This is a genomic window from Pseudomonas sp. N2-3-1-14, assembly GCF_041228395.1.
GTDB lineage: Bacteria > Pseudomonadota > Gammaproteobacteria > Pseudomonadales > Pseudomonadaceae > Aquipseudomonas.
Map to the genome: position 1 here is coordinate 5792348 of NZ_CP166199.1, position 57671 is coordinate 5850018.

Sequence of the window (57671 nt, forward strand, 5' to 3'; positions counted from 1 at the left end):
CTCAGCGCGATGATCGAACCCTACAAAAACGCGCCGCCACTGACCCAACGCGCGCCGGCCACCGAGCTGCTGAGCATTGCCGCCAAGGCCGCGCCCGGCATGGAGCCGGACTTTATCGCCTTCCCCGGCACGCGTTTTTCCAGTGAGCACCATTACGCGGTGTTCATGAAGGGCAGCACGCACCTGACCTCGCACTTGCTCACGCCGGTGCTGATCGACGCCAGCACCCTGGCCGTCACCGCTATCGCTGAGCGGCCGTGGTACATGGACGCCATGGGCATGTCGCAGCCATTGCACTTTGGTGACTACGGCGGCATGCCGATGAAGATTCTCTGGGCGGTGCTCGATGTGCTGACCATCATCGTGCTGGGCAGCGGCGTTTACCTGTGGATCGTGCGGCGCAAGGCGGCCAGGGTATGAAGCCGCGGCAGTCGAACTTCTGGAAGGTGTTTGGCATTCCGCTGGGAATTGGCGTGCTCAGCGCGGCCGGGTTGTTTGCCGCGTTGCTCGGCGATGGGCTGTGGGACTCATTGAGCTGGGTCGGTTTGGGGATTCCTGCGGTCATTGGTGTTTGGGCGTTATTCAAGCGGCGCGGCTGAGGGCGCTATCGCCGGCAAGCCAGCTCCCACCTTGAAATGCATTCCCCCTGTGGGAGCTGGCGTGCCTGCGATGAGGCCCTCAAAAACACCCAAAGCCCCCCTCGCCAGCCACCGCGCAACCCTCTAGGCTAGCCACTGCCCATTTCGAGGAATGCCCATGTCCACGCCCAGCATGACCTTGTTTCACAACCCTGCCTCACCCTTTGTTCGTAAAGTCCGCGTGCTGCTGATCGAAACCGGCCAGCAGGACCGCGTGGCCCTGCAAGGCTGCATGCCGACACCGGTCAACCCGGACGCGCAGCTGGTGCACGAAAACCCCGTGGGTAAGATCCCGGCCCTGCGCCTGGCCGACGGCAGCGCCCTGCACGACAGCCGGGTGATCCTCGATTACCTCGACCACCAGCATGTCGGCAACCCGCTGATCCCTCGCGACGGCTCGGCACGCTGGCGCCGCCTGACCCTGGCCTCAATGGCCGACGGCATCATGGACGCCGCCGTGCTGGTGCGTTACGAAACCGCCATGCGCCCGGCAGAAAAGCACTGGGACCAATGGCTGGATGAGCAGCGCAACAAGATCCGTCGCACCCTCGCGGAGTTGGAAGCCAATGCGATTGCCGAGCTGGCCAGCCACTTCGACATTGCGTCGATCAGCGTGGCCTGCGCCTTGGGCTACCTCGACTTCCGCCACCCAGACCTGCAATGGCGCGCCGCGAATCCCCAGCTTGCCGATTGGTACGCCAAGGTCAGCCAGCGGCCTTCGATGCTGCAGACCCAGCCGCCGATCTGACCTTGTGCAGTGAGCCCGCTTCCTGTGGCGAGCGGGCTTGCCCCGCGTTGGGTGTCTAAGCCGCCCCAATCAATCAGACTGCGGTCCATCAGGCACTCCTCTGTGATGGGCTCTGGGGCTGCTGCGCAGCCCAACGCGGGGCAAGCCCGCTCGCCACAACGACAACAGGGAACAGCAGGTTAATCCTCGCCACCAATTGCGTCTTTACCTGCTGATCTTCCCGTAACCCGATCATTGCACGGCCTCCAGGTCAAACTGCAGCGGCTCGGCCACCTTGCGCTTGCCCACGCCATACCAATCGAGTTTGCGCGTCAGCACCATCACTGTGCCCAACAGCCCGAACAGCAACAGCGAGCCCATCAGCAGCGCGTAATCCTCGGCACTGAGCAGCCCGTACAACAGGCCATACAGAGCCGCCAGCCCCGCCGAAAAGCCCAGCCCATGGGCAATGCTGCGCAGCACATGGCACACGTAGAAGCCGATCAACAACACACAGGCGCTCGCCGACAACAGGTACGCCGGGCCAAAGCCGATGTGCTCGGACAACGACAACAACAGCAGGTAAAAGAACGCCAGGGCAACGCCCACCAACGCGTATTGAATCGGGTGCACCGCCAGGCTCTTGAGCACTTCGAACAGGAAGAAGCCGGCAAACGTCAGGGCGATAAACAGCAGCGCGTATTTGATCGCGCGGTCGCTCTTGAGGTACTGGTCCACCGGGTCAATGAAGTTCACGCCAAAGCTGCGGTTGCTGAAGCCATCACAGCTTCGCCCGTCCAGGCAGGTTTGCAGGGCTTGCTCCAGGTTGGTGGAGAAAAATGTGGTCTGCCAGTTGGCCGTGAAGCCTTTGTCGGTGACGGCCCGTTGAGCCGGCAGGAAGTTGCCGATGAAGCTTGGGTGGGGCCAGTTCGATGCGAGCGAGACCTCACTGACCTTGCCCACCGGCACCACTTGCAGTTGTTCGGTGCCTTGCAGGCGCAGGTCAAAAGCGAAGTCCAGCACGGCCGGTTTCTTGCTGTCCTGTTCCGGCAATGCCACGTGCACGCCCTCCCCCAGCCAGTCCACTTGAGTGCCCGGCGAGAAGTCCAGGCGTTGGTCGCCCAGCTCCAGTTTCAGTGCGTTTTCAATGCCGCGAATATCGCTGATGCCCACCGCCAGAAACGCTGGATCAAAGCGGTAATCGGCAAAGTCTTGCGTGATGCCCAGCTGCGCAGGCAGCTCGAAACGCCCACTGATGCGGGTGTCGGCATGGAACAGTCGCGCCTGGTAAATACCCCGCGACCGCAGCTCGGTTTGCACCTTGCCATCGAGCTCAAAGCGGTCCGGCAGGAAATACAGACGACCGCGCTCTTCACGGGTTTCCTCGTAGCGTTTATTGAGCTTTTCATTGAGTTTCCACTCGCGCACGGTCTTGCGATAAGGCACCACCATCACCGGGCCGTTGAGGTGCTGGCTGTAACTGGAGCTACGGGCGATATCCATCAGCACGCTGTCGCGGGCGTATTGGCGGTCAGCAATGATGCCGTTGATCATCAGCAACGGAATCAGCAACAGCAGAATCAGTAGCGCAATCGCGCCAAGTTTGAAAAGCAGGCTGCGGTTCATGGGGCTCTCCCTGTTTTGATGGGCAGAGCGTGAACCGCGCAGATGGGAGATTTATGTGGGCAATGTGGAGACTGTGTGGAGATGCAGCACCACTTGCACGCCGCCTTGCACATTGCCGATCTGCAACGCGCCGCCGTGCAGCTTCATCACTTCTTCAACAAAGTTAAGGCCCAGCCCGGTGCTTTTGCGCCCGCTCGCCGGGCGTGGCAGCGAGTAGAAACGCTCACTCAGGCGCGGCAAGGCGTAGTCGGGAATGGCCGCAGCCTGGTTGAACAGGCTGACCTGCACGTCGTTGTGCTGCGTGCGTGCGCTGAACCTCAACGTGCCACCGGGCGGCGTGAAGTCCAGGGCGTTATCGAGCAGATTACCCAAGGCTTGGCGCAGCAGGAACGGCTCGCCAAATACCTTCACATCCGCGCCAATCGCCTGTTCGACCTGCAAGCCGGCGCCTTCAATGCGCGCGCATTGAGCCTTGAGCACCTCGTCGATCAGGGTCGCCAACGGCATGCTGACTTGCTCTTCCAAACCTTGGCGCTGCTCCACTTGGGCCAGGTTCAGCAGGCGCTCGATCAACTGTTGCAAGCGCGCGCTTTCACTGTCGATATTGCCGACGAAGCGCTGCTGTTGCTCACGGGTCATGTCGCCCTGCAACAGCTCCGCCGCGCCACGAATTGCCGCCAGCGGGCTTTTCAGTTCGTGGGTCAGGGTGTGCACGTAACGCTCGACGTAGGCCTTGCCCTCCAGCTGCGTGCGCATGTGCTCGACGGCAGTGGACAGCTGCTTGAGCTCACCGCCGCGGTAATGCGGCAACTCGGCGCGCCGACCTTCGCTCACGGCCTGGGCATACGCCGTCAGCCGATGCAGCGCTACGCTCAGCCACCACGACAACAGTGCGCCGAGCAGCAGGCCGAGGATCACCAAGCCGGCGCCGTACCACAGCAGGCGGTGCTCGGTACGGTCGACATAGGGCTGCAACGAGCTGTTGGGCTTGGCCACGGTGACCACGCCGATGATCTGGCCGTTGTCGCGGATCGGCGCGCCCACGTGCATCACCGACGAGTTAGGGTCATTTAGCTCATTACGGGTCGACCGCGCGCCATATTCGCCGCGCAGGGTCAGGTACACGTCGTTCCATTTGGAATAGTCCTGGCCGACCGCCTCGCCCGTGGAGTCGAGCAACACAATGCCCTTGGCGTCCGTCACGTAGATACGGTGGTTGACCTGGTTTTTCGGCAGGCCCCAGATCGTCGCGCCCGGCTGGCGGCTACCGTAGGCCTTGAGCAGCTCCGGCCAGTGGCTTTGGCCGAGGGTGCCGTTCTTCACGTCCAGCCGCAGGATTTCGGCCAGCAGGTTGGCCGTGTCCACCAGGGTTTCTTCGGTGGACTGGCGCACGCCAGGGCGGATCTCTTTCATCACGGTGTTGAGCACAAAATAGCCGGTGAGGCCGATAAACAGCGCGTACACCAGAAAAATCCGCAGCCCCAGGCGCATCAGCTATGGCTCGGGCTGTAGCTGTAACCCAGGCCTCGGTGGGTCTGGATCGGCTCGGCGTCGGCGGCCACGCTTCGCAGTTTGCTGCGCAGGCTTTTGATATGGCTGTCGATATTGCGTTCGTAGCCAGCGTCGGCAGGCACGCCCACCGCGTCGAGCAGTTGCTCGCGGCTGAACACGCGTTCGGGTTGCTCGAGCAGGCTTTGCAGCAAGCGAAACTCATGACGCGTCAGGCTCAGGGGCTGACCGCGGTAATGGATTTGCATGCGTTCCAGGTCAACCTGGAACACGGCAGGCGCGGCGCCTGGACTGACGCGCTTGAGGATGGCCCGCACCCGCGCCGCCACTTCCCGTGGGCTGAACGGCTTGACCACATAATCGTCAGCACCGATCTCCAGGCCCACCACCCGATCAATCTCGCCGTCACGGGCGCTGAGAAACATCACCGGCACTTCACTGAAACGGCGCAATTGCTTGCAGGTTTCAAAGCCGCTGATGTCTGGCAGGCCGATGTCGAGGATGATCAAGTCAGCGGGCGACTGGCGCTGATGGGCCAGCGCCTCCTGGCCAAGGCTCAGCCAGGTGGTGGTGAAGCCCTCGCCTTGCAGGGCGAAAATCAGCGTGTCGGCTATCGCCGCTTCGTCTTCGACAATCAGGATATGCGGCATGTGGGTCCGTCAGCAGTCCGGTTTGTCGGCAGTGTAACGACGCGCCGGGTTCACCGCTGCGCCGAATTCACGCAGGGCCTTGGCGCCGATCAGCAGCGGGTAGTTGAAGCTGCTGCGGTCAGTGAGGTTGACCTCAACGGTGCGCTTGACGTTGCCCAGGCACATTTCGAGGTCGATCACCGGGCGCTTGGCCACGGTGGCCTCGTCCTTGTCATCGTCTTCGTCGGCGCGGCTCTTGATTTTGCTGATGCGCGAGACTTTGTGTTCGTAGACTTTGTTGGAAGCGTCCTTGCCGCCGAGGCGGAAGCGCACCCAATCGTCGCCATCGCGGGTGAAGGTCTCGATGTCTCGGGCCGACAGCGAGGCGGTCAGCGCGCCGGTGTCCATCTTGGCCTTGAAGGTTTCGCCGATCTCCGGCAACTGGATGTATTCGTAGCGACCGTAAAGGGTCGGTTCGGCGGCCAGGACAGGCTGGGCAGCCACAACAGGAAGAACGAGGGCGAACGCGGCAAGGAGCAATTTCACGAAGTGATTTCCTCGAAAGAAGTAGGCGGATTCTAGACCGCAAAGGCAGCACTTAGTTAGTTCTCAACCATACCGGGAACATTGTGAAACATTCGTCCAGCGATTTGCGATTTGGCCTCTAGACTCAGCTTGCTTATCATGGCCCGCCCACAGGATTCCAAGAGTTACTTATGCGCCGCCTGCTCACCGGCTGTTTCGTCACACTGCTGCTATTGCTCAACACCCTGGTGCTGTTCGGGCCGTTGATGCTGTTTGCCCTGCTCAAGCTGGTGGCGCCCGGGCGCTATCGCGACTATGCCTCGTGGGCCGTGATGTGGATCGCCGAGACCTGGGCTGAAATCGACAAGCTGATCTTCTCGCTATGCATCCCGACCCACTGGGAGATTCGCGGCGGCGGCGACCTGCGCGGCGACACTTCTTACCTGGTGATCAGCAACCATCAGTCCTGGGTGGACATTCCGGCGCTGATCCAGGCGCTCAACCGGCGCACGCCGTTCTTCAAATTCTTCCTGAAAAAAGAGCTGATCTGGGTGCCCTTCCTCGGCCTGGCGTGGTGGGCGCTGGATTACCCCTTCATGAAGCGCTACACCAAGGCGTTCCTGGCCAAGCACCCGGAGCTGGCAGGCCAGGACCTGAAAATCACCAAAGAGGCCTGCGAGCTGTTCAAGCGCCAGCCGGTGACCGTGGTGAATTACCTGGAAGGCACGCGGTTTAACGCGGCCAAACACAAGCAGCAGGATTCACCGTATGCCCGGTTGCTCAAACCCAAGGCGGGCGGCGTGGCGTTTGTACTGGCAGCGCTGGGTGAACAACTGGATGCCGTGCTCGACGTGACCGTGGTCTATCCGCAGCAAAAGATTCCAGGGTTTTGGGATTTGATCAGCGGCGCGGTGCCCAAAGTGATCATCGACATTCGCACTCGGGAACTCGACCCGGCGCTATGGCAGGGCGATTACGAGAATGATCCGGCCTTTCGCCAGACCGTCCAGAACTGGGTGAACCAGCTCTGGAGGGAGAAGGACGCGCGCATCGCCCAACTGCGCGCGGAGCCTATTTAGCTGCCAGTGCCCCAGGCCGAGGCGAGTTTGCCCAGCACCGATTCGTTGGCGCCTTGGCCACCCAGGTATTGCAGGATTACCGGCGCAAACTTGCCGATCATGCTGTTATCCATGCCCAGCGCGCTGAAGGCGGTGTTCAGGTCGTTGGTGTTCTTCACGTTGCCCAGCACGCTGTCCAGGCCGCTGGTTTTGCTGCCGCCGCTCTGGCCGAGCATCCCGCTCAAGGCGCCGAGGCTGCCCAGGGAGTTGTTCCCCGCGAGCTTATCCAGGCCGGGCACGCTTTTGCCCAATTGCGAATAGTCGGTGCTGCTCAATTGGTTCTTGGCCAGGCCCAGCATGGCGCCGGTACCGCCGACGGCTTGTTCAGGGGTGACGTTCAGTTGCGAAGTCAGGGCGCTCAGCAGGCCTGCGGTCTGAGAACTTGGCGCTGCTGCAGCCGCCTTGTTGTTGCTGCCCTGGGCGCTGGAAACGGCGTTGGCCACGTCACCGAGGCTAAAACCTGCGGCAAACACCGGGCTGGCGGCCACGGTCATCAGGCAGGACAGGGCAAAACCGCGTGAAATCTTCATCAAGACAACCTCTGAATGTAGGAGCTAAAAGCAGGCGTTGGACTGACAGTCCCGAAGGATTGTTCCCACCTGAAGATTAGTTCAGAAAAAGTTGCATCCAAATCACCCTCCCGCGCGTATACCCAGCATGCACCGCTCGGAGTCGGATGGAATGAATGCTCAAGCTGGACTACCCTCTGCCTACCGTGCGCAGTCCCGTCGCCCTCGTTCGAGAGCCTGGAGAAGCCCTATTTCCACCAACGATGCTGACCCGTTGCAGCCCCTGCTGGCGCAGTGCGCCCTGGGCAACCGCCAGGCGTTCGAGACTCTCTACCGCAGTGTTTCGCCACGCCTGCACGGTGTTGCATTCCGGTTCATGGGGCGCAAGGACCTGGCTGAAGAAGTGCTCCAGGAAGCCTTTGTGCGCATCTGGTACAACGCTTCGCGCTACGAGGCACACCTGGCGGCGCCGATGACCTGGATGGTGAACATCACCCGTAACCTGGCCATCGACCAGTTGCGCAAACACCGCGAACAGCCCTTGGCCGACGGCCAGCAGGACGCCCTGCTCGACGACAGCCCCAGCGCCCACGAACAGCTCGACAGCGAGCGCGAAGCCCGCGCCCTGAACCGCTGCCTCGACAGCCTCGATGGCATGCAGCGCCAATCGATCACCGTGGCTTACTTCCAGGGCCTGTCGTGCTCGGAACTGGCCGACCACTTGGCGGCGCCCCTGGGCTCGGTCAAATCCTGGATTCGCCGTGGCATGGAGCGCCTGCGCAGGTGCCTTGAATCATGAACTATCAAACCACCGCCCTGCGCCGCGCCCTCGCCGCCGACTACGCGATCGGCCTGATGCCGGCTACCGCCCGTCGGCGCTTCGACGCCCTGTTACTGGAAGACGCCGCGCTGCGCGTCGAACTCGGCCACTGGCAGGATGCCCTCGCCAGCCTGACCGGCGCACTGCCCGAACGCCCGGTGCCGAATCATGTGTGGGCCGGCATCAAAGCGCGGATCGAGCCGCAAGTGCTGCATGTGCCGGCGAAGAAACCGTTCTGGATGAGTTTTCGCCTGCTGGCGGCTGCATGTGCGGTCGTCGTCGCCGTGTTGGTCGGCGTGCTTTATCAGCGTGATATCGGCGCCGAGTACAACGCCACGCTGGTTGCGGCTAACCAGCAACCGGCAATGCAGATCCAGGCGTTTGGCGATCACCTGCAAGTGGAGCCGTTGACGTTGGCGGCTGTAGAGCCGACGCGCGCCCTGGAACTGTGGGTCATCCCGGCTGGCGGAAAGCCGATTTCCCTGGGCTTGGTGCCTAGTACCGGCAAGGGCCGAATCCAGTTGAGCAAGGAACAACAGGCACTGCTGACGGCCCCCGTGACCCTCGCCGTCAGCCTGGAACCACAAGGCGGTTCGCCAACGGGCCAACCAACCGGACCGGTGCTGTACCAAGGCGCACTGGCTTCCCGCTGACACCACTCAACCCCTGTGGGAGCGGGCTTGCCCGCGATAGCGGTGGGTCAGCCAAGGATAGGTCAACTGGCCCGCCGCCATCGCAGGCAAGCCAGCTCCCACATTTTGATCTTCGTCGGCCAGGCGACTTGCTCACGACGCTTGCAGGCTTAAGCACTCGACGCAAAAAGGGCGACCCATGGGTCGCCCATTTGTTTGGCCTAAGCCTTACGCCGCACTGAACAACTTATGCGGATCAATCACAAACTTCTTCGGCACACCCGCATCGAACTCGCCGTACCCACGCGGCGCGTCATCCAGGCTGATGACCTGCACGCCAACGATTTCGGCAATGTTGATGCGGTCCCACATGATCGCCTGCATCAACTGGCGGTTGTACTTCATCACCGGGGTTTGGCCGGTGTGGAAGCTGTGGGATTTAGCCCAGCCCAACCCGAAGCGAATGCTCAGGCTGCCCATCTTCGCGGCGGCGTCGACAGCACCTGGGTCTTCGGTGACGTACAGGCCAGGAATGCCGATTTTGCCCGCCACGCGGACCACGCCCATCAGCGAGTTGAGCACGGTGGCCGGCGCTTCTGCCTTGGCGCCTTCATGGCCGTGGCCACGGGCTTCGAAGCCTACGGCATCGACGGCGCAGTCAACTTCCGGCTCGCCCAGCAGTGCGGCGATCTGTTCGTGCAGAGGCGTGTCTTTGGACAGGTCGGCAATTTCAAAGCCCTGCGCTTTGGCGTGTGCCAGGCGGATCGGGTTGACGTCGCCGATGATCACCACAGCGGCGCCCAGCAACCGTGCCGAAGCGGCTGCGGCCAGGCCAACCGGGCCGGCGCCGGCGATATACACCGTGCTGCCCGGGCCGACGCCGGCGGTGACGGCGCCGTGGTAGCCGGTGGGCAGGATGTCGGAGAGGCAGGTCAGGTCGCGGATTTTCTCCATGGCCTTGTCGCGGTCCGGCAGTTTCAGCAGGTTGAAGTCGGCGTACGGCACCAGCACGTATTCGGCCTGGCCGCCGGTCCAGTCGCCCATGTCGACATAACCGTACGCGCCACCGGCACGGGCCGGGTTAACGGTCAGGCACACGCCGGTGTGTTGTTCCTTGCAGGAGCGGCAGCGGCCGCACGCGACGTTGAACGGCACCGAGACCAGGTCGCCGATTTTCAGGTTTTCGACGTCACTGCCCTTTTCGATCACTTCGCCGGTGATTTCATGCCCCAGGACCAGGCCGGTCTGGGCGGTGGTACGGCCACGCACCATGTGTTGGTCGGAGCCGCAGATGTTGGTGGAGACCACGCGCAGGATGACGCCGTGCTCAATCTTCCTGCCACGGGGGTCCTGCATTTTGGGATAGTCGATTTTCTGTACTTCGACCTTGCCGTTGCCGAGATACACGACACCACGATTACCAGACATGCTTTCACCTCGCTGTTGTTTTTATGGAACCGCGTTGCCCAGGCAGGCAGCGCGTTTAAGTGCTCGGGTTACAGATGCTGTTTCTTATGTTGTTTGTGAGGGCCTCATCGGGGCAAGCCCCCTCCCACAGGGGAATGCATTTCACCATGTGGGAGGGGGCTTGCCCCCGATGGCTTCAGTCAGAGCACCACCGTTCTATTGGCGTTCAAGAACACCCGGCGCTCAATGTGATACCCCACCGCCCGGGCCAATGTCAGCCCTTCGATATCCCGCCCCTTGGCAATCAAATCCTCGGGATAGTGGCTGTGGTCCACCACCTCCACGCCCTGGGCAATGATCGGGCCCTCGTCCAGGTCATTGTTGATGTAATGCGCGGTGGCGCCGACCAGCTTCACGCCCTTGTTGTAGGCCTGGTGATACGGCTTGGCGCCCTTGAACCCCGGCAGCAACGAGTGATGAATGTTGATGGCCTTGCCATCCAGCTTGCGGCACAGCTCCGGCGACAGCACTTGCATGTAGCGCGCAAGAATCACCAGTTCGGCGCCGGTCTCTTCAATCACTTGCCACACCTGACGCTCCTGGGACGGTTTGTCGTTGGAATCGAGGGGAAATGGTAGTAGGGAATCTGGTGCCAGTCGGCCAACGGCTTGAGATCGGGGTGGTTGGACACCACCGCGACCACGTCCATCGACAGTTGGCCGATGCGCTGGCGGTACAGCAGGTCGTTCAGGCAGTGATCGGCCTTGGAAACCATGATCACCACTTTTGGCCGGTAGTTCGGCGCCGTCAGCTCGAAGATCATGCCAAAGGCTTCACCGCGCGTGGCCAGGCCGTCGCGGAAGGCTTGCTCGTCAAAACCGTCGGGCTGGCGGAATTCCACACGAATAAAAAACCGGCCCGAGAGGCGGTCATCGAACGAATGGTGCTCGGTGACGTAGCAGCCCTGTTCGAACAGGTAGCGGGTGACCGCGTCCACCGTGCCGAGCACGCTGGGGCAGTCGGCGGTCAAAATCCATGTATCAGGTGCGCGGCTCATGCTGGAATCCTCAGGCCCTTGTGGCGAGGGGGCTTGTCCCCCGTTGAGCTGCGAAGCAGCTCCAAAACCCGCCACTCGGTTATTGCAGAAAAAATGCGCTGACCTTATTGGGACCGCTGCGCGCTCCAACGGGGGCAAGCCCCCTCGCCACAACAGCCCTCTTGTGTTCATTCGATCAGGCTTGAACACTCAGGCCGAATTCGGCGGACGCATCCTGCAGCCACAACCACCAGTAGTCCGAGAAGCTGCGACGAATCACCAGCTCCCAGGTGTCTTCGGCCGTGTGGCGGATCACCAGTTGCGACTTGGCGAACACCGTGCCCACCGCCTTGCCCACCGGAAAGTTGTTGGGGTGCACGTCGTAACTGGTGGACTTCATCAGCACGTCGCGCACATTCGGGCCGCTGAGTTCGAGGATCTGCTGCCCGCCGCTGACGTTGACGACCTGAATATGCAGGTCGCCCAGGGCAGCCCGCAGGTTTTGCTCGGCGGCGAATTCTTCACCGCTTGGCACCACCAACAGCCACTCATCCGGGCCGAGCCATTGCAGGCTGGTTTCGCCGTTGATGATGACTTGCAGGGCGCCAGGCAGTTCGATGCCGAGGGCTTTGTGCACGCCGGCAGCGAAGGCCGCATCGTGACCATCGCCACGAAGGGTCAGGTGGCCGAGCAGTTTCTTTTCACGCACGGTCACGCCGGCATTCTTGCGACCCTTGCCGACCAGGCTGGCGAGGTCGGCATGGTGCAGCGACGACTCGGCCTTGGCACCGGTGGTGGGGCGTTGTTGGTAAACATTGGCTGCTGTCATAAAGCACCTATCTGAATTCTGTTGTGCGGCTAATGGCCTCATCGGGGGCAAGCCCCCTCCCACAGGGGAATGCATTTCAACATGTGGGAGGGGGCTTGCCCCCGATACAGGCGCCTCGGTCTATCAGATGTTCTGCCGCTCACCTTTCGGGTCAAAGAACACCGAGGACACAATCTCCGCCTCGATCACGCTGCCATCGGCCTGCGGTGAGAACACCCGCTCGCCGATGCGCTTCAAACCGCCCTTCACCACCGCCATCGCAAACGAGTAACCCAGCGAGTTATGCGCATAGCTTGAGGTGACGTGACCGACCATCTTCATCGGGATCGTCTGCTTCGGATCGAACACCAGCTGCGCGCCTTCCGGCAGCCACACGGTCGGATCAATCGGCTTCAAGCCCACCAGTTGCTTGCGCTCTTCACGCACGCAGTCTTCACGGTTCATCCCGCGCCAGCCGATCCACGAGAACGGTTTGGTACGGCCTACGCACCAGCCCATGTTCAGGTCGTCCGGGGTCATCGAGCCGTCGGTGTCCTGGCCGACGATGATGAAGCCCTTCTCGGCCCGCAGCACGTGCATGGTCTCGGTGCCGTACGGCGTCAGGTTGTACTTCTTGCCGGCCTCGACAATCTGTTCGAGCACGCCCATGGCGTAGTCGGCCTGCACGTTGACCTCAAACGACAGCTCACCGGTAAACGAGATACGGAACACCCGCGCCGGCACGCCGCCGACCAGGCCTTCTTTCCAGGTCATGAACGGGAAGCCGTCCTTGTCCAGGTCGATATCCGTCACTTCGGCCAGCAGCTTGCGGCTGTTGGGGCCGGACAAGGTCATGGTTGCCCAATGGTCGGTGACCGAGGTGAAGTACACCTTGAGGTCCGGCCACTCGGTCTGTTGGTAGATTTCCAGCCACTGCAATACGCGAGCGGCGCCGCCGGTGGTGGTGGTCATCAGGAAGTGGTTGTCGGCGAGGCAGGCGGTCACGCCGTCGTCGAAGACCATGCCGTCTTCCTTGCACATCAGGCCGTAGCGCGCCTTGCCCACGTCGAGCTTGGTCCAGGCGTTGCTGTAGATGCGGTTGAGAAACTCGCGGGCGTCCGGGCCTTGAATGTCGATCTTGCCCAGGGTGGACGCATCCAGCAGGCCGACGCTGTCGCGCACGGCCAGGCATTCGCGTTTGACGGCGGCGTGCAGGTCTTCGCCATTGCGCGGGAAGTACCACGGGCGTTTCCACTGGCCGACGTCTTCAAACTCGGCGCCGTTTTTCACGTGCCAAGCCTGCAGCGCGGTGTAACGCACCGGCTCGAAGATGTGCCCACAGTGGCGGCCCGCAACGGCGCCGAAGGTGACCGGCGTGTAGTTGGGGCGGAACATGGTGGTGCCCATCTGCGGGATGGTCACGTTCAGCGAACGGGCCGCGATGGCCAGGCCGTTGACGTTACCCAGCTTGCCCTGGTCGGTGCCGAAGCCCAGCGCGGTGTAGCGTTTGACGTGCTCGACCGACTCGAACCCTTCGCGGGTCGCCAGTTCGATGGCGGCGGCGGTCACGTCGTTTTGCAGGTCGACAAATTGCTTCGGCGCCCGTGCAGTGGCTTTCTCGTGAGGCACCTGGAACAGCGCCAGTGTCGGCTCTTCCAGACGGCTCAAGGCCTTGGGCAGCGTGCCTTCCACCGGCGCAAAACCGGCTTCGCTGGCCGCGCGCACGCCGCCTTCAAAACCGTCGGCCAGGGAATCACCAAGCCCGTAGACGCCATTGATGCCACCCACGCACACGCGTTTTTGCGGCGCTTCACCCGGTACGAAACCGAGGATGTCTTCACGCCAGGTCGGCTTGCCGCCCAAGTGCGAAGCCAGGTGAACCACCGGGCTGTAACCGCCGGAGCTGGCGACTAGGTCGCACTCCAGCCACTCGCCGGGGCTGGTGACTTTATGCGCTTTGACGTCGATGGCCGCCACGCGGGCGCCGGTCACGTGCTTGCTGCCACGCGCTTCGATCACAGCGCTGCCCGTGAGGATGCGAATACCTTTGGCGCGGGCTTCTTCCACCAGCGCACCGCGAGGGTTGTGGCGCGCATCGGCCACAGCCACGACGGTGAGGCCGGCGTCGAACCAGTCCAGCGCTACGCGGTAGGCGTGGTCGTTGTTGGTCGACAGCACCAGTTTTTTACCGGGTGCCACGCCGTAACGGCGCACGTAAGTCGAGACCGCGCCAGCGAGCATGTTGCCCGGCACGTCGTTGTTGCCGTACACCAACGGGCGCTCGCAGGCACCGGTTGCCAGCACCACACGCTTGGCACGCACACGGTGGATGCGCTGACGCACCACGCCAATCGGCGCACGGTCACCGAGGTGATCGGTGAGGCGTTCGTGAATGGTCAGGAAGTTGTGGTCGTGGTAACCGTTGACGGTGGCGCGAGGCAGCAGCACCACGTCCGGCAGGGCTTTGAGTTCAGCGATCACGCTGGCAACCCATTCGGTGGCGGGTTTGCCGTCGAGGCTTTCACGGGAATCCAGCAGCGAGCCGCCGAATTCTTCCTGCTCATCGGCGAGGATCACACGGGCACCGCTGCGCGCAGCCGCCAGGGCAGCGGCCAGGCCGGCGGGGCCTGCGCCCACCACCAGCACGTCGCAGTGACGGTTGAAGTTGTCGTAGGTGTCCGGATCGTTCTCGGTCGGCGAGCGGCCAAGGCCAGCCGCCTTGCGGATGTACTTCTCGTAGGTCATCCAGAACGATTGCGGGTACATGAAGGTTTTGTAGTAGAAACCCGGCGGCATCAGCTTGCCGCCGACCTTGCCGAGAATGCCCATCATGTCGTTGTTCACGCTCGGCCAGCCGTTGGTGCTGGTGGCGACCAAACCCTGGTAAAGCGCCTGTTGCGTGGCACGCACGTTAGGGATTTGCGTGGCTTCGGTGGCGCCGATCTGCAGCACCGCGTTCGGCTCTTCGGCACCGGCGGCAAAGATGCCGCGCGGGCGCGAGTACTTGAAGCTGCGGCCGATGATGTCGACGCCATTGGCCAGCAAGGCGGCGGCCAAGGTGTCGCCCTCAAAACCTTTGTAGCTCTGGCCGTTGAAGGTAAACGTCAGGACTTTGTTACGGTCGATGCGACCACCGTTGGACAGGCGATTGATCTGGCTCATACCTTCTCTCCAGAAGCCTTGGCGGTGAATTGCGGCCGGGTGCCTATCTTGTAGGTTTCAAGAATTTCGTAGGTCACGGTGTCGCGCGTGGCGTTGAAATACTGGCGGCAACCGGCGGCGTGAATCCACAGCTCGTGGTGCAGGCCACGCGGGTTATCGCGGAAGAACATGTAGTCGCCCCACTGCTCATCGGTGCAGGCGTTCGGGTCCAGCGGGCGCGGGATGTGCGCTTGGCCGGACGCGTGGAATTCCTCTTCGGAGCGCAGTTCGCCACAGTGAGGACAGAAGATATGCAACATAGGGAATTTCTCCTGTTAGTGGGCGACGGCCGCAGCGCCGTGTTCGTCGATCAACGCACCGTTGTGGAAACGGTCGATGGAGAATGGCGCGGCCAACGGGTGCATTTCGCCCTTGGCCAGGCTGGCGGCAAACACGTTGCCTGAGCCCGGCGTGGCCTTGAAGCCACCGGTGCCCCAACCGCAGTTGAAGAACATGTTCGGCACCGGGGTCTTGGAGATGATCGGGCAGGCGTCCGGCGTGGTGTCGACGATGCCGCCCCACTGACGGTTCATGCGCACGCGCGACAGCACCGGGAACATCTCGACGATGGCCTGGATGGTGTGTTCGATCACCGGGTACGAGCCGCGCTGGCCGTAGCCGTTGTAGCCGTCGATGCCGGCGCCGATCACCAGGTCGCCCTTGTCGGACTGGCTGATGTAACCGTGCACGGCGTTGGACATGATCACGCTGTCGATAATCGGCTTGATCGGCTCGGAAACGAGCGCTTGCAGCGGGTGGGATTCGATCGGCAGGCGAAAACCCGCCAACGAAGCCATGTGCCCGGAGTTACCGGCCGTCACCACACCGACGCGCTTGGCGCCGATAAAACCCTTGTTGGTTTCCACGCCGATGCACACGCCGTTTTCTTTGCGAAAGCCGATCACTTCGGTCTGCTGGATCAGGTCCACACCGAGTGCGTCCGCCGCGCGGGCAAAGCCCCAGGCCACGGCGTCGTGACGGGCCACGCCGCCGCGCCGTTGCACGGTGGCGCCGAGTACCGGGTAGCGGGTGTTTTTCGAGCAGTCGAGGTACGGGATCTCGTCGGCCACCTGTTTGGCGTTGAGCAGTTCGCCGTCCACGCCGTTGAGGCGGTTGGCGCTGACGCGGCGCTCGGAATCACGAATGTCTTGCAGGGTGTGGCACAGGTTGTAGACGCCACGTTGGGAGAACATCACGTTGTAGTTCAGGTCCTGGGACAGGCCTTCCCACAGTTTCATCGCGTGTTCGTACAGGTGCGCCGACTCGTCCCACAGGTAGTTGGAACGTACGATAGTGGTGTTGCGCGCGGTGTTACCGCCGCCCAGCCAGCCTTTCTCGACCACAGCCACATTGGTGATGCCGTGTTCTTTGGCCAGGTAGTAGGCGGTCGCCAGACCATGCCCGCCGCCGCCGACGATGACCACGTCGTAGACCTTTTTCGGCGTGGGCGTGCGCCACATCTTCTGCCAGTTTTCGTGGTGGCTGAGTGAGTGCTTGAAGAGGCCGAAGCCCGAGTAGCGTTGCATAGTCATTACTCCAAAACCGCGCTCAGCGATAAACCGGGAAATCAGCGCACAGGGCAGACACGTGCTTGGCCACGTTGGCCTCGACGTCGGCATCGCCGAGGTTGTCGAGGATGTCGCAGATCCAGCCGGCAAGCTCAATGCATTGCGGCACTTTGAAGCCACGCGTGGTCACCGCCGGGGTGCCGATGCGCAGGCCCGAGGTCACGAACGGCGACTGCGGGTCATTCGGCACGGCGTTCTTGTTGACGGTGATGTGGGCGCGGCCAAGGGCGGCGTCCGCCTCTTTGCCGGTGAGGCCCTGACGGATCAGGCTGACCAGGAACAGGTGGTTGTCGGTGCCGCCGGACACCACGTCGTAGCCGCGCTTGATAAACACACTGGCCATGGCCTGGGCGTTTTCGATCACTTGTTGCTGGTAGACCTTGAAGCCAGGCTCCGCCGCTTCCTTGAAGCACACCGCCTTGCCGGCGATCACATGCATCAGCGGGCCACCCTGGGCACCGGGGAAGACGGCGGCGTTGAGTTTTTTCTCAATCTCTTCATTGGCCTTAGCCAGGATCAAACCGCCACGCGGACCGCGCAGGGTCTTGTGGGTAGTGGTGGTAACCACGTCGGCATACGGCAGCGGGTTCGGGTACAAACCAGCAGCCACCAGGCCGGCGACGTGGGCCATGTCGACAAACAGCAGCGCGCCAACCTTGTCGGCAATCGCGCGGAAACGTGGGAAATCCAAAGTCTTGGAATAGGCAGAGAAACCCGCCACGACCATTTTCGGCTTGTGCTCCACCGCCAGGCGCTCGACTTCGTCGTAGTCGATCAGGCCGGTGTCGGTGTTGATGCCATATTGCACCGCGTTGTACAGCTTGCCCGAGGACGACACTTTGGCGCCGTGGGTCAAGTGACCGCCATGGGCCAGGCTCATGCCGAGGATGGTGTCGCCAGCGTTCAGCAGCGCCAGGTACACCGCGCTGTTGGCGGACGAGCCGGAGTGCGGCTGCACGTTGGCGTAATCGGCGCCGAACAGCTGCTTGGCGCGCTCGATGGCCAGGGCTTCAACCTTGTCCACGTGCTCGCAGCCGCCGTAGTAGCGCTTGCCGGGGTAGCCTTCGGCGTATTTGTTGGTGAGGCCGCTGCCCTGAGCTTCCATCACGCGTTTGCTGGTGTAGTTCTCTGACGCGATCAGCTCGATATGATCTTCCTGACGCTGCTCCTCGGCATTCATCGCCGCCAGCAAGGCGTCGTCATATCCCTGGATCTGGTCTTTTTTGCTGAACATCGCGTCTCTCCCAGCCTTTCGTATTGTTGAGGCCCGTGCAGGGCCCTTTGATGCGATGGTAGGGCTGGCGCAGACAGGTCAAATGCCTACGGACGCCACGCAAAGGTGCGTTTACGACATAGCGGCAACAACGCAGAACAAATGTGGGAGGGGGCTTGCCCCCGATAGCGGTGGATCAGCTTGCACATGTGTCGGCAGACACACTGCCATCGGGGGCAAGCCCCCTACCACAGGGGTCAGGCGATGATCTTGCGCACGAGTAGCAACATCAGGAAATGCAGGGGATACAGGGCATACGCCCAGCGGCGCATGGCCGGAGGCGAGACGTTTTTGGCCTGTCGCAACAAGACTAAACCCGCCAATGGCGCGATCAGGCAAGCGGCCAATCCCAAAAGCGCCACGGGCGTGCCGCTATTGAGCAAAATCTGCCATTGATTGGCGGCCACACAGACCAACCCTGGCAACACGCTGAAATACCAAGGTTGACGAAACACCATCAGCATCGCCAGCGGCAGCAAGACACCGAAAAAACCGAACATCAACTGCGTGGTAAACACCGCGCCCAAAGCGAGGGCGATCAGCGCCAATCCTCGATCAAAAAGCGCCTTCTGCTGCCATCCTCGGGCAACCAGCAGGCCCAGCGCCAGGGTCGGCAGCACGTTCAAGGTATCGGCATCGTCGATAAACAGTCGGTACGGCACTTCGCTGATCACACTGAACAGCAGCAGCCAGCCCAGGTAACGCCATTGGCCCGTTACCGGCGCATCCTTGACCCGGTGCAGGTTCGCCGCAATCGCCAGGCAAAACCACGGGAATGCCAGGCGCCCCGGCACGTACAGGCCATCCAGGCTCCAACCGACATAGCGCAGGTGATCCAGGACCATGCTCAGCAGCGCCAGCCACTTGAGCAGGTCCAAGGCGCCATCGCGCGCCTGCTTGGCAGGAATCGTTTCAGTACCGTGCATAATTCCCCAGTGACTTTGCATTTACAGTGCGTGCGCCCGCCCAACATTCTTGGTTACAGTGCGCACCAACATCGACCACAGGAATGGGCCATGACCGACAAGAGCCAACAATTCGCCAGCGACAACTATTCCGGCATCTGCCCGGAAGCCTGGGCCGCCATGGAACTCGCCAACCAGGGCCATCAACGCGCCTACGGCGATGATGAATGGACCCACCGTGCCGCCGACGGTTTCCGCAATCTGTTCGAAACCGACTGCGAAGTATTCTTCGCCTTCAACGGCACCGCCGCCAACTCCCTGGCGCTGTCCTCGCTGTGCCAGAGCTACCATAGCGTGATTTGCTCGGAAACCGCCCACGTCGAAACCGACGAATGCGGCGCGCCGGAGTTTTTCTCCAACGGCTCCAAACTGCTCACCGCCCGCACTGAAAACGGCAAGCTGACCCCGGAATCGATCCGCGAGATCGCGCTCAAGCGCCAGGACATTCATTACCCCAAACCACGCGTGGTCACCCTGACCCAAGCCACCGAAGTCGGCAGCGTGTACACCCCGCAAGAAATCCGCGCGATCAGTGCCACCTGCAAAGAACTGGGCCTGAACCTGCACATGGACGGCGCACGCTTCTCCAACGCCTGCGCGTTCCTCGGCTGTTCCCCGGCCGACTTGACCTGGAAAGCCGGCGTGGACGTATTGTGCTTCGGCGGCACGAAAAACGGCATGGCGGTGGGTGAAGCCATCCTGTTCTTCAACCACAAGCTGGCTGAAGACTTCGACTACCGCTGCAAACAGGCCGGTCAGTTGGCGTCGAAAATGCGCTTCCTCTCGGCGCCGTGGGTGGGCTTGCTGGAAAACGACGCCTGGCTCAAACACGCACGCCACGCCAACCACTGCGCGCAATTGCTGAGCAGCCTGGTGGCCGACATTCCTGGTGTGGAATTGATGTTCCCGGTGCAAGCCAACGGCGTGTTCCTGCAACTCTCGGAAGCGGCCATCGAGGCCTTGACGGCCAAGGGCTGGCGCTTTTACACCTTCATCGGCAAAGGCGGCGCGCGGTTCATGTGTGCGTGGGATACCGAGGAAGAGCGCGTGCGCGAATTGGCGGCAGATATCCGCGAAGTGATGGGCGCCTGAATTCACCACTGAACAAAATGTGAGAGGGGGCTTGCCCCCGATAGCAGTCTTTCAGTCAATGCATCAGTGACTGTTCCACTGCCATCGGGGGCAAGCCCCCTCCCACATTTGACCCTGCCCGCTTGAGGGTTTGGTCTATCAGAACTCGATACGCACATCACCCTTCGGTACGCTGCAGCACGACAGGATGTAGCCTTCGGCCTCGTCTTCTTCGGTAATCCCGCCGTTGTGGTCCATCTCGACCTCCCCGCCCAGCTTCATCACCTTGCAGGTGCCGCAGATGCCCATGCCGCAGGCTTTGGGAATCAGCAGGCCAAGCTTGGCCGCAGCGGCGTGGACGGTTTCGCCCGGCGCCACGCGAATGCTCTTGCCCGACGCAATGAATTCCACCTGATGCAGGTCGGCCAAGTCGATTTCCGGTGCGTCGGCCGCCTGTTCGGCCTGCTCCACCGCGTCGGCACGTGCTTCCGGCGGTGTCGCGCCAAAGGACTCTTCGTGGTAGCGCGTCATGTCAAAGCCCGCCACTTCCAGCAGGCGCTTCACCGCGTTCATGTACGGCGTAGGGCCACAGCAGAACACTTCGCGCTCGAGGAAGTCCGGCACCATCAGTTCGAGCATCTTGTGGTTCAGGTAGCCGCGATAACCGGCCCAGGGCTCGCCCAGGCCGTGTTTCTCACAGATCAGGTGCAGGCTGAAGTTGTCGATCCGCGACGCCATGTGTTCCAGCTCGCGGTGGTAAATGATGTCTTTGGGTGAGCGCGCGCTGTGGATAAAGGTCATGTCGACATTGGCGTTGGTGTCGTAATACCAACGCGCCATGGACATCACCGGCGTGATGCCGACGCCGCCGCTCAGATACAGCACTTTCGGGTTGCTGAAATCGATGGCATTGAACAGCCCCACCGGCCCGTGCACCGCCAGCTCCTGGCCTTCGTGCAGCGTGTCGTGCAGCCAGTTGGAAACCTTGCCGCCCGGCACGCGTTTGATCGTCACCGAAAAGCTGTACGGCACCGACGGTGAACTGGAGATGGTGTAGGAGCGCATGATCGGCTGGCCGTCGATTTCCAGCTCCAGGGTGACGAACTGCCCCGGCTTGAAAAAGAACAGGATCGGCTGGTCGGCCATGAAGCAGAAGGTGCGCACGTCCCAGGTTTCCTGGATGACTTTGACGCAACGGACAATGTGCCGACCATTGGCCCAGGTCTGGGTGGTGACCGGATTCAGGAAGCTGTTGGACATGCTGTTCTCCGCAGCCGTATATCGGCCTGATGGTGGCGATTCTGCGTAACGCGAGAAACGTCCATTTACCTATCTGCGACATTCACATACTTATCGCGACCAGCCCCCATACCACGGGGGTTGCGCGTCGGGATCAGAGTGGGCCATGTCGCTAATGGACAAGGTTCTGGCCTTTGCCGGGCCCACACTCGCTCCCAACAACGACGCTTTCTTTACGCCTTGCTGCAAAACCTGATCAGCCACTATTCGCCGGCCACACAGAATGGCCCTGAGGACACACACGATGGACGTCACCGCAACCTTAAGCTTGGGCGATCCGCTGGAACCCGCACGCAAGGCCACCGCGCAAATGCTGCAAGAGCGCGAGCGCACTTTTTCGCTGCCGCAGCCGTTTTACTCTGACGAGCGGCTGTTTGATATCGACATGCAGGAGATCTTCCAGAAAGAGTGGTTGATCGCCGGCATGACCTGCGAGATTCCCACCAAGGGCAACTACCTGACCCTGCAAGTGGGCAAGAACCCGATCATCGTGATCCGTGGCGCCGAGGGCGTGGTGCATGCCTTTCACAACGTGTGCCGTCACCGTGGCTCGCGCCTGTGCACCAGCGACAAGGGCAAGGTCGCCAAACTCGTCTGTCACTACCACCAGTGGACCTACGAGCTCGACGGCCGCCTGCTGTTCGCCGGCACCGAGATGGGCGCCGACTTCGACATGAAGCAGTACGGCTTGAAACCCGTGAACGTGAAGACCGCCGGCGGCTACATCTTCATCAGCCTGGCCGAGAACCCGCCGGCCATCGACGACTTCCTGTCGACGCTGAACCACTACATGGAACCCTACGACATGGAAAACACCAAGGTGGCGATCCAGACCACCTTGTTCGAAAAAGCCAACTGGAAGCTGGTGCTGGAAAACAACCGCGAGTGCTACCACTGCAACGCCTCGCACCCGGAACTGTTGAAAACCCTGCTGGAGTGGGACGACGTCACCGACCCGCGCGCCGACCAGGCCTTCAAGGACCACGTCGCCGCTTCCGCCGCCGCCTGGGATGCCGAGAAGATCCCTTACGCCCACGCCAGCTTCGGCCTGCGTAACCGCATCGTGCGCATGCCGCTGCTCAAGGGCACCGTGTCGATGACTCTGGACGGCAAGCAAGGCTGCAACAAGCTGATGGGCCGCATCAAGAACCCGGACCTGGGCTCGATGCGCATCCTGCACCTGCCGCACTCGTGGAACCACTGCATGGGCGATCACATCATCGTGTTCACCGTGTGGCCGATCAGCGCCCAGGAAACCATGGTCACCACCAAGTGGATCGTGCACAAGGACGCCGTCGAAGGCGTGGACTACGACGTCGAGCGCATGCGCAAAGTGTGGGACGCCACCAACGACCAGGACCGTCGCCTGGCCGAAGAAAACCAGCGCGGGATCAACTCCACCGCCTATCAGCCAGGGCCTTACTCCAAGACGTATGAGTTTGGTGTGGTGAATTTTGTGGATTGGTACAGCGAGCGCTTGCTGAGCAACCTGGGCGCTGCGCCGGCGCCATACCTCAAGGGCGTGGCCGCACACGAGTAACTGACACGCGACCGATCAAAATGTGGGAGCGGGCTTGCCCGCGAATGCAGTGGATCAGCCAGCCCATCGGGTGACTGACACACCGCCTTCATGAGCAAGCCCGCTCGCACATCAGGTTTCCACACTGCTCAAGAATTGATCAACTCCCTTGCAACCCTTTCCCGCCTTGCCCTCCAGCCTTCGCCCAACAACTTATCCACAAAGCAGCCCACAGCAATTGTGGGCAAGTGCGCGGTCTTCTGAAAATAAATGAAGAAAATCCGTGACTTATTCCAGCCGTGCGCTTTCGTAATCGTTTGATCATTTATTGATCAACTCTCTGATAGCCTCTAAATACGTGGCCTGTGGCAGTACGCGAACACCTTATCCACAGAAGCACCAACAGACTTTGGGGGCAACTTTACCGATGCTGTGGAAAACCGCGTCAACCCTTCATAAATCGCGGGTTTCAAGGTTTTAATTGAGCAAACAGCGCGAATTGATCAAATTTTGATCGATTCAATGAAAGCCTTTATCTACGTGGCCTGCAGCCGGTAGCGAACATCTTATCCACAGAAGCGCCAACAGACTTTGGGGGCAAGTCGGTACGGGCGAAAGAAGTTATTCATAGAAAAACCCCAGGAAAAACCGCTGGTTAGCCTGGTTGTTTTTCGTACAGGGGGCTGCAGGGCTTGATTTACCGGGGCTGTGGACAACCGCGAACAGGTTATCCACAGACGGGTCAACAGGGATTGTGGGTAAGCCCACAGATCAATGTGGGAGCGGGCTTTTCTGTGGGAGCCGGGCTTGCCCGCGATGCAGGCAACTCGGTTTATCAGTCAGACCGAAGTGAGGCTATCGCAGGCAAGCCAGCTCCCACACAAACCAGCTCTCACAGGGGATCAGCGCACCACGCCTTCCTCAATCAGCAGCTTGAGAATCGCCTCGGCACCCGCCTCGGGACTAAGCCCCTTGAGCACCTGCCCCCCGCCGCCGCTGGCCTTGGCCGTAGCAGCCTTCATGCGATCGGCGCCGCTCTTGGCCTTGATCACCTTGAGGCGCTTGGGCCGAGGCTTGGCCGGCTGCAGCACCGCACCTGTGAATAACTCATCCTGCTCAATCTCGACTTCATGGGCGGCCAATTCTCCGCGCTGCCCAGGGCCGTAAGCGCTTTGCCGTGGCTTGGGCGCGGCGTTATCCACCGTGGCCAGAAACGGCAGGCGCACCTTCAAGCGCCGCCGCTGCCCGCGCGGCAAGGCTTGCAGCACGTGGGCGATGCCGCCGTCGATGGACTCCACCTGCGCCAGGCCGACAACCAGCGGCCAGCCCAGTTGCTCGGCCAGCAGAAACGGCAACATGCCCGAGCCCTCGCCGGTTTCCGCCTGGCTGCCGGTGAGCACCACCTGGGCACCGGCACCGCGCAGGTAATCGCTGAGGGCCGGCAAGGCGTCAGCGCCGTCCGGCTGCTCAAGCACGTGCAATTGCGGCAAACCCATGCCCAGGTAACTGCGCAACGTCGGCTCGTGAATGTTGCCGGCGTGCAGCACCTGCAACTTATCCCCAGCCATTTGCAGGCCCAACTCGACGGCGCGGGCATCCTGCTCCGCGCGGCGAGGCCGACCGGAAGTGGGGTGGGCGCCGATGGATACCAAGCTGATTACAGGTGTTGTCATGGTCATGTCCTTAAGCCGCATCGCGCTTGGCGCCGTTGCGGTAGGCCTCGACCGCAGCGATCAAGGCTTGCAGAATCGCGGCGCTCTCGCCGATCACCGACAGGTCGGCACGCTTGATCATGTCGCAGCCCGGATCGAGGTTGATCGCCACCACCTTGTCGCAGGCGCCAATGCCTTGCAGGTGCTGGATCGCCCCGGAAATGCCCACGGCCACGTAAACCCGCGCCGTGACCCAGGTGCCACTGGCGCCGACCTGGCGATCACGCGCCATAAAGCCATCGTCCACCGCCACCCGCGAGGCGCCTTCGGTGGCGCCCAGGGCTGCGGCGGTTCGGTGGAACAGTGCCCAGTCCTTCACGCCATTGCCGCCGGAGAAAATAAACTCCGCTTCGGCCATGGGAATCGCGCCGGGGTCCACCGCTACCGCACCGAGGTCTTCGATACGCGGCAAGCTGCGCGCCAAGGGTGTGGATAACTCCACGGGCAATGCCTCGTGACGTGTTTCGCTGACCGGTTCGGCGCACTCCACGGCCGCCAGGATCAGGCGCGGCAATGGCCGGGCCAAGTCTTCCTGGCCCGCACCCGCGCGGCCGATGCATTCTTCGCCCTTGATCTGCCAGACCCGCGTGGCCGGGCGCTCCTTGAGGCTGGCGGCAAAACGCCGGCCCAACTCTCCACCGCCGCTGCGGCTGTCCGGCAGCAGCCAGTGGCGCGGGTTGAACTGGTTATCCACAGCCCGCAGGCCCTGGACGCGTTGCTCCGGTGAATAACCGTCGAATTCGTGGCCTTCCAACACCAGCAGGCGATCAACGCCGGCCGTGGCAAAGGCACTTTCCTTGTGTTCGCCAAACACCACCGCCAGCACAGCGCCGTCGCTGCCGGCGAGTTGCCGCGCCAGGCCGAGCACGTCGCGGTCGTGGCTGCTCAGGCGGCCGCCGACCATGTCCGGCACCACGCTGATATAAAACGCCGGCGCCGGTACCTGATGCAGCGGCAACTGCACTTGCACCGCCGCCGTGCGCTTGGCCGCGCCGCCCTGCTGGGCACCGCTGCGGTCAATGCGTTTGATGCCGTTGGGGCCGATAAAACCGACCCCATGTACGTTCTTGCGGATGACGCCGTTGGGTCCCATCCAGCTGTGTTGCAGCGGCTGCATCGCCGCATGCAGCGGGTGCAGGCGGTTGCGGGCAATCCATTCGGCCCGTGGGTCGCGGCGGATAATGTCGCTCATCAGTGCACCTCCGCAGGTTCACGCTTAATCGGGGCTTTTGCCGGGGCGGCGTCTTCGAGCAAAGCGTCAGCCACCAGTTCGGCGATGTCTTTGATCAACGGACGCGGTTCAACCACACCTTCGAGCATCGCCGTGCACTGCGGGCAACCCACAGCCACCAGCTCGGCGCCGGTTTCGCGGATGTCTTCCATGCGCATATCGGGAATGCGTTGCTTGCCGGGAATGTCAGTGATCGGCGCACCGCCACCGCCCCCGCAGCAGCGTGAACGGAAGCCCGAGCGTTGCATCTCCTTGACCTCGATGCCCAGCGCGCGCAGCACTTGGCGCGGCGCCTCGTATTCGCCGTTGTAGCGGCCCAGGTAACAAGGGTCGTGATAGGTCACGCTGTCGCCTTTGTGCTGGCCCAGGTTCAACGCGCCGTCGCCGATCAGTTCGGCCATGAAGGTGCTGTGGTGCTGCACCCGGTAGTTACCGTTGAAGGCGCCGTACTCGTTTTTGAGTACGTGGAAGCTGTGCGGGTCGCAGGTGACGATGCGTTTGAAGCAGTATTTTTCCAGGGTCTGGATATTGCGCGTGGCCAGCAGCTGGAAGGTGGCTTCATCGCCCAGACGCCTCGCGACGTCGCCGCTGTCGCGCTCTTCCAGGCCGAGCACCGCGAAGTCGACCTTGGCCGCTTTCAGCACTTTGACGAAGGCGCGCAGGGTGCGTTGGTTGCGCATGTCGAAGGCGCCGTCACCGACCCAGAACAACACGTCGGCGCTGCCTTTTTCACTGAACAGCGGCAGGTTCAGATCCGCCGCCCAGTTCAGGCGGCCGCCCGGTGCAAAACCGCCGGGGTTGTCGGTGGCGATCAGGTTTTCCAGGACTTCGGCGCCCTTGTTCGGCGTGGCGCCTTTTTCCAGGGTGAGGTGGCGGCGCATGTCGACGATGGCGTCCACGTGCTCGATCATCATCGGGCACTCTTCCACGCAGGCGCGGCAGGTGGTGCACGACCACAGGGTTTCGGCATCCACCAGGCCGTTGACGATCGGCTGGTGCGGGTTACCGCCGTGTTCGCCCACCGGTTTGCCGGGATACGGGCTGCCGGCGAACTTGGCATCGGTGCCACCGGCCAGGCCGACGACCATGTCCTGAATCAACTTCTTCGGGTTCAGCGGCTGGCCGGCGGCGAACGCCGGGCAAGCGGCTTCACACTTGCCGCATTGCACGCAGGCATCGAAGCCGAGCAGTTGGTTCCAGGTGAAATCCTTGGGTTTTTCCACGCCCAGCGGCGCGGTTTTATCGCTCAAGTCCAGCGGCTTCAAGCCGGTGGAACGGCCGCCGCCAAAACGTTCGGCGCGGCGGTGCCAGGCCAGGTGCAGCGCACCGGCGAAGGCGTGTTTCATCGGGCCGCCCCAGGTCATGCCGAAGAACATTTCCGACACGCCCCACAGCACGCCCAGGCTCAGCAATGCCGCCAGCAGCCAGCCGCCGAAGTCGGCCGGCAGAATCCCGGCCACCGGCAACGTCACCAGGAAGAAGCTCACCGAGAACGCCATCAGGCTTTTCGGCAGGCGCATCCACGGGCCTTTCGACAGGCGCGACGGCGGGTTGCGACGGCGCAGGTAGACGAACGTGGCGCCGACAAACATCAGCACCGACGCCAGCAGCAAGGCGTAGCCGAGGATGCGGTTATGCAGGCCGAAACCGTGCACCAGAATCGCCAGCAACGCCGACAGCACAAAGCCCAGGGCGGTGGCGACGTGGGTGTTGGCGATGTATTTGTCGCGGGCGACCACGTGGTGCAGGTCGACCATGTAACGCTTGGGCATGGCCAGCAGACCGCCGAGCAGGTCGACCTTGGAGGCGCGGCCGCGGCGCCACATGTTCACCCGGCGCAAGGCGCCCAGCAAAGCCAGGCCCAGCGCCGCGAACAAAAGAACAGGCAGCAAGGTGTTCAACATGGTGAAGCTCCCACAAACCGCACATATCTACTGTGAAACTGGCCTGAATGTGGGAGGGGGCTTGCCCCCGAAAGCGGTGGGTCAGCTACAGCTGTATCACCTGACCCGCCGCCATCGGGGGCAAGCCCCCTCCCACCTTTTTGACCGAGTTCACCTCGTCAGAAATCCTTGCACAGGCGCAGGGCGTCATAGATCGCGGCGTGGGTATTACGCTGCGCCACACAGTCACCGATGCGGAACAGCAAGTACCCCTCGCCCGGCTCGCTCAGGCACGGCTGCGGCTGGATCGCGAACAGCGCTTCGATGTCCATCTGGCCTTTGTTGCGCGAACCCTGCTTGAGCGCGTAGTAGATCTCTTCATCCGGACGCACGCCGTTCTCGACCACCACTTGATCGACCACGCGTTCTTCCTTGGCACCGGTGTATTCGTTCTCCAGCACCGCCACCAGCTTGTCGCCTTCGCGGTAGACCTTTTCCAGCATCATGTCGCCGGTCATGATCACTTCTTTCGGGTACATGCTGCGGTAGTAGGTCGGGAACGACGTACCGCCCACGGCCACACCCGGCTTGATGTCGTCGGTGACGATCTCGACCTGGCTGCCTTTGTCGGCCAGGAAGTCCGCCACCGACATGCCGGTGAATTCGCAAATGGTGTCGTACACCAGCACGTTCTTGCCCGGCGCGACCTTGCCATCGAGTACGTCCCAGCTGCTGACCACCAGGCCTTCGGCCGCGCCCCAATGTTCGTTCTGCTCCAGGAACGGGTGCCCGCCGACGGCCAGCACCACCACATCGGGGCGCAGGTCGAGGATCGCATCGGCGTTTGCCGCCACGCCCAGGCGCAGGTCGACGTTCAAGCGCGCCAGCTCCAGCTGGAACCAACGCGTAATACCGGCAATCTGGTCGCGCTGCGGTGCTTTGGAAGCGGTGGTGATTTGCCCGCCGATAAAGTCTTTCTTCTCGAACAACGTCACGTCATGGCCACGCTCGGCGGCAACGCGCGCCGCTTCCATCCCGGCAGGGCCGGCACCGACCACCACGACTTTGCGTTTGGGCCCGGTGGACTTCTCGATGATGTGCGGCACGCCCATGTACTCACGCGAGGTCGCGGCGTTCTGGATGCACAGCACATCCAGCCCTTGGTACTGACGGTCGATGCAGTAGTTGGCGCCGACGCACTGTTTGATCTGGTCGATCTGGCCCATCTTGATCTTGGCGATCAGGTGCGGGTCGGCGATGTGGGCGCGGGTCATGCCGACCATGTCCACGTAGCCGCCTTCCAGAATGCGCGTGGCCTGGTTCGGGTCCTTGATGTTCTGCGCGTGCAGCACCGGGGCCTTGACCACTTCCTTGATACCGGCGGCCAGGTGCAGGAATGGCTCCGGTGGATAACTCATGTTCGGGATCACGTTGGCCAGGGTGTTGTGGGTGTCACAGCCCGAGCCGACCACGCCGATAAAGTCGAGCATGCCGGTGTCGTCGTAATACTTGGCGATCTGTTTCATGTCCTCGTGGGACAGGCCGTCCGGGTGGAATTCATCGCCGCACAGGCGGATGCCCACGCAGAAATCCGGGCCGACCTCAGCCCGCACAGCCTTCAATACCTCAAGGCCAAAACGCATGCGGTTTTCAAAGCTGCCGCCCCATTCGTCGGTGCGTTTGTTGACACGCGGGCTCCAGAACTGGTCGATCATGTGCTGGTGCACCGCCGACAGTTCCACGCCATCCAGGCCTCCGGCCTTGGCGCGCGCCGCAGCGCTGGCGTAGTTGCCGATCACCCGCCAGATTTCTTCCGGCTCGATGGTTTTGCAGGTGGCGCGGTGCACCGGCTCGCGGATGCCCGACGGCGACAGCAATGTGGGCCAATGCTCGCCATCCCAACGCGAGCGACGGCCCATGTGGGTAATCTGGATCATGATCTTGGCGCCATGCTTGTGCATGGCATCGGCCAGGTTCTGGAAGTGCGGGATGATCCGGTCATCGGCCAGGTTCACCGATTTCCACCAGCCTTGCGGGCTGTCGATGGCCACACTGGAAGAACCGCCGCAGATCGCCAGGCCGATCCCGCCCTTGGCTTTCTCTTCGTAATACTTCACATAGCGGTCGGTGGTCATGCCGCCGTCGGTGGCATACACCTCGGCGTGGGCGGTACTGAGCACGCGGTTGCGGATGGTCAGTTTGCCGATCTGGATCGGCGCGAACATTGCTTCGAAAGCCATGGCACGGTTCCTCGACTTACAACGGCTTGACGGTGAACAGGCCGTCGTCGTGGCCCTCTTCGGAGCCTCCGTACACTTGCTCGGCCACGGTGCGGATCTGACTGCCACGCGCCTGCAGAATCTGGTCCATGGCGCCGGCAAACCAGCCGGTGAACATGTAGTCGACCTTGCGCCCGACCTTGCCGTACACGTAGACAAATGCCGAGTGCTCGAGCTTGACGCTGGCGGTGCCTTTGTCGAGGTCGATGTCCTGGATCTTGAACAGGCCCCAGCCGCGTTGCGACAGGCGCTTCATGTAGTGCTCGAACACCGCGACGCCTTCCAGGCCGTGGCATTCAGCTTCTTTTTCACACCAGTGCCAGGCGGATTTGTAGCCGGCCTTGTAGAGGATTTCGGCGTAGGCATCTGCGCCCAGCACTTCCTCGATACCCATGTGGTTGTTGACGAAGAAATGGCGCGGCACGTACAGCATCGGCAGGGCGTCGGAGGTCCAGACACCGGTTTCGCTGTCGACTTCGATTGGCAATTGCGGGGCGATCTTGGCCATGGAAACTTAACTCCAAAAAATTCGTTTGAATGCCCCAGGCACCGAATGGCCTGGGGAAAAGAAGTGTTGGCTGTGGCTTATTCGCCCCAGACGTCCTTGAGGACATTGACCCAGTTTTCGCCCATGATCTTGCGCACCACGCGCTCGCTGTGGCCGCGCTTGAGCAGGGTCTCGGTGAGGTTGGGGAACTCGCCCACGGTGCGGATGCCCAGCGGGTTGATGATCTTGCCGAAGCTGGTCAGGCGGCGGGCGTAGCCCTTGTCATGGGTCAGCATTTCAAAGAAATCCTGACCATGGCCCTGGGTGAAGTCGGTACCGATGCCGATGGCGTCTTCGCCGACGATGTTCATGGTGTATTCGATGGCTTCGGCGTAGTCGTCGATGGTCGAATCGATGCCCTTGGCCAGGAATGGCGCGAACATGGTCACGCCAACAAAACCGCCGTGGTCGGCGATAAACTTCAGCTCTTCATCGGATTTGTTGCGCGGGTGCTCTTTCAGGCCGGACGGCAGGCAGTGGGAGTAGCACACCGGCTTTTTCGATTCGAGGATGACTTCTTCGCTGGTTTTGGAACCGACATGGGACAGGTCGCACATGATGCCGACGCGGTTCATCTCGCCGACGACTTCACGGCCAAAACCTGACAGGCCGCCATCGCGCTCGTAGCAGCCGGTGCCGACCAGGTTTTGGGTGTTGTAGCACATCTGCACCACGCCCACCCCGAGCTGCTTGAAGATCTCGACGTAGCCCAACTGGTCTTCAAACGCATGGGCGTTTTGGAAGCCGAAGATGATGCCGGTTTTGCCCTGTTCCTTGGCTTTGCGGATGTCGGCGGTGGTTTTCACCGGGATCACCAGGTCGCTGTTCTCACGGATCAGAGTCTGGCTGGCCACGATGTTATTGATAGTGGCCTGGAAGCCTTCCCACACCGACACGGTGCAGTTGGCGGCGGTCAGCCCACCTTTGCGCATGTCCTCGAACAGGTCGCGGTTCCACTTGGCAATGATCAGCCCGTCGATAACGATGCTGTCGGCGTGCAATTGCGCTGGGCTCATCAGGCGTCCCCTTATTGGCGATTCATGCGCCGAATCGTCTGCCGGCGCTTTGGGGCCAGCATATGCCCAGGGGCTGAACGAACCGGGTGCAAAAACGACAGGGGAATTGCCGAAAGCGTCAATCCGCGACAAAGGCCTACATGACACGTCTGACTGACGACTGTTCTTTGTCTTACGCTTGAGCCAGAATTCCGCATCACCTGATATGAGACGGCGCAATGAAATCGATTTTCCTGGCTTTGGCACTCATCGCAACCGGCGTCCACGCGGCCGAAGACACCGACAACACGCCCTGCGATGGCATCGAAAACGACAAACAAACCCTGGAATGCGCCACTTACAACAAAACCACCGCTGAACAATTGCTCAAAGACAACTATCAAGGCCTGCTGGAACGCATGGGTTCGACCTATGGCAGCAACAAGTCGCAACTGGCCGACATTACCGCTCGTCTGAAGGATGCTCAGCAAAAGTGGGAAAAACTGCGTGACGCCGATTGCGCAGTGGACACCTTCCGGCAGTCAACGGCAGCAAGGAATACGCGATTCAACTCAATGACTGCCTGGCGCGGATGAGTGATGAGCGGTCGGAGTTTTTGGAGTCGATCGGGCAGGAATAAGCGACAATCTCTGCCACTTTCCTCTGTATCAAGGCCATTCATGACTATTTGCGGCATCGAAATCAAAGGCAGCGAAGCCATCATCGCTGTCGCCTCCCTGGAAAACCAGGCGCTGACCCACGTCGCCCTGGCCACCAAGAAAATCGCCCTGGAAGACGACGATGAGGCAGCCAACGTCAAAGCCTTCGCCGCGCAGGTGAAAGCGTTTGTGCAGGCAAACGCCATCACCCGCATCGCGATCAAGAAGCGCAGCAAGAAAGGCGAGTTCGCCGGTGGCCCGACCACGTTCAAGATTGAAGGCGTGTTTCAGCTGCTGGACGGCGTTGAGGTGACGTTGCTGTCGCCGCAGACCATCAATGCGCAGAACAAGAAGCACAATTTTGATCTGCCCGCTTCGCTGAACAAGTATCAGCATGAGGCCTACAAGGCGGCGTGTTCGGCGCTGGTAAAGAAATAAGCCACGACGCCTATCAAATGTGGGAGGGGGCTTGCCCCCGATGTCGGTGTTTCAGTCACTTATAGGCTGCTGACCCACCGCTATCGGGGGCAAGCCCCCTCTCACATTGGTTTTGTGGTGCGCTTCAGCGCTTGTGCAGCAGCCAATCCCCGAAGGATTTGTCTTCCAGAGCATAGCCGCCCCGGCTCGACTTCCACACCAGCTCCTTGTCGCGCAACGCATCAATGCAGGCCTGAATGGTCTGGGTGCCCGGCACCACATCGCTGCCCATGCCCTCCAGCGCTTTGCTCACCGCTGTGAGGGTGCTGTCGGTGAACGGCGCAAAGGGTTCGTTGTTCTGCGAACGCGCCACCATCACCTCCAGCACGGCGCGCTGGGGGATGGTGAGGTTGTTCCAGGCGCTTTCGAACTCCGTCCACACGCCCGCGCGCAGGAATTCAGCACGACTGTGCAGCAACTGGCCCAGGTTGCTCGCTTCGCCCAGCTCCAGCGCCACTTCGCCAATAATGGTGCGCAGCATCTCGGGGCGACGGCCTACCAGCTCGAAGGCTTCGTCGATATCCGCCGCGTCGAATTGATTGGTGCTGGCCAAATGCGCGTTGAGGTGCGCGGTGTAGGCTTGGGTGAACGCTTTGCCGAGCAAGGGAAACGGCGTGATGCTGGAGCCGAAGAACGGCTGGCTTTTGCCGAGGACCAAATGTGCGAGCTTGTCGCGGTTGGACCCGGTGAACACCAGGCGCAAGCCGCTGCCCTCTTCGTCACGGCCTTGGTTAAGCTGATCCCGGGCAGCTTTCAACGCGAACATCGCGTTAATACCGGACTCGGTGGTTAAAGCATGCTGCGCTTCGTCAATCACCAGCACCACGGGTTTTTCCGCGGCGCTGTGCAGCAACTCCAAGGCTTGGGTCAGTGTTGCACCGACGGGCAGTTGTGGCTTGGTGAAGTCCCAGGACAGGGTGCGCAGAAAGCTTAGTTTCTCGACGCCAATGTTCTTGGCGAGTTTGCGAATGCCCTTTTCATAAGGCACCAGCGCAGCGGCAATGGCGCTGGCGATCAACTCCGCCGGATCTTTCTCTTTATCGGCCCAGAGATCGACATACACCGTCAGCCAACCCCGCAGCTGGCACTCGGGGATCAGGTCTTCACGCAAAAAGGTGCTTTTCCCGGTGCGGCGCGGCGCCGCGAGAAACAGGCCAGAGGTAAAATCCTGAATACCGGCCCCCACCAAACCGTCGGCAATGCTGCCTGCCAGGGCGGGGCGGCGGAATACGAAGCCGCTGTTCTTCGACATGCTTTTATACTCAATTATTGAAAGGACTATAAATTATAGTAGTGAGTATAATTTACTATAATTGCCCATCAAACCACCTCCCGTCGCCGATCCTCCCTTGGGCACTTGGCAAACCGCGCCCGATAGCTGCGCGTGAAGTAAGAAGGCGACTCAAACCCGCACGCAATACTCACCTCCAACACACTCATGTCGCTCTGACGCAATAGCTGCCGGGCTTTTTCCAGGCGCAGGCCGAGGTAGAAATTGCTTGGCGTGTCGTTCAGATGCAGACGAAACAACCGCTCCAACTGGCGCCGGGTGACTTTGATCGCCTCGGCCAATGCCAGGGTGGTCAGCGGCGGTTCGGTGTGTTGTTCCATTTCACCGATCACTTGCACCAACTTCTTGTTGTTGATGCCGTAGCGCGTGGCGATCTGCATGCGCTGGTGGTCTTTGCGTGGGCGGATGCGGCCGAGCACGAATTGTTCGGAAACCTGAATCGCCAGGTCCGGGCCGTGGGCCTGGGCGATCAGGTCGAGCATCAGGTCGATGGACGCCGTGCCGCCCGCGCAAGTGATGCGACGGCGGTCGATTTCGAACAGCTCCTGGGTCACGGTGAGCTGTGGATAAGACTCCTTGAACGCATCGATGGCTTCCCAGTGCAGCGTGAGGCGGTGGCCATCGAGCAAGCCGGCCTCAGCGAGCACACAGGCGCCCGTGTCGATGGCGCCGAGGGTGACGCCGTCGTGGTCGAGGCGGCGCAGCCAGTGCTCCAGCGCGGGCGTGGTGAACTTCAAGGGTTCGAAGCCGGCGACCACCATCAGCGTCGCGCCTTTTTTCAGCGGCTCCAATGCGGCGTCGGCGTTGACCGACATGCCATTGCTCGCCAGCACCGCGCCGCCGTCGGCGCTCAGCACATGCCAGCGGTACAGCTCGCCGCGAAAGCGGTTGGCCACGCGCAGCGGTTCCAGCGCAGAGATAAAGCCGATGGCCGAGAAACCCGGCATCAGCAGAAAGTAGAAATCCTGGGACATGGTGGCGCTCTCGTAGGACGGGCAGCGTGGTCACTGTGATACGCCAGTTCAACCGGCCATTCAAGAGCACAGGTCGCTGCAGTGCAAGAGCTGGTCGCCGCCGTGCGCTTTGCCGCCCCTCAAGCTGCGTAACTTGATCCCACGGCGCACAAAGACGCCGGAACCCACAATAACGACCTGCCGAGGGATCCACCATGAACCGACTGATCAGCCGCTGCGTGCTTGCACTCAGCGCCAGCGCCATTTTGAGCACCAACGTGATGGCAGCCGATGCGGCGTCTTGCCAAAACGTGCGCATGGGCGTGGTGAACTGGACCGACGTGATCGCCACCAGCGCCATGACCCAAGTGTTGCTCGACGGCCTCGGCTACAAGACCAAACAGACCAGCGCGTCCCAGCAAATCATCTTCGCCGGCATTCGCGACCAACGCCTGGACTTGTTCCTGGGTTACTGGAACCCGCTGATGACCCAGACCATCACGCCATTCGTCGACGCCAAGCAAGTCAAAGTCCTCGAGAAACCCAGCCTGGAAGACGCGCGCGCCACCCTCGCCGTGCCGACTTACCTGGCGGACAAGGGCCTGAAAACCTTCGCCGACATCGCCAAATTCGAGAAGGAACTGGGCGGCAAGATCTACGGCATCGAGCCAGGCTCGGCGCCAACACCCAGATCAAGGCGATGATTGCCAAGAACCAGTTCGGCCTGGGCAAATTCCAGCTGGTGGAGTCCAGCGAAGCCGGCATGCTCGCCGCCGTCGACCGCGCGGTACGCCGCAAGGAAGCCGTGGTGTTCTTTGGCTGGGCGCCACACCCGATGAACGTCAACGTCGCGATGACCTACCTCACCGGCAGCGACGACGCCCTGGGCCCGAACGAAGGCATGGCCACGGTGTGGAGCGTCACGTCGCCGACCTACGCCGAACAGTGCCCGAACGTGCACAAGCTGCTGACCAACCTGACCTTCACCGCCGCCGACGAGAGCCGGATGATGCAGCCGTTGCTGGATCACAAGGACGCCATTGAGTCCGCCAAGCAGTGGCTCAAGGACCACCCGCAAGACCAGCAGCGCTGGCTTGAAGGCGTGACCACCTTCGACGGCAAGCCCGCCGCGGCCAACCTGCAACTGACCAGCCAATAACCTGATTCGAATCACCGTGTCGCAGCCGCTGTGGGCTGCGAGCGGCATCACTACGCCCGCCCGTAAGGAACCGACTCATGAACCACGACGTCATCATCACCTGCGCACTCACCGGTGCTGGCGACACGACCGGCAGAAGCCCACACGTGCCGGTCACTCCCAAACAAATCGCCGCCGCCGCCGTGGAAGCCGCCAAGGCGGGGCCACCGTGGTGCACTGCCACGTGCGTGATCCGCAAACCGGCAAGTTCAGCCGCGACGTCGCGCTGTACCGCGAAGTGATGGAGCGCATCCGCGAGACCGACATCGACATCATCGTCAACCTCACCGCCGGCATGGGCGGCGACCTGGAGATCGGCGGTGGCGAGAACCCGATGGAGTTCGGCCCCAACACCGACCTGGTCGGCCCGCTGACGCGCCTGGCGCACGTTGAAGAGCTGCTGCCGGAAATCTGCACCCTGGACTGCGGCACGCTGAACTTTGGCGATGGCGACACCATTTACGTGTCCACCCCGGCCCAGCTGCGTGCTGGCGCCAAGCGCATCCAGGAGCTAGGCGTTAAGGCTGAGCTGGAAATCTTCGACACCGGCCACCTGTGGTTCGCCAAGCAGATGATCAAGGAAGGCCTGCTCGACAACCCGCTGTTCCAACTCTGCCTGGGCATCCCCTGGGGCGCGCCGGCCGACACCACCACCATGAAAGCCATGGTCGACAACCTGCCCGCCGACGCGGTGTGGGCCGGCTTCGGTATCGGCCGCATGCAAATGCCGATGGCGGCCCAAGCGGTGCTGCTGGGCGGCAACGTGCGAGTCGGCCTGGAAGACAACCTGTGGCTGGACAAGGGCGTGCTCGCCACCAACGGCCAACTGGTGGAACGCGCCAGTGAAATCCTCAGCCGCCTGGGCGCGCGGGTCATGACCCCGGCGCAAGGCCGAATCAAGATGGGCCTGACCAAGCGCGGCTAAGTCAGGCACCACAAAACCCTGTGGGAGCCGGGCTTGTGTGGGAGCGGGCTTGCTCGCGAAAGCGGTGAATCCGTCACCGAATGCATCAACTGACATACCGCATTCGCGAGCAAGCCCGCTCCCACATTTGAACCGGTTCCTCACACAGAATTTGCGAATACTTTAGGAATTTGCCATGCGCTTTATCACCGAAATCAAAACCTTCGCCGCCCTCGGCAGCGGCGTTATCGGCAGCGGTTGGGTATCCCGCGCCCTCGCCCACGGCCTGGATGTGGTCGCCTGGGACCCGGCGCCCGGTGCCGAAGCGGCCCTGCGCAAACGCGTCGCCAATGCCTGGGGCGCCTTGGAGAAACAAGGCCTGGCACCGGGTGCATCCCAAGACCGCCTGCGCTTTGTCGACACTATTGAAGCGTGCGTGAAAGACGCCGACTTCATCCAGGAAAGCGCCCCGGAACGCCTGGCGCTGAAACTGGAACTGCACAGCAAAATCAGCGCAGCGGCCAAGCCGAATGCACTGATTGGGTCGAGTACTTCGGGTCTGTTGCCGAGTGAGTTCTACGAAGGTTCCACCCACCCGGAACGCTGCGTGGTCGGCCACCCGTTCAACCCGGTTTACCTGCTGCCGCTGGTGGAAGTGGTGGGCGGCCAAAACACCGCGCCCGAAGCGATACAGGCGACGATCACGGTGTATGAATCCCTTGGCATGCGCCCGCTGCATGTGCGTAAGGAAGTGCCGGGGTTTATCGCTGACCGCTTGCTAGAAGCGTTGTGGCGTGAGGCGCTGCACCTGGTGAATGACGGCGTGGCGACCACTGGCGAAATCGACGATGCGATCCGCTTTGGCGCCGGCTTGCGCTGGTCGTTCATGGGCACCTTCCTCACTTACACGCTGGCGGGCGGCGATGCCGGTATGCGCCACTTCATGGCGCAGTTCGGCCCGGCGCTGCAGTTGCCGTGGACGTATTTGCCGGCACCGGAGTTGACCGACAAGTTGATCGACGATGTGGTCGATGGCACCAGCGATCAGTTGGGCACACACAGCATTTCGGCGCTGGAGCGCTATCGTGATGATTGCCTGTTGGCGGTGCTGGAGGCGGTAAAGACCACCAAAGCCAAGCACGGTATGAGCTTCGCCGAGTAACTGCTGTTGATTTCCTGTGGGGGCTGGCTTGCCTGCGACAGCGGTGTACGACTCACCGCCGCCATCGCAGGCAAGCCAGCTCCCACAGTTGACCGAGTAATGACCTGGAATCCCAGACATGCCTGCACTGACCACCTACACCACCAAAATCCAGCCCGACTGGGTGGATTACAACGGCCACCTGCGCGATGCGTTCTACCTGTTGATTTTCAGCTACGCCACCGACGCGCTGATGGACACCCTGGGTCTGGACAGTGAAAACCGTGAGGCCAGCGGCCATTCACTGTTCACGTTGGAACTGCACCTGAACTACCTGCATGAGGTGAAACTCGGTGCCGAGGTCGAGGTGCGCACTCAGCTGATCGCCCACGATGCCAAACGCCTGCACCTCTATCACAGCCTGCACCTGGTCGCAGAGGAGAAGGAACTGGCCGGCAACGAACAGATGCTGCTGCACGTCGACCTCGCCGGTCCGCATTCGGCGCCGTTCACCGAGGCCACCCTGGAAAAACTCATCGCGATCAGCGCGCAGCAGGCCGAGTTGCCACGCCCCGCCCTCCTCGGCCGCGTGATTGGATTGCCGCCCAAAAAACAATAAGGAGCCCCCATGCAAACCGCCGCCGCTGTTGCCGATTTTCGTACTTACCCAACCATCAGCGACCTCGCCGAGGTGCAGGTGCTGACCGATCAGCTACGCGTGCGATGGGCCGATGGCCGGGTGAGCCCGTTTCATCATCAGTGGCTGCGCGACAACTGCCCGTGCGCGCAATGCGTGTACAGCGTGACCCGCGAGCAGGTGTTCGAGATTGTCGATGTGGACGAACACCTGACTGCCGTCAGCGCGCAGATCGATCAGGGATGCCTGAGCGTGCAATGGAGCGGCGGCCATCGCAGCCACTACGATCCGGGCTGGTTGCGGGCCCATGCCTATGACGACGAATCACGCGCCGAACGCCGTGCAGCCAAACCAGCATCGCAGCGATGGGACAGCACCTTCGCGTTGCCCGTTTTCGACTACGCGGGCGTGATGCAAGACCCGAACATCCTGCTGCAATGGTTGCTGGCCTTGCGTGACGCGGGCCTCACGCAAATCCGTGGCGTGCCCACCGAACCTGGCTCGCTGGCGCTGATCGCCAAGCGCATTTCGTTTATCCGCGAGAGCAACTTCGGCGTGCTCTTCAACGTGCGGTCCAAGGCCGATGCCGACAGCAATGCCTACACCGCTTTCAACCTGCCGTTGCACAGCGATTTGCCCACGCGGGAGCTGCAGCCGGGGCTGCAATTTCTGCATTGCCTGGTGAACGAGGCCACCGGCGGCGAGAGCATTTTTGTCGACGGGTTCGCCATCGCCCATGCACTGCGCAGCGAAGACCCTGAAGCGTTTCGTGCGTTGTGTGAAATCCTCGTGGAGTTTCGCAATAAAGACCGTCACAGCGACTATCGCCGCCTGGCGCCGATCATTGCGCTGGATGCCTTGGGTGACGTGGCGGAGATCCGCATGGCCAACTTTTTGCGCGGGCCGTTCGAGGCGCCGGTGGAGCAGATGCCGTTGTTGTATCGCGCGTATCGGCGCTTTATTGCGATGACCCGCGAGGACCGTTTCAGGCTGGTCAAACGGCTGAATCCGGGGGAGTTGTGGTGCTTTGATAACCGCCGCACCTTGCATGCGCGCAATGCGTTTGACCCGGCTTCCGGGGCGCGGCATTTCCAAGGGTGTTACATCGACCGGGATGAGTTGCTCTCGCGGATTCTGGTGTTGCAGCGGTAGACCGCGGCGCGGCCATCGCGGGCAAGCCCGCTCCCACATTTGACGGCGTTCACAATTCAAAAAGGTGGGAGCTGGCTTGCCTGCGATGAGGCCAGTGCAGTCACCACAAAACCCAGGCAAAAAAAGCCCCGATCAAGCCGTGACAAGACCGGGGCAGAGTGCTTGGTGTGAGCGTGACATCCCGAGGGTGACCAAACCTTCAAGCTGCGTGCCTGGCATTCAGTGTGCCTATTACTTCTGTCGGTAAATGACCCGAAAACGACCTGCTCATAGCCATATGAGCCATTCGTCAATTCTGCCCTTGCCGACCGGCCGGGGCCTACCAGAATCCCAGTCAGTCCCCGCTCCCTACACCAGGATGAACGTCATGATGCACGCGGATTTGATTGACCAGGATGACCTGCTGGGCCAACTGCGCTCGCTGGGTTTTGAAGTCTCCAGCGGTGCCACCGCCGAGCAGGCTTGCGAGTGCGCGGTACGTGGTTTGAGCGCTGCGCGGGCCAAGGCGCTCAAGGGCATGGTGGAACAGATGTACACCGGCAGTGCGACGATCTTGCCGGCCGTACGCCAGGCGATCGACAAACAGTTGTTGCCGGCGTTGGTGCAGTTCAAGCAGAACTCCGGCGCCTGACAGTCCCCTATGGCGAGCGGGCTTGCCCCGCGTTGGGCTGCGCAGCAGCCCCATTCCAGGCAATGCGGTGTATCAGACGAACCTCAACAAGAGGTTTTGGGCCGCTGCGCAGCCCAACGCGGGGCAAGCCCGCTCGCCACCAGGTTGGGTTAGAGCCTTACACTCGCAAACGTCGACTCGTTCCTGGCCTGGCTCAACGCCGACATCGGCCCGGACAACGGTGACAACACCAGCGCCTGTGGAATCGGCATCATCGCCACTTGTTGGGTAGTGTTGGACCCTACGCGCTCATCGCGCGGCGGAATGCCGAAGTATTCGCGGTAGCACTTGGAGAAGTGCGGCGTGGACACAAACCCGCACACCGAGGCCACTTCGATGATCGACATCGGCGTTTGCTTGAGCAACTGCCGTGCACGGATCAGGCGCAGCTTGAGGTAGTAGCGCGACGGCGAGCAGTGCAGGTATTTCTGGAACAACCGCTCCAGCTGACGACGCGACACGGCGACGTATACAGCCAGCTCGTCCAGGTCGATCGGCTCTTCGAGGTTGGCTTCCATCAGCGCGACGATTTCCTGCAGCTTCGGCTGGTTGGTGCCGAGCATGTGCTTGAGCGGCACACGCTGGTGATCCTGTTCGTTGCGGATGCGTTCGTACACAAACATTTCGGAAATAGCGGCCGACAATTCACGGCCGTGGTCGCGGCTGATCAGGTGCAGCATCATGTCCAGCGGCGCGGTGCCGCCGGAGCTGGTGAAGCGGTTGCGGTCGAGGGTAAACAGGCGCGTGCTCATGGCCACGCGCGGGAAGGCTTCCTGCATCGACGCCAGGCATTCCCAGTGCACGCTGCAATCAAAACCGTCGAGCAAACCGGCGCAGGCCAAGGCCCAACTGCCGGTGCACACCGCGCCAAGACGACGCGACTGACGCGCCTGGCTTTGCAGCCACGAGACGTGCTCACGGGTAACGGTACGCTGGATTCCCACGCCGCCGCACACGATCACAGTGTCCAGGGCCGGGGCTTTGTGCATGGAGGCATCGGGGGTGATTTGCAGGCCGTCGCTGGCCCACACCTGGTTGCCGTCGACACTCAGGGTTGTCCAGCGATACAGCTCGCGGCCGGACAGCTGGTTGGCCATGCGCAGCGGTTCCACTGCCGAGGCCAGGGAAATCAGCGTGAAATTGTCCAGCAGCAAAAAGCCGATGGATTGAGGCGCACGGTTCTGGGGTTGAGCCCCGGAGTTGAACGACGTCATCGCGGTATCTCCTCACACAAAGCGGGTGATGGCCTCAGGCGAGGCTCTTGTTATTGCGCTCACCCTGGAAAGGAGAGGCTTTGAATTGATAGAGCAAATGCCATGCCTAAAATTGAATGGCCATTCAATAACTCCTGAAAACGACCTGATGACGCGTCTATATAAGCCCGCGTAAGGAGTGCGGGATAGGCCCCGAAAAGGCCGCTGGAGTGAGCCTGCTCACGGGGTGTGAGCAGATCGGTAGCACTTGTGGGAAGGCGCTTTGAGCGCGTGGGAAAAGTCTGTCACCGCACGCACAGGTGACGGGTGGTCGGGCGAGGAATCGTCTGAGGGCTACTTGTCTGTTTGCGACGCGCTAAAAGGTGGCGCTTTTGGGTCCGGGTGTTCACTTTATGAGCAGTGTTGGACGGACTACCGCTATCGGGGGCAAGCCCCTCCCACCTTTTGAATTGTGAATACCTTCAAGTGTGGGAGGGGGCTTGCCCCCGATTAGCCGCAACTCGGTCTCAGCACTCGACAGCACTCACCGCCAACCCGCCCCGCGAGGTTTCCTTGTACTTGTCGTGCATGTCCGCGCCGGTATCGCGCATGGTGCGGATCACCCGGTCCAGGGAGATAAAGTGCTGGCCATCGCCACGCAGCGCCATCTGCGCCGCGTTGATGGCTTTTACCGCGGCAATCGCGTTGCGCTCGATGCACGGCACTTGCACCAGGCCGCCCACCGGGTCGCAGGTCAGGCCGAGGTTGTGTTCCAGGCCGATTTCGGCGGCGTTGCACAATTGTTCCGGCGTGGCGCCAAGGATTTCCGCCAGCCCCGCCGCGGCCATGGCGCACGCCGAACCCACTTCACCCTGGCAGCCGACTTCGGCGCCGGAAATCGAGGCGTTCTTTTTGCACAAAATTCCCACGGCCGCCGCGCTGAGCAAATAGTCGACCACGTTGGCTTCGGTCACCTCGTCGCTGAATTTCATGAAGTAGTGCAGCACCGCCGGGATGATCCCCGCCGCGCCATTGGTCGGTGCGGTGACCATGCGCCCACCCGCTGCGTTTTCCTCATTCACCGCCAGGGCGAACAGGTTGACCCACTCCATCGCGCTCAAGGTCGAGCCAATCACATTGGGCTTGTTCAACTCCTGCAAGCTGCGGTGCAACTTGGCGGCGCGGCGCCGCACGTTCAAGCCGCCGGGCAGGATGCCTTCGTGCTTGAGGCCCTGCTCCACGCAATCTTGCATGGCGCGCCAGAGCTTCATCAGGCCGCTGCGGATTTCTTCTTCGCCGCGCCAAGTCTTTTCGTTGGCCAGCATCAACTCGGCCACGCGCAGGTTATGGGTTTTGCACAGCTGCAACAGCTCTACAGCGCTGGAAAAATCATACGGCAGCTCGGTGCGGTCCATATCCGCCACGCCGCTTTGCGCCTGGGCCTGGTCCACCACAAAACCGCCGCCGACCGAATAGTAGGTATCGCGGTGCAGCTCGCCGTCATCGCCGAACACCACAAGGGTCATGGCGTTAGGGTGAAACGGCAGGTTTTCGTCAAGCAGGCGCATGTCGCGCGCCCAGACGAAGGGCACCGGCAGGCGGCCGTCGAGCAAGAGCGTGTCGGTCTCGCGCAGGGTATGAATACGCAGGCCGATGTGCGCCGGGTCGATTGCGTCCGGCCATTCGCCCATCAGGCCCATGATGGTCGCGGTGTCGCTGCCGTGGCCGATGCCGGTGGCCGACAAGGAGCCGTACAGCTGAACTTCAACGCGCCTGACCTGTTCCAACAGTTCACGTTCACGTAATGCCTGGACGAACAACGCCGCGGCGCGCATGGGGCCGACGGTGTGAGAACTAGAAGGCCCGATGCCGATCTTGAACAGGTCGAAAACACTGATAGCCATTGCGGTAGAACTCCTCGATAAGCACGGCCAGGCTTTAACGAGGTGCTACGCTCAGATCGCCCAGATGGCGGCATCATCAAGCTTTTGCTTGCCCTCACGGCGTCTCACACCGACGTAACCATGCTCACCAACGCCGCCCTCGTGCGATCGGGCGTTTTGGCCGTTTTTAGCGGTGCAGATCGGTAAAAACTGCGGTTTTGCCATTGGAAAAACCTGTAAGCGACGTCACCGACACTGGATACGACCATCCCTGTACTGGATACGACGCCCCCTGTAGGCGTCAGATTTTCACTGGTACATGATCAGTCTCGACTCGCTTGCAAGGCACCGTGCCGTCGCCTCGATGCACGCCCCAACCGCAACACATATAAAGCGCGGCGAATGCCGCCAGAAAAGACACAGGAGTCTACCCCGATGAAAGGTTCACCCTCGTTGTTGTTGGCCGCCATGCTGAGTCTGCCAGTTGTGGCACACGCTGCAGAACCGGAACAGTGCAAGACCGTCAACTTCTCCGATGTCGGCTGGACCGACATCACCGTCACGACCGCGACCACCAGCGAAGTCCTCAAGGGCCTGGGCTACAAGCCGCGCACCACGATGATTTCGGTACCGGTGACTTACAAGTCACTGGCCGACGGCAAGAACATGGACATCTTCCTCGGCAACTGGATGCCGACCATGGAAAACGACATCAAGCAGTACCGTGATGCCGGCACCGTGGAAACCGTGCGCGCCAACCTGGAAAACGCCAAGTACACCCTGGCGGTCCCGGAGGCGCTGTACAACAAGGGCCTTAAAGACTTCGCCGACATCGTCAAATTCAAGGATGAACTGGGCGGCAAGATCTACGGGATCGAGCCGGGTAACGACGGCAACCGCACCATCCAGACCCTCATCGACAAAGACGCCTTCGGCTTGAAAACCGCCGGCTTCAAAGTGGTCGAGTCCAGCGAAGCCGGGATGCTCTCGCAAGTGGAACGCGCCTCCAAGCGTGACCAGGCCATCGTATTCCTGGGCTGGGAACCGCACCCGATGAACACCCGCTTCAAGATGAAGTACCTGACCGGCGGTGACGACTCGTTCGGCCCCAACTACGGCCAGGCCACCATCTACACCAACGTTCGCAAGGGCTACACCCAGGAATGCAGCAACGTTGGCCAATTGCTGAAAAACCTGTCGTTCACCTTGAACATGGAAAGCACCCTGATGGGTAACGTCCTTGACGACAAGATGAAGCCTGACGCCGCGGCCAAAGCCTGGCTGAAGAAGAACCCGCAAGTGCTCGACACCTGGCTGGCCGGTGTGACCACCGTGGATGGCAAACCCGGTTTGGAGGCCGTCAAAGCTTACCTCGACAAGTAATCGCTGACCCCGGGCCGGTGCGCTGGCCCGGGATGTTTTCCCCTTCGCATGTGGACATTCACTACCATGCTGACTGAACATAAAATCCCACTAGGCCAGTACATCGCTGCCTTCGTCGAATGGTTGACCCAACACGGTGCCAACTACTTCGACGCAATCGCATCGACCCTGGAAACGATGATCCACGGCGTGACGTTTGCGCTGACCTGGTTCAATCCGCTGGCATTGATCGGTCTGATTGCGCTACTCGCTCACTTCATTCAACGCAAATGGGGCCTGACGGTGTTTGTCATCGCCTCCTTCTTGCTGATCCTGAACCTGGGGTACTGGCAGGAAACCATGGAAACCCTCGCGCAGGTGCTGTTCGCCACCCTGGTCTGCGTGGTCATCGGCGTGCCGCTGGGCATTGTTGCCGCGCACAAACCGATGTTCTACACCCTGATGCGGCCGGTGCTCGATCTGATGCAGACCGTGCCGACCTTCGTCTATCTCATCCCTACCCTGACCCTCTTCGGGCTGGGTGTGGTGCCCGGGCTGATTTCCACGGTGGTGTTCGCAATTGCCGCGCCGATCCGCCTGACCTACCTGGGCATCCGTGATGTGCCGCAAGAATTGATGGACGCCGGCAAGGCCTTTGGCTGCTCGCGCCGTCAGTTGCTCTCACGCATTGAACTGCCCCACGCCATGCCGAGCATTGCCGCCGGCATTACCCAATGCATCATGCTGTCGTTGTCGATGGTGGTAATTGCGGCCCTGGTGGGCGCTGACGGCCTCGGCAAGCCGGTGGTCAACGCACTCAACACCGCCGACATCGCCCTGGGCTTTGAAGCCGGCCTGGCTATCGTGTTGCTGGCCATCATGCTCGACCGCATCTGCAAACAACCCGACGCCAAAGTAGGGGGTGATGCATGAGCATTATCCGATTCGACAATGTCGATGTGATCTTCTCCAAAGACCCGCGCGAAGCCCTCAAGCTGCTCGACCAGGGCATGCACCGCAACGAAATCCTGAAAAAGACCGGGCAGATTGTCGGCGTTGAAAAAGCCAGCCTGGACATCGAGAAAGGCGAGATCTGCGTGCTGATGGGCCTGTCCGGTTCCGGCAAGTCGAGCTTGCTGCGCTGCATCAACGGCCTCAACACCGTCAGCCGTGGCCAACTGTTTGTGGAGCATGAAGGTCGCCAGATCGACATCGCTTCATGCACGCCGGCCGAGCTGAAAATGATGCGCACCAAGCGCATCGCCATGGTGTTCCAGAAATTCGCATTGATGCCGTGGCTGACGGTGCGTGAAAACATCAGCTTCGGCCTTGAGATGCAGGGCCGTCCGGAGAAAGAACGCCGCGCGCTGGTGGATGAAAAGCTCGAACTGGTGGGCCTGGCCCAATGGCGCAACAAGAAGCCCGACGAGTTGTCCGGCGGCATGCAGCAGCGCGTCGGCCTGGCCCGCGCGTTGGCGATGGACGCCGATATCCTGCTGATGGACGAACCCTTCTCCGCCCTCGACCCGCTGATCCGCCAGGGCCTGCAGGATGAACTGCTGGAGCTGCAACGCAAGCTGAGCAAGACCATTGTGTTTGTGAGCCACGACCTGGATGAGGCGCTCAAATTGGGTAGCCGCATCGCGATCATGAAAGACGGCAAGATCATCCAGTACAGCGTGCCGGAAGAGATCGTGCTGAACCCGGCGGACGACTACGTGCGTACCTTCGTCGCCCACACCAACCCGCTGAACGTGCTGTGCGGCCGCAGCCTGATGCGCACGCTGGACAACTGCACGCGGGTCAACGGCTCGGTGTGCCTCGATCCGGGCGGCGATTCCTGGCTGGACCTGGCCGAAGGCAACACGATCCAGGGCGCCCGCCAGAATGGCGCGGTGATGAACCTGCAGAACTGGGCACCGGGTCAAGCCGTGGAAGGGTTGGGCCGGGTACCGACGCTGGTGGATTCCAATATCGGCATGCGCGATGCATTGCAGATTCGTTATCACACCGGCAACAAGCTGGTGCTGCATAACAACAACCAGGTGGTGGGGATTTTGGGAGACAGCGAGCTTTACCATGCCCTGCTAGGCAAGAACCTGGGCTGACAAACACTGCACATCTCAATGTAGAAACTGGGTCAATGTGGGAGGGGGCTTGCCCCCGATTGCGGTGTATCAGTAACAGAAGTACTGACTGACACATTGCTATCGGGGGCAAGCCCCCTCCCACATTTAGTTCTGTTTACATATTTGGACTCAGTGGTGTCGGTGAGGACACCACCCGTCTTCAACTATCAGCTATAGACACGGCCAAGGAGCTGCCGATGGCTTTCAAACTGATCGAGCACGTCCCGGGTGATCTGTTCCTGGGCAAAGCCCATCAGGTCGTACTCTTGAGGTCCGTTGTGCAGGTAGACCTCGGCCCGGTAGTAACGCGTGCGCTCTTCTTCGGGCAAGTCGCTCGGTGCCGACGAATAAGCATCCAGGCTCACCTCATAGACAAACGGGTTGCCCTCTTCCATCTCGATGCGCACACCGATGCAACGCTTGGATTTGCCCAACAAGGTCTGCACTTCCAGCCCTTGCTCACGCAACGCGGTCGCCGCCTCTTCCAACGCCGGCGTGACATGCTTGTCCATAAAGCGCTGCACGGTGGCTTGGCTCGGTTGCAGGTCCAGCGCGGTCAGACGCTCGCTGAAACCACGACGCCCACGCTCAGCCAATTGCGCCTGCTCCTGTTCGATGGCCACGTCCTGGCGCATGGCCTTGTGCAAACCGAACATGAACAGAATCAGCACCACCGAAAACGGCAGCCCCGCCAGCACCACCATGGTTTGCATGGCTTCGAAGTTGCCGGCAAACAGCAGGCCGATGGTCACCAGGGTGATCACGACCGACCAGAAGATCCGCAGCCAGTGCGGCGCATCTTCGTCCACATTGCCGCCTTTGCACGACAGGTTGGCCATCATCACCGCGCCGGAATCCGCCGGGGTCAGGAACAACACAAAGCCCACGAAGATCGACACGCCGATCACAATTTTCGACGCCGGGTAATGCTCCAGCAATTGGTAGATGGCCATCGACGGTTGTTCCAGCGCCGTCTTGCCCAACTCCACGGCACCGTGGTTGAGCACCAGGTCCAGCGCCGAGTTACCGAAGATCGACAACCACGCCAAGGTAAAGCCCAGCGGGATCAGCAGCACGCCGGCCACCAGTTCACGCACGGTGCGGCCACGGGAAATACGCGCGATGAACATGCCCACGAATGGCGCCCAGGAAATCCACCAGGCCCAGTAGAACAGCGTCCACAGGCCCATCCAGCGCTCGGTCTTGTCGGCGTCGCCTTCGTACACATACAGGTCGAAAGTTTTCAGCACGATACCGTTGAGGTAGTCACCGGTGTTCTGCACCAAGCCATTGAGCAGGTGCAGGGTCGGGCCGAACAGCAGCACAAAGATCAGCAAGCCGCTGAACAGCACGATGTTGAGGTTGGACAGGCGGCGAATGCCGTTCTCCACACCCGACACGGCGGCGATGGTCGCCACGGTGCTCATCACGACGATCACGATCAACAGGTTGGTGTTGCTGTGCGCCATGCCGAACAGGTTTTCAAGCCCCGACGACACCTGCATCGCGCCAATCCCCAGGTTGGTCACCAGGCCCAGCAGGGTCACGAACATGCCGAAGCCGTCCACCGCGTGGCCGGCCGCGCCCTTCACCCAACGCTCGCCCACCAGCGGGTACAACGCCGAACGCAAGGCCAGCGGCTGGTTATGGCGATACGCGAAGTACGCCACGGCCAGGCCGACCAAGGCATAGATCGCCCAGCCGTGCAGGCCCCAGTGCAGGAACGTCAGTTGCAGCGCCTGGCGTGCCGCGCTATTGCTGGCAGCCGCGCCTTCGGGCGGGTTGAAGTAGTGGTCCAACGGCTCCGAGGCACCGAAGTACAACAGCGAGATGCCGATGCCCGACGAGAACAGCATGCCGGCCCAGGCGCCGTAGCTGAAGTCCGGGGTGTCGTCCTTGCTGCCCAGTTTCAACTTGCCGTAGGACGAAAACGCCAGGCCGACCACAAACACCAGGTAGGCAGCGATGACCACCATGTAGTACCAGCCGAAGCTTTTCGACAGCCACGCCTGTGCTACGCCGAGCATGCGCCCGGCCTCCTGCGGGGCGATGATCAGAATGGCGGTCAACAACAGAATGAGCGCGGTGGAGGTGTAGAACACCCAACCGTTGACCCGGACCTTTTCCGGCGGGGTCTTTATAAGAGAGGCAGAACTCATGGCGCAGATGCTCCGGGCAGTGCGAGAGAGAAACACAAGGCAACGGTTATCCCGGGACATCGATTTTTCGGCAGTCGACGGACGGGTGTTATAAAGACACCCCGAAAATTCTTGAGCCGCGCCGAAGCAGTGGCCAGGCCCTGATACGGCCTGTTTCAAGGGTTTTTGCAGGTGTCAGAGGCAGTGGCTCACAGGTAGGAAATATCTGCAGGTCGCGACCATTTGTCGCAGATCTTATTCTTTGTTGATTGAACGTTCAATCAAAACAAAATAGACTGGCCTTCAAGCCGACGGACGTTTATCGCCCAACGGCAGGCCTAAGGAGAGGTGCTACATGCCCAAGGTCGGTATGCAACCCATACGCCGCCAGCAGTTGATCGAAGCCACCTTGACGGCCATCGATCAGGTCGGAATGGGAGATGCCAGCATTGCGCTGATCGCCCGTTTGGCCGGCGTCTCGAACGGCATCATCAGTCACTACTTTCAGGACAAGAACGGCCTGATCGCCGCGACGATGCGGTACTTGATGAATGTGCTGATCGAGAATGTCCACGAACGCAGGCAAGCGCTGAAGGACGACAGCCCACGGGCGCACCTTCGGGTGATCATCGAGGGCAACTTCGATGCCAGCCAGGTCAACGGACCGGCAATGAAAACCTGGCTGGCCTTCTGGGCCACCAGCATGCATCACCCGTCATTGCACAGGTTGCAGCGGATCAACGATCAACGTCTGTATTCCAACCTGTGCTGCCAGTTCCGCCGAGTGCTGCCGCTGCCTCACGCACGCAAAGCAGCCAGAGGCCTGGCGGCCCTGATCGACGGTTTGTGGTTGCGCGGCGCCCTGTCGGGAGACGCTTTCGACACGGAGCAGGCGCAACGGATCGCTTACGAATACATGGATTTCCAATTGGCCAAGCAGGTGAGTTAGAGCACACATAACCGCTCAACCCCTGAACGTCTGCCGCTCAGTGTTGCCAGAAACCCCATGGCTCACCGGCGGCGGGTAACGCCAACCACTTATGCACTTGCGAGGACTTTATGGCCCGTTTCGAACTGCAAAAACTCTACATTGACGGCGGCTACAGCGACGCTGGCAGCGATGCCACCTTCGAAGCCATCAACCCGGCTAACGGTGAAGTTCTCGCCCAAGTGCAACGTGCTACCAAGGAAGACGTTGAACGTGCCGTGGTCAGCGCCGAAAAAGGCCAGAAAATCTGGGCCGCGATGACCGCCATGGAGCGTTCGCGCATCCTGCGTCGTGCCGTCGACATCCTGCGCGAGCGCAACGATGAGCTGGCCGCGCTGGAAACCCTGGACACCGGTAAAGCCTTCTCCGAAACCCAATACGTCGACATCGTCACCGGCGCCGACGTGCTGGAATACTACGCAGGCCTGGTGCCGGCCATCGAAGGCGAGCAGATCCCACTGCGCGACACGTCGTTCGTCTACACCCGCCGCGAACCGCTGGGCGTGGTCGCCGGTATCGGCGCGTGGAACTACCCGATCCAGATCGCCCTGTGGAAATCCGCACCGGCCCTGGCGGCGGGTAACGCGATGATCTTCAAGCCAAGCGAAGTCACCTCGCTGACCACCCTGAAACTGGCCGAGATCTACACCGAAGCTGGCGTGCCGGCTGGCGTGTTCAACGTCCTGACCGGCAGCGGCCGTGAAGTCGGCACCTGGCTGACCGAGCACCCGCGCATCGAGAAAGTCTCGTTCACCGGCGGCACCGACACCGGCAAGAAAGTCATGGCCAGCGCTTCGAGCTCCTCGCTCAAAGAAGTCACCATGGAACTGGGCGGCAAGTCGCCGCTGATCGTGTTCGAAGACGCCGACCTGGATCGCGCGGCCGACATCGCGATGATGGCCAACTTCTACAGCTCCGGCCAGGTCTGCACCAACGGCACTCGCGTGTTCGTGCCTAAGCACCTGCAGGCGGCCTTCGAAGCCAAGATTGTTGAGCGTGTTGCGCGCATCCGCATTGGCGACCCGCAAGACGAGAACACCAACTTCGGCCCGCTGGTCAGCTTCGCCCACATGGAAAGCGTGCTCGGCTACATCGCCAAAGGTAAGGAAGAAGGCGCCCGCGTCCTGTGCGGCGGCGACCGTCTGACCGATGGCAACTTCGCCAAAGGCGCCTACGTGGCCCCGACCGTGTTCACCGACTGCACCGACGAGATGACCATCGTCCGTGAAGAAATCTTCGGCCCTGTGATGAGCATCCTCACTTACGAGACCGAAGAAGAAGTGATCCGCCGTGCCAACGACACCGACTTCGGCCTGGCTGCTGGCCTTGTGACCAAAGACCTGAACCGCGCTCACCGCGTGATTCATCAGCTGGAAGCGGGTATCTGCTGGATCAACGCCTGGGGCGAATCCGACGCCAAGATGCCGGTCGGTGGTTACAAGCAATCCGGTGTGGGCCGTGAGAACGGCATCAGCTCGCTGAACAACTTCACCCGCATCAAATCGGTACAGGTTGAGCTGGGCGACTACGCCTCGGTGTTCTAAATCCCGAGCTTTGTGTTGCCTTTGAGGCCGCCATCGGGGCAAGCCCCCGATGAGGCCCGACCTGACCACACTTCAAAGAGGGTGCATCCAATGTCCCAAGAATACGATTACATCATTGTGGGTGCCGGCTCCGCCGGTAACACCCTGGCGACCCGTCTGACCGAAGACGAAGGCGTCACCGTCCTGCTGCTGGAAGCCGGCGGCCCGGATTACCGTTTTGACTTCCGTACCCAAATGCCGGCCGCGCTGGCGTTCCCGCTGCAAGGCCGTCGCTACAACTGGGCCTACGAAACCGATCCAGAGCCGCACATGGACGGTCGCCGGATGGAATGCGGTCGCGGCAAGGGCCTGGGCGGCTCCTCGCTGATCAACGGCATGTGCTACATCCGTGGCAACGCGATGGACTACGACAACTGGTCGAAGCTGCCAGGTCTGGAAAACTGGACTTACCTCGACTGCCTGCCGTATTTCCGTAAAGCCGAAACCCGCGACATCGGTCCGAACGACTACCACGGTGGCGAAGGCCCGGTCAGCGTGACCACGCCCAAAGCCGGCAACAACCCGCTGTTCCACGCCATGGTTGAAGCCGGCGTGCAGGCCGGCTACCCGCGCACCGACGACTTGAACGGCTACCAGCAAGAAGGCTTCGGCCCGATGGACCGTACTGTCACGCCTAAAGGCCGTCGCGCCAGCACCGCACGCGGTTACCTGGACACGGCTAAAAAGCGTTCGACCCTGACCATCGTCACCCACGCCCTCACCGACAAAGTGTTGTTTGAAGGCAAGCGTGCCGTTGGCGTGCGTTACCTGATCGGCGCTGCCGAAGAGCGCGTTGAAGCCCGTGCGCGCAAAGAAGTATTGGTGTGCAGCGGCGCAATCGCTTCGCCGCAACTGCTGCAACGCTCCGGTGTGGGCCCGGCCAAACTGCTCGAAAGCCTCGACATCCCGGTGGTTCACGACCTGCCAGGCGTTGGCGAAAACCTGCAGGACCACCTTGAGCTGTACCTGCAATACGCCTGCACCCAACCGGTGTCGCTGTACCCGTCGCTGCTCTGGTACAACCAGCCTGCGATTGGTGCCGAGTGGCTGTTCAACGGCACAGGCATCGGCGCCAGCAACCAGTTCGAAGCCGGCGGTTTTATCCGTTCGCGTCCGGAATTCGAATGGCCGAACATCCAGTACCACTTCCTGCCGGTCGCGATTAATTACAACGGCAGCAACGGCGTGAAAGAGCACGGGTTCCAGGCACACATGGGTTCCATGCGTTCGCCAAGCCGTGGCCGCGTGCAATTGAAGTCGAAGAACCCACGGGACTACCCGAGCATCCTCTTCAACTACATGGCCACTGAGCAGGACTGGCAGGAATTCCGTGACGGCATCCGCCTGACCCGTGAAATCATGCAGCAGCCGGCGCTGGACCCCTACCGTGGCCGCGAAATCAGCCCGGGTATTGAAGTGCAAACCGATGAGCAACTCGACAAGTTCATCCGCGAGCACGCCGAAACTGCGTTCCACCCGTCCTGCTCGTGCAAGATGGGCACCGACGAGATGGCTGTAGTGGATGGCGAAGGCCGTGTGCATGGCATGCAGGGTCTGCGCGTTGTGGATGCGTCGATCATGCCGATCATCACCACCGGCAACCTGAACGCGCCGACGATCATGATCGCCGAGAAAATCGCCGACAAGATCCGTGGCCGCCAACCGCTGCCGCGCAGCACCGCCGACTACTACGTAGCAGGCGATGCGCCGGTGCGTGGCAAGCCGATGCGTGAAGTCGGCCCTACCGCGCAGTAACTGATACACCGCGGCGCTCCTATCGGGGGCAAGCCCCCTCCCACACTTGATCGGGTGCACAGGGTCAAAATGTGGGAGGGGGCTTGCCCCCGATAGGGCCCGACCAGACGCTGCAAAACCTCTTTCCTTGATCAGCTCCCAGCCCAGGCCTACTCTGTTGCCTGCCCGCGATGAGCCGCCCACAAGGAAGGCCCCATGTTCGATTACCACGCCACTCTCAAAAAGCACTTCAGTGCCCTGCGCACCCGCGCCGAATTTTTCTCGCTGCGTTACGTCCGCGAATCCGGCCAATACCTGTCGGTCCGCAAGAACGTCGCCGAGCCGCCACACCTGAACCACGACGAGGGCGCCATGCTCACCGTGCGTCTCAACGGCGTGGAAGCCTACGCCGCCACCAACGACATCTCGCTTGCCGGCCTGCAAGCCGCCCTTGAGCGCGCTGAACAGCAAGCCCGGCGGATCTTGCCCCACGCCCTGCTCTACCTGCAAACGCAGCCGGTCTCCAGTGACGTCGCCGACTACCTGTCACCGGACCTCGACCAGCCCTTCCCGTCCTTGAGCGACTGCTACCAATTGTTGGGCGATGAGTCTGCCAGCGTGCCCAAGGACGAGCGCCTGGTCAGCTGGGAAGTCAGCCTGGGCACCACCCGCGTGGAGCAGATCTACCTCAACAGCGCCGGTGCCGAACTGCGCCAGGCTCAGCGTTTCGTCTACCCGGGCCTGAGCGTCACCGCGTTTGACGGCAACGACAGCCAGACCCGCACCCTGGGCGGCACCAACTTCGGCCAGCAAGGCAGTGCGAACGTGATTCGCCGCTTCGGCCTGGCCGGCGCCGCCCGCCAGGTGGCCGACGAAGCCCTGCAACTGCTGCTCGCGCCCAACACACCCAACGGCCCGCGCGACCTGCTGCTGATGCCCGACCAGATGATCCTGCAGATCCACGAGTCCATCGGCCACCCGCTGGAGCTGGACCGCATCCTGGGTGATGAGCGCAATTACGCCGGCACCAGCTTTGTGAAGGCCAGCGATTTTGGCCACCTGCAATACGGCTCGCCCCTGCTCAACGTGACCTTCGACCCGGACATCCCCGAGCAGCTCGCCAGCTACAGCCATGACGACGACGGCACCCGCGCCACCAAGCAGTTCCTGATCCGCGACGGTTTGCTGCTCAAGCCACTGGGCGGCGCGCTGTCGCAATTTCGCTCGGGGCTCGGCGGGGTCGCCAACAGCCGCGCGTGCAGCTGGAACCGCGCGCCGATCGACCGCATGGCCAACTTGAACATCGAGGCCGGCGACAAAACCCAGGCCGAGCTGATCAGCGGCATCGAGCACGGCATTCTGATGAGCACCAACCGCTCATGGTCCATTGATGATGCGCGCAATAAATTCCAGTTCGGCTGCGAGTGGGGCCAACTGATCGAAAACGGCGAGCTTAAAGGCGTGGTGAAGAACCCCAACTACCGTGCAATTTCCGCGCAGTTCTGGCGCAAGCTCAGCGCCGTCGGCGACGCCAGCACGTTCAAGGTGTTGGGCACGCCGAACTGCGGCAAAGGCGAGCCCAACCAGGTGATTCGCGTGGGTCACGCGTCACCGGCGTGTGTGTTCAGTGATGTCGACGTATTTGGGGGAGATGCCTGATGAACAACTTCAAGGCATTGGTGGATTGGCTCAAGCAGGCCATCACCGAAAAGGAACAATTTCACCTCGGCTACGCAGACGAATCATCCGAGTTCGTACGCTTCAACCACGCCCAGGTGCGCCAGGCCGGCCAGGTGCAACAGGCAAGCCTCAACCTCAAGCTGATCAACGACGGCCGCCACGCCGACCTCGGCATTACCTTGGCCGGTGAGCCGGAACTGGACCGTCAGCGCCTCGCCGATGGCCTGCAACAGTTGCGCGAAACCTTGCCTTTGCTGCCACAGGACCCGTACCTGCTGCTGAACCACAATGCCTGGCAAAGCCATAACGAGCAGCTACGACCGCTGCCGGAACTGGCCCAAGTGCTGGAAGACATCAGCCAGGCCGCAGAAGGCGTGGACCTGGTCGGCTTTTACGCTGCTGGCCCGATCACCCGAGGGTTCGCCAGTTCGGACGGCGCGTTTGGCTGGCATCAGGCCAACAGCTTCAACTTCGATTTCAGCCTGTTCCACGCCAACGGCGAAGCGGTCAAAGCCAGCTACGCCGGGCACACCTGGGACAGCGCCGAATTCAGCGCACGCTTGCAGCAGGCGCGCGAGCAACTAGAGTTTCTTGGCCGCCCACTGCACAAGCTCGCCCCCGGGCAGTACCGCGCCTACCTCGCCCCCGCGGCGCTGGAAGAAATCATCAGCATCATCACCTGGGGCGGGTTTTCCGCTCAGGCCATCGCCAGCAAAGCCAGCTCGTTGCAAAAGCTGTATGCCGGTGAGCAGTCGTTGAGCCCATTGGTCAAAGTCGATGAGCAGATCAGCGGCTCGCTGAGCCAGGCGTTCTCCACCGAAGGCTACCCGCGCGGGGACGTGACGCTGATTAACGCGGGCAAGGCCGAGGGCCAGTTGATCAACTCGCGCAGCGCCGCCGAATACGGCCTGAGCACCAACGGCGCCAGCAGCGACGAGTCGCCCAGCGCCTTGCAGATGGCGGCGGGCGGCCTCGCCCAGGCCGATATCCTCAAGCAGTTGGGCACCGGGCTGTACATCAGCAACCTGTGGTACCTGAACTACTCGGATTTGCCGGCCGCCCGCCTGACCGGCATGACGCGCTTTGCCACGTTCTGGGTGGAAGACGGCGAGATCAAGGCGCCGGTCAGCACCATGCGCTTTGATGACAGCGTCTACAGTTTGCTCGGCTCGCAGCTCGAGGCGCTGACCGCTGAGCGTGAGTTGCTGTTGTCGGCCAGTACGTATAGCCAGCGCAATACCGCGTCCAACTTGTTGCCAGGCGCCTTGGTCAAACGCCTGACTCTCACCTTATAAGCACTGCGACTCCCCTGTGGGAGCTGGCTTGCCTGCGATAGCATCACTGCGGTGTCACTGATACACCGAGGTGACTGCATCGCAGGCAAGCCAGCTCCCACACTGTTCTGTGCTCGTTCCTTACACCCTCGTTTAGCTCCTTCCTACCGAAAAATCCCATCTCATACTTCTCCCCGTGCGGCATGTTGTCGCCCGTAAAAAACCTCGTTATAACGGTTAGTGGCACCCCGCCACCAACCCCACGTGTGCGCACGTGATGCATGACCTTGCCTGGATTGGGCAAGCTGGAGCGTTGACATGGACCATGGAAGTTTTGTCATAGAAGGGCTGTTCAAACACTACAACGTTCACGTTGAGCAGCTCGGTAACGATTCGGAAAAGAAAACCGTCCTGATGGTCAATGGGGCACTGTCCACCACCCGCTCCTTCGCCCGCACCAGCAAGTGCCTGGCGGAACACTTCAATGTGCTGCTGTTCGATCTGCCGTTCTCAGGCCTTTCGCGCGAGCACAACAGCAACCTTGACCTGGTCACCAAGGACGACGAAGTCCAAATCCTGCGTGCCCTGGTAGAACGCTTCCAGGTCAGCCACCTGGTGTCGGCCTCCTGGGGCGGCATCTCTACGCTGATGACCCTGGCGCACAACCCGCCCTCTATCGAAAGCTCGGTGGTGATGGCCCTGGCGCCCAACCTCAACCAGGCCATGCTCGACTACGTGGAGCGCGTGCGCGTGCTGATCGAAGCGGATGACAAGTCTGCCGTTGGCCACCTGCTCAACGAGACCGTTGGCAAGTACCTGTCACCGCGCCTCAAGCGCAATAACCACCGGCACCTGTCGAACATGGCCACCACCGAGTACCGCCAGGCGCGCTTTCATATCCACCAGGTGCTGGGCCTGGGCGATGGCAATTACCTGCCGGCGCTCACGCAGATCGAAACCCCGGTGCATTTCATCAACGGCGCGCTGGATGAGTACACCCCGGCCGCGGAGGCCCAACTGTTCAAAAAATACGTGGGCCGCAGCACCTTCGCCGTCGCCGAACACACCGGCCACTTGCTCGACCTTGAATCCCGCGAG

Annotated in this window: 47 protein-coding genes and 4 pseudogenes (2 of these 51 running past the window's edge); 25 read left to right on the plus strand and 26 right to left on the minus strand. The window is 61.5% G+C overall.

Annotated features, from left to right (window positions below; translation table 11 throughout):
* From AB5I78_RS26880 to AB5I78_RS26890, 3 genes are all read left to right on the plus strand, one after another.
* Positions 1–420 carry the 3' end of a PepSY-associated TM helix domain-containing protein gene (locus AB5I78_RS26880; RefSeq protein ID WP_369302008.1) on the plus strand. 684 nt of this gene lie to the left of the window's left edge, so 420 of the gene's 1104 nt are visible here — the last part of the coding sequence; the start codon falls outside the window, past its left edge; its stop codon occupies positions 418–420.
* On the plus strand, positions 417–599 hold the full coding sequence (locus tag AB5I78_RS26885) for a hypothetical protein (RefSeq protein WP_119737602.1): 183 nt from the start codon (positions 417–419) through the stop codon (positions 597–599). Before AB5I78_RS26880 ends, AB5I78_RS26885 begins: the two co-directional genes overlap by 4 nt.
* Before the next feature lie 157 nt (positions 600–756).
* Entirely contained in the window at positions 757–1386 is a 630-nt protein-coding gene (locus tag AB5I78_RS26890; protein ID WP_145157517.1) for a glutathione S-transferase, read from the plus strand.
* A gap of 231 nt (positions 1387–1617) precedes the next feature.
* On the opposite strand, the gene creD is transcribed toward AB5I78_RS26890, so the two are convergent.
* Genes creD through AB5I78_RS26910 form a run of 4 tightly spaced genes read right to left on the minus strand, consistent with a single transcriptional unit; the run spans position 1618 to position 5675 of the window.
* Positions 1618–2991: a cell envelope integrity protein CreD gene (gene creD, locus AB5I78_RS26895; protein WP_369302007.1), complete on the minus strand. Its 1374-nt coding sequence runs from the start codon at positions 2989–2991 to the stop codon at positions 1618–1620.
* A gap of 51 nt (positions 2992–3042) precedes the next feature.
* On the minus strand, positions 3043–4482 hold the full coding sequence (gene creC / locus AB5I78_RS26900) for a two-component system sensor histidine kinase CreC (protein ID WP_369302006.1): 1440 nt from the start codon (positions 4480–4482) through the stop codon (positions 3043–3045).
* Positions 4482–5150: a two-component system response regulator CreB gene (gene creB / locus AB5I78_RS26905; RefSeq protein WP_242200680.1), complete on the minus strand. Its 669-nt coding sequence runs from the start codon at positions 5148–5150 to the stop codon at positions 4482–4484. Before creB ends, creC begins: the two co-directional genes overlap by 1 nt.
* A gap of 9 nt (positions 5151–5159) precedes the next feature.
* Complete coding sequence (locus AB5I78_RS26910) at positions 5160–5675, minus strand: ATP-dependent zinc protease (RefSeq protein WP_145157525.1); 516 nt, start codon at positions 5673–5675, stop codon at positions 5160–5162.
* A 170-nt stretch (positions 5676–5845) separates the two neighbouring features.
* Between AB5I78_RS26910 and AB5I78_RS26915 the strand changes: the two genes are divergently transcribed.
* Complete coding sequence (locus AB5I78_RS26915; RefSeq protein ID WP_369302005.1) at positions 5846–6733, plus strand: acyltransferase; 888 nt, start codon at positions 5846–5848, stop codon at positions 6731–6733.
* Here AB5I78_RS26915 and AB5I78_RS26920 read toward each other — a convergent pair.
* Positions 6730–7302, minus strand: a complete 573-nt coding sequence (locus AB5I78_RS26920; protein WP_145157529.1) for a DUF2780 domain-containing protein — start codon at positions 7300–7302, stop codon at positions 6730–6732. The genes AB5I78_RS26915 and AB5I78_RS26920 overlap by 4 nt on opposite strands.
* 151 nt (positions 7303–7453) lie before the next feature.
* Here AB5I78_RS26920 and AB5I78_RS26925 point away from each other — a divergent pair, with 151 nt between their 5' ends.
* Both AB5I78_RS26925 and AB5I78_RS26930 read left to right on the plus strand, forming a co-directional pair.
* Complete coding sequence (locus AB5I78_RS26925; RefSeq protein ID WP_369302004.1) at positions 7454–8080, plus strand: sigma-70 family RNA polymerase sigma factor; 627 nt, start codon at positions 7454–7456, stop codon at positions 8078–8080.
* Entirely contained in the window at positions 8077–8754 is a 678-nt protein-coding gene (locus AB5I78_RS26930) for an anti-sigma factor domain-containing protein (protein WP_369302003.1), read from the plus strand. The genes AB5I78_RS26925 and AB5I78_RS26930 overlap by 4 nt, the downstream gene beginning before the upstream one ends.
* 207 nt (positions 8755–8961) lie before the next feature.
* Here the strand turns inward: AB5I78_RS26930 and fdhA are convergent, their stop codons facing one another.
* The 8 genes and pseudogenes from fdhA to AB5I78_RS26970 form a co-directional block, all read right to left on the minus strand.
* Entirely contained in the window at positions 8962–10161 is a 1200-nt protein-coding gene (gene fdhA, locus AB5I78_RS26935; protein WP_034116135.1) for a formaldehyde dehydrogenase, glutathione-independent, read from the minus strand.
* A gap of 179 nt (positions 10162–10340) precedes the next feature.
* Positions 10341–11197 (minus strand): annotated as a pseudogene (gene purU, locus AB5I78_RS26940) (formyltetrahydrofolate deformylase).
* Positions 11198–11372: 175 nt separating this feature from the next.
* Positions 11373–12005 carry a sarcosine oxidase subunit gamma gene (locus AB5I78_RS26945; protein WP_262209400.1) on the minus strand — a complete coding sequence of 211 codons (633 nt, stop codon included), beginning with the start codon at positions 12003–12005 and terminating at the stop codon, positions 11373–11375.
* Between the two features lie 123 nt (positions 12006–12128).
* Complete coding sequence (locus AB5I78_RS26950) at positions 12129–15146, minus strand: sarcosine oxidase subunit alpha (protein WP_369302001.1); 3018 nt, start codon at positions 15144–15146, stop codon at positions 12129–12131.
* Positions 15143–15445: a sarcosine oxidase subunit delta gene (locus AB5I78_RS26955; RefSeq protein WP_369302000.1), complete on the minus strand. Its 303-nt coding sequence runs from the start codon at positions 15443–15445 to the stop codon at positions 15143–15145. Before AB5I78_RS26955 ends, AB5I78_RS26950 begins: the two co-directional genes overlap by 4 nt.
* 15 nt (positions 15446–15460) lie before the next feature.
* Positions 15461–16711, minus strand: a complete 1251-nt coding sequence (locus AB5I78_RS26960; RefSeq protein ID WP_010207084.1) for a sarcosine oxidase subunit beta — start codon at positions 16709–16711, stop codon at positions 15461–15463.
* A 22-nt stretch (positions 16712–16733) separates the two neighbouring features.
* Entirely contained in the window at positions 16734–17987 is a 1254-nt protein-coding gene (glyA, locus tag AB5I78_RS26965; RefSeq protein WP_106575582.1) for a serine hydroxymethyltransferase, read from the minus strand.
* Positions 17988–18223: 236 nt separating this feature from the next.
* Positions 18224–18952 (minus strand): TraX family protein, encoded by a 729-nt coding sequence (locus AB5I78_RS26970; protein ID WP_369301999.1) that lies wholly within the window; start codon positions 18950–18952, stop codon positions 18224–18226.
* 90 nt (positions 18953–19042) lie between these two features.
* Between AB5I78_RS26970 and AB5I78_RS26975 the strand changes: the two genes are divergently transcribed.
* Entirely contained in the window at positions 19043–20083 is a 1041-nt protein-coding gene (locus tag AB5I78_RS26975) for a low specificity L-threonine aldolase (protein WP_106575584.1), read from the plus strand.
* Positions 20084–20221: 138 nt separating this feature from the next.
* On the opposite strand, the gene gbcB is transcribed toward AB5I78_RS26975, so the two are convergent.
* Positions 20222–21322 (minus strand): glycine-betaine demethylase subunit GbcB, encoded by a 1101-nt coding sequence (gene gbcB / locus AB5I78_RS26980; RefSeq protein ID WP_106575585.1) that lies wholly within the window; start codon positions 21320–21322, stop codon positions 20222–20224.
* Positions 21323–21605: 283 nt separating this feature from the next.
* On the opposite strand from gbcB, the gene gbcA reads away from it, so the two are divergent.
* The gene (gbcA, locus tag AB5I78_RS26985; RefSeq protein ID WP_145157545.1) at positions 21606–22901 is read left to right on the plus strand and encodes a glycine-betaine demethylase subunit GbcA; all 1296 of its coding nucleotides are present in this window, start codon (positions 21606–21608) and stop codon (positions 22899–22901) included.
* Between the two features lie 881 nt (positions 22902–23782).
* On the opposite strand, the gene AB5I78_RS26990 is transcribed toward gbcA, so the two are convergent.
* From AB5I78_RS26990 to AB5I78_RS27015, 6 genes are all read right to left on the minus strand, one after another.
* Positions 23783–24553, minus strand: coding sequence for an electron transfer flavoprotein subunit beta (locus AB5I78_RS26990; protein ID WP_145157547.1), 771 nt, complete (start codon positions 24551–24553; stop codon positions 23783–23785).
* Positions 24554–24563: 10 nt separating this feature from the next.
* Positions 24564–25784, minus strand: a complete 1221-nt coding sequence (locus AB5I78_RS26995) for an electron transfer flavoprotein subunit alpha/FixB family protein (protein WP_369301998.1) — start codon at positions 25782–25784, stop codon at positions 24564–24566.
* Positions 25784–27727 (minus strand): dimethylglycine demethylation protein DgcB, encoded by a 1944-nt coding sequence (gene dgcB, locus AB5I78_RS27000; protein WP_242200649.1) that lies wholly within the window; start codon positions 27725–27727, stop codon positions 25784–25786. Before dgcB ends, AB5I78_RS26995 begins: the two co-directional genes overlap by 1 nt.
* 158 nt (positions 27728–27885) lie before the next feature.
* On the minus strand, positions 27886–29946 hold the full coding sequence (dgcA, locus tag AB5I78_RS27005; RefSeq protein WP_145157554.1) for a dimethylglycine demethylation protein DgcA: 2061 nt from the start codon (positions 29944–29946) through the stop codon (positions 27886–27888).
* A gap of 16 nt (positions 29947–29962) precedes the next feature.
* Positions 29963–30493 carry a DUF5943 domain-containing protein gene (locus AB5I78_RS27010; RefSeq protein ID WP_034116150.1) on the minus strand — a complete coding sequence of 177 codons (531 nt, stop codon included), beginning with the start codon at positions 30491–30493 and terminating at the stop codon, positions 29963–29965.
* Between the two features lie 77 nt (positions 30494–30570).
* The gene (locus AB5I78_RS27015) at positions 30571–31548 is read right to left on the minus strand and encodes a dipeptidase (RefSeq protein WP_119737560.1); all 978 of its coding nucleotides are present in this window, start codon (positions 31546–31548) and stop codon (positions 30571–30573) included.
* Between the two features lie 218 nt (positions 31549–31766).
* On the opposite strand from AB5I78_RS27015, the pseudogene AB5I78_RS27020 reads away from it, so the two are divergent.
* Together AB5I78_RS27020 and AB5I78_RS27025 are read left to right on the plus strand one after the other, a co-directional pair.
* A pseudogene (locus AB5I78_RS27020) lies at positions 31767–32167 on the plus strand (lysozyme inhibitor LprI family protein).
* 40 nt (positions 32168–32207) lie between these two features.
* On the plus strand, positions 32208–32624 hold the full coding sequence (locus tag AB5I78_RS27025; protein ID WP_369301997.1) for a DUF3010 family protein: 417 nt from the start codon (positions 32208–32210) through the stop codon (positions 32622–32624).
* A 124-nt stretch (positions 32625–32748) separates the two neighbouring features.
* Here AB5I78_RS27025 and AB5I78_RS27030 read toward each other — a convergent pair whose 3' ends face one another.
* Together AB5I78_RS27030 and AB5I78_RS27035 are read right to left on the minus strand one after the other, a co-directional pair.
* Positions 32749–33915: an AAA family ATPase gene (locus AB5I78_RS27030; protein ID WP_369301996.1), complete on the minus strand. Its 1167-nt coding sequence runs from the start codon at positions 33913–33915 to the stop codon at positions 32749–32751.
* A 68-nt stretch (positions 33916–33983) separates the two neighbouring features.
* Entirely contained in the window at positions 33984–34928 is a 945-nt protein-coding gene (locus AB5I78_RS27035; protein ID WP_106575597.1) for a GlxA family transcriptional regulator, read from the minus strand.
* A 194-nt stretch (positions 34929–35122) separates the two neighbouring features.
* On the opposite strand from AB5I78_RS27035, the pseudogene AB5I78_RS27040 reads away from it, so the two are divergent.
* From AB5I78_RS27040 to AB5I78_RS27065, 6 genes and pseudogenes are all read left to right on the plus strand, one after another.
* Positions 35123–36066: pseudogene (locus tag AB5I78_RS27040) on the plus strand (choline ABC transporter substrate-binding protein).
* A 77-nt stretch (positions 36067–36143) separates the two neighbouring features.
* Positions 36144–37030, plus strand: a pseudogene (locus AB5I78_RS27045) (3-keto-5-aminohexanoate cleavage protein).
* 175 nt (positions 37031–37205) lie between these two features.
* Positions 37206–38171, plus strand: coding sequence for an L-carnitine dehydrogenase (locus AB5I78_RS27050; protein ID WP_369301993.1), 966 nt, complete (start codon positions 37206–37208; stop codon positions 38169–38171).
* 118 nt (positions 38172–38289) lie between these two features.
* Complete coding sequence (locus tag AB5I78_RS27055) at positions 38290–38769, plus strand: thioesterase family protein (protein WP_369301992.1); 480 nt, start codon at positions 38290–38292, stop codon at positions 38767–38769.
* Between the two features lie 9 nt (positions 38770–38778).
* Positions 38779–39939, plus strand: coding sequence for a gamma-butyrobetaine dioxygenase (locus AB5I78_RS27060; protein ID WP_369301991.1), 1161 nt, complete (start codon positions 38779–38781; stop codon positions 39937–39939).
* A 367-nt stretch (positions 39940–40306) separates the two neighbouring features.
* Positions 40307–40570 carry a hypothetical protein gene (locus tag AB5I78_RS27065; protein WP_106575603.1) on the plus strand — a complete coding sequence of 88 codons (264 nt, stop codon included), beginning with the start codon at positions 40307–40309 and terminating at the stop codon, positions 40568–40570.
* Positions 40571–40719: 149 nt separating this feature from the next.
* On the opposite strand, the gene AB5I78_RS27070 is transcribed toward AB5I78_RS27065, so the two are convergent.
* From AB5I78_RS27070 to AB5I78_RS27080, 3 genes are all read right to left on the minus strand, one after another.
* The gene (locus AB5I78_RS27070; protein WP_005792167.1) at positions 40720–41823 is read right to left on the minus strand and encodes a GlxA family transcriptional regulator; all 1104 of its coding nucleotides are present in this window, start codon (positions 41821–41823) and stop codon (positions 40720–40722) included.
* A gap of 506 nt (positions 41824–42329) precedes the next feature.
* Positions 42330–43706: an L-serine ammonia-lyase gene (locus AB5I78_RS27075; RefSeq protein WP_262209424.1), complete on the minus strand. Its 1377-nt coding sequence runs from the start codon at positions 43704–43706 to the stop codon at positions 42330–42332.
* Positions 43707–43757: 51 nt separating this feature from the next.
* Positions 43758–43910, minus strand: a complete 153-nt coding sequence (locus tag AB5I78_RS27080; protein ID WP_178119641.1) for a hypothetical protein — start codon at positions 43908–43910, stop codon at positions 43758–43760.
* Positions 43911–44120: 210 nt separating this feature from the next.
* On the opposite strand from AB5I78_RS27080, the gene AB5I78_RS27085 reads away from it, so the two are divergent.
* The 3 genes from AB5I78_RS27085 to choV all read left to right on the plus strand — a co-directional run bounded on the left by AB5I78_RS27085 (position 44121) and on the right by choV (position 47155).
* Positions 44121–45068, plus strand: a complete 948-nt coding sequence (locus AB5I78_RS27085; RefSeq protein WP_145157577.1) for a choline ABC transporter substrate-binding protein — start codon at positions 44121–44123, stop codon at positions 45066–45068.
* 66 nt (positions 45069–45134) lie between these two features.
* Positions 45135–45980 carry a choline ABC transporter permease subunit gene (gene choW, locus AB5I78_RS27090; protein WP_076017809.1) on the plus strand — a complete coding sequence of 282 codons (846 nt, stop codon included), beginning with the start codon at positions 45135–45137 and terminating at the stop codon, positions 45978–45980.
* Entirely contained in the window at positions 45977–47155 is a 1179-nt protein-coding gene (choV, locus tag AB5I78_RS27095; protein ID WP_106575606.1) for a choline ABC transporter ATP-binding protein, read from the plus strand. The genes choW and choV overlap by 4 nt, the downstream gene beginning before the upstream one ends.
* A 188-nt stretch (positions 47156–47343) precedes the next feature.
* Here the strand turns inward: choV and AB5I78_RS27100 are convergent, their stop codons facing one another.
* Positions 47344–49278 carry a BCCT family transporter gene (locus tag AB5I78_RS27100; protein ID WP_369302018.1) on the minus strand — a complete coding sequence of 645 codons (1935 nt, stop codon included), beginning with the start codon at positions 49276–49278 and terminating at the stop codon, positions 47344–47346.
* A gap of 391 nt (positions 49279–49669) precedes the next feature.
* Between AB5I78_RS27100 and betI the strand changes: the two genes are divergently transcribed.
* The 6 genes from betI to AB5I78_RS27130 form a co-directional block, all read left to right on the plus strand.
* On the plus strand, positions 49670–50263 hold the full coding sequence (gene betI, locus AB5I78_RS27105; protein WP_145157581.1) for a transcriptional regulator BetI: 594 nt from the start codon (positions 49670–49672) through the stop codon (positions 50261–50263).
* Positions 50264–50373: 110 nt separating this feature from the next.
* On the plus strand, positions 50374–51846 hold the full coding sequence (betB, locus tag AB5I78_RS27110; protein ID WP_106575609.1) for a betaine-aldehyde dehydrogenase: 1473 nt from the start codon (positions 50374–50376) through the stop codon (positions 51844–51846).
* Between the two features lie 90 nt (positions 51847–51936).
* Positions 51937–53640 (plus strand): choline dehydrogenase, encoded by a 1704-nt coding sequence (gene betA / locus AB5I78_RS27115; protein ID WP_369301990.1) that lies wholly within the window; start codon positions 51937–51939, stop codon positions 53638–53640.
* A gap of 195 nt (positions 53641–53835) precedes the next feature.
* Complete coding sequence (locus AB5I78_RS27120) at positions 53836–55278, plus strand: TldD/PmbA family protein (RefSeq protein WP_369301989.1); 1443 nt, start codon at positions 53836–53838, stop codon at positions 55276–55278.
* Positions 55278–56594 (plus strand): TldD/PmbA family protein, encoded by a 1317-nt coding sequence (locus AB5I78_RS27125; RefSeq protein ID WP_369301988.1) that lies wholly within the window; start codon positions 55278–55280, stop codon positions 56592–56594. The genes AB5I78_RS27120 and AB5I78_RS27125 overlap by 1 nt, the downstream gene beginning before the upstream one ends.
* Positions 56595–56891: 297 nt before the next feature.
* On the plus strand, positions 56892–57671 hold the 5' portion of the coding sequence (locus AB5I78_RS27130) for an alpha/beta fold hydrolase (RefSeq protein WP_369301987.1). The gene runs 111 nt beyond the window's last position; the window shows 780 of its 891 coding nt (coding positions 1–780); the start codon lies at positions 56892–56894; its stop codon lies beyond the right edge, outside the window.

What these genes read in the sequence shown, in the direction of transcription:
- AB5I78_RS26885 (WP_119737602.1), top strand. Translation starts at nt 417, where the DNA reads ATGAAGCCGCGGCAGTCGAACTTCTGGAAGGTGTTTGGCATTCCGCTG.
- AB5I78_RS26890 (WP_145157517.1), top strand. Translation starts at nt 757, where the DNA reads ATGTCCACGCCCAGCATGACCTTGTTTCACAACCCTGCCTCACCCTTT.
- creD (WP_369302007.1), bottom strand. Translation starts at nt 2,991, where the DNA reads ATGAACCGCAGCCTGCTTTTCAAACTTGGCGCGATTGCGCTACTGATT.
- creC (WP_369302006.1), bottom strand. Translation starts at nt 4,482, where the DNA reads ATGCGCCTGGGGCTGCGGATTTTTCTGGTGTACGCGCTGTTTATCGGC.
- creB (WP_242200680.1), bottom strand. Translation starts at nt 5,150, where the DNA reads ATGCCGCATATCCTGATTGTCGAAGACGAAGCGGCGATAGCCGACACG.
- AB5I78_RS26915 (WP_369302005.1), top strand. Translation starts at nt 5,846, where the DNA reads ATGCGCCGCCTGCTCACCGGCTGTTTCGTCACACTGCTGCTATTGCTC.
- AB5I78_RS26920 (WP_145157529.1), bottom strand. Translation starts at nt 7,302, where the DNA reads ATGAAGATTTCACGCGGTTTTGCCCTGTCCTGCCTGATGACCGTGGCC.
- AB5I78_RS26925 (WP_369302004.1), top strand. Translation starts at nt 7,454, where the DNA reads ATGAATGCTCAAGCTGGACTACCCTCTGCCTACCGTGCGCAGTCCCGT.
- AB5I78_RS26930 (WP_369302003.1), top strand. Translation starts at nt 8,077, where the DNA reads ATGAACTATCAAACCACCGCCCTGCGCCGCGCCCTCGCCGCCGACTAC.
- fdhA (WP_034116135.1), bottom strand. Translation starts at nt 10,161, where the DNA reads ATGTCTGGTAATCGTGGTGTCGTGTATCTCGGCAACGGCAAGGTCGAA.
- AB5I78_RS26945 (WP_262209400.1), bottom strand. Translation starts at nt 12,005, where the DNA reads ATGACAGCAGCCAATGTTTACCAACAACGCCCCACCACCGGTGCCAAG.
- AB5I78_RS26950 (WP_369302001.1), bottom strand. Translation starts at nt 15,146, where the DNA reads ATGAGCCAGATCAATCGCCTGTCCAACGGTGGTCGCATCGACCGTAAC.
- AB5I78_RS26955 (WP_369302000.1), bottom strand. Translation starts at nt 15,445, where the DNA reads ATGTTGCATATCTTCTGTCCTCACTGTGGCGAACTGCGCTCCGAAGAG.
- AB5I78_RS26960 (WP_010207084.1), bottom strand. Translation starts at nt 16,711, where the DNA reads ATGCAACGCTACTCGGGCTTCGGCCTCTTCAAGCACTCACTCAGCCAC.
- glyA (WP_106575582.1), bottom strand. Translation starts at nt 17,987, where the DNA reads ATGTTCAGCAAAAAAGACCAGATCCAGGGATATGACGACGCCTTGCTG.
- AB5I78_RS26970 (WP_369301999.1), bottom strand. Translation starts at nt 18,952, where the DNA reads ATGCACGGTACTGAAACGATTCCTGCCAAGCAGGCGCGCGATGGCGCC.
- AB5I78_RS26975 (WP_106575584.1), top strand. Translation starts at nt 19,043, where the DNA reads ATGACCGACAAGAGCCAACAATTCGCCAGCGACAACTATTCCGGCATC.
- gbcB (WP_106575585.1), bottom strand. Translation starts at nt 21,322, where the DNA reads ATGTCCAACAGCTTCCTGAATCCGGTCACCACCCAGACCTGGGCCAAT.
- gbcA (WP_145157545.1), top strand. Translation starts at nt 21,606, where the DNA reads ATGGACGTCACCGCAACCTTAAGCTTGGGCGATCCGCTGGAACCCGCA.
- AB5I78_RS26990 (WP_145157547.1), bottom strand. Translation starts at nt 24,553, where the DNA reads ATGACAACACCTGTAATCAGCTTGGTATCCATCGGCGCCCACCCCACT.
- AB5I78_RS26995 (WP_369301998.1), bottom strand. Translation starts at nt 25,784, where the DNA reads ATGAGCGACATTATCCGCCGCGACCCACGGGCCGAATGGATTGCCCGC.
- dgcB (WP_242200649.1), bottom strand. Translation starts at nt 27,727, where the DNA reads ATGTTGAACACCTTGCTGCCTGTTCTTTTGTTCGCGGCGCTGGGCCTG.
- dgcA (WP_145157554.1), bottom strand. Translation starts at nt 29,946, where the DNA reads ATGGCTTTCGAAGCAATGTTCGCGCCGATCCAGATCGGCAAACTGACC.
- AB5I78_RS27010 (WP_034116150.1), bottom strand. Translation starts at nt 30,493, where the DNA reads ATGGCCAAGATCGCCCCGCAATTGCCAATCGAAGTCGACAGCGAAACC.
- AB5I78_RS27015 (WP_119737560.1), bottom strand. Translation starts at nt 31,548, where the DNA reads ATGAGCCCAGCGCAATTGCACGCCGACAGCATCGTTATCGACGGGCTG.
- AB5I78_RS27025 (WP_369301997.1), top strand. Translation starts at nt 32,208, where the DNA reads ATGACTATTTGCGGCATCGAAATCAAAGGCAGCGAAGCCATCATCGCT.
- AB5I78_RS27030 (WP_369301996.1), bottom strand. Translation starts at nt 33,915, where the DNA reads ATGTCGAAGAACAGCGGCTTCGTATTCCGCCGCCCCGCCCTGGCAGGC.
- AB5I78_RS27035 (WP_106575597.1), bottom strand. Translation starts at nt 34,928, where the DNA reads ATGTCCCAGGATTTCTACTTTCTGCTGATGCCGGGTTTCTCGGCCATC.
- AB5I78_RS27050 (WP_369301993.1), top strand. Translation starts at nt 37,206, where the DNA reads ATGCGCTTTATCACCGAAATCAAAACCTTCGCCGCCCTCGGCAGCGGC.
- AB5I78_RS27055 (WP_369301992.1), top strand. Translation starts at nt 38,290, where the DNA reads ATGCCTGCACTGACCACCTACACCACCAAAATCCAGCCCGACTGGGTG.
- AB5I78_RS27060 (WP_369301991.1), top strand. Translation starts at nt 38,779, where the DNA reads ATGCAAACCGCCGCCGCTGTTGCCGATTTTCGTACTTACCCAACCATC.
- AB5I78_RS27065 (WP_106575603.1), top strand. Translation starts at nt 40,307, where the DNA reads ATGATGCACGCGGATTTGATTGACCAGGATGACCTGCTGGGCCAACTG.
- AB5I78_RS27070 (WP_005792167.1), bottom strand. Translation starts at nt 41,823, where the DNA reads ATGACGTCGTTCAACTCCGGGGCTCAACCCCAGAACCGTGCGCCTCAA.
- AB5I78_RS27075 (WP_262209424.1), bottom strand. Translation starts at nt 43,706, where the DNA reads ATGGCTATCAGTGTTTTCGACCTGTTCAAGATCGGCATCGGGCCTTCT.
- AB5I78_RS27080 (WP_178119641.1), bottom strand. Translation starts at nt 43,910, where the DNA reads ATGGCAAAACCGCAGTTTTTACCGATCTGCACCGCTAAAAACGGCCAA.
- AB5I78_RS27085 (WP_145157577.1), top strand. Translation starts at nt 44,121, where the DNA reads ATGAAAGGTTCACCCTCGTTGTTGTTGGCCGCCATGCTGAGTCTGCCA.
- choW (WP_076017809.1), top strand. Translation starts at nt 45,135, where the DNA reads ATGCTGACTGAACATAAAATCCCACTAGGCCAGTACATCGCTGCCTTC.
- choV (WP_106575606.1), top strand. Translation starts at nt 45,977, where the DNA reads ATGAGCATTATCCGATTCGACAATGTCGATGTGATCTTCTCCAAAGAC.
- betI (WP_145157581.1), top strand. Translation starts at nt 49,670, where the DNA reads ATGCCCAAGGTCGGTATGCAACCCATACGCCGCCAGCAGTTGATCGAA.
- betB (WP_106575609.1), top strand. Translation starts at nt 50,374, where the DNA reads ATGGCCCGTTTCGAACTGCAAAAACTCTACATTGACGGCGGCTACAGC.
- betA (WP_369301990.1), top strand. Translation starts at nt 51,937, where the DNA reads ATGTCCCAAGAATACGATTACATCATTGTGGGTGCCGGCTCCGCCGGT.
- AB5I78_RS27120 (WP_369301989.1), top strand. Translation starts at nt 53,836, where the DNA reads ATGTTCGATTACCACGCCACTCTCAAAAAGCACTTCAGTGCCCTGCGC.
- AB5I78_RS27125 (WP_369301988.1), top strand. Translation starts at nt 55,278, where the DNA reads ATGAACAACTTCAAGGCATTGGTGGATTGGCTCAAGCAGGCCATCACC.